The organism is Erwinia sp. AnSW2-5 (genome assembly GCF_045107195.1).
Taxonomy (GTDB): Bacteria; Pseudomonadota; Gammaproteobacteria; order Enterobacterales; family Enterobacteriaceae; genus Erwinia.
The window spans coordinates 167,404-210,410 of the sequence record NZ_JBJGXA010000031.1 but is presented as its reverse complement, the minus strand read 5'-3'; the positions used below and the strand labels follow the sequence as shown (position 1 = coordinate 210,410).

Below are 43,007 nucleotides of genomic sequence, written 5' to 3'. Positions count from 1 at the left end.
GCGAGTTGCGCTCACGGTGTGGCGCAACTTCTTTGATCTCTTCGCGAATGATGTCATTGCACAAGTCAACGCATTCATCGCAGACATACACAGACGGGCCGGCGATCAGCTTACGCACTTCATGCTGGCTTTTGCCGCAAAAAGAGCAGTACAGCAGCTTCCCCGAACCGTCTTTGCGTTTATCAGTCATTTACTTCCCCCTCATTGTCACACTCACCTTCCCACCAGGGGTTAGTTACGCAGGCCGCCACCAGAGCTATCTGCGCAGGCAACGGCTACATGTCACAACATGTTTAATCAGTTACGCTGGGACAGCACAGAATCCACTAAGCCGTACTCGACGGATTCGCTGGCCGACAGGAAACGGTCGCGGTTGGTATCGCGCTCAATGGTTTCGATCGTCTGCCCGGTATGTTTTGCCATCAGCTCGTTCATCATCTGCTTGGTCTTGATGATTTCACGGGCATGAATGTCAATGTCTGACGCCTGGCCCTGGAAACCGCCCAGCGGCTGGTGAATCATTACGCGTGAATTCGGCAGGCAGTAACGCTTGCCCTTCGCTCCGGCCGTCAGCAGGAACGCTCCCATCGAACAGGCCTGGCCCATACAGATGGTGCTAACGTCAGGTTTGATAAACTGCATGGTGTCGTAAATTGACATCCCTGCGGTGATGACGCCACCAGGAGAGTTAATGTAAAGGTGGATATCCTTTTCTGGATTCTCCGCTTCCAGAAACAGCATCTGCGCAACGATCAGGTTGGCCATATGGTCTTCGACCTGGCCGGTCAGAAAAATAATGCGCTCTTTCAGCAGGCGCGAGTAGATGTCGTAAGAACGCTCTCCACGAGAGGTTTGTTCGACCACCATTGGCACCAGAGCCATGTGAGGTGCAGTTAGTTCACGTTCGCCGCTGTATGACATTATCGTCTCCTGGATAAATTTCATTTGGCAACACTCTGTAGCGATTCTACTTGAGAGCGATCAGGAACACTATGATTCCAGGCCTTACACCCGATGCCGTCCGGACAGTTATCGGGCCTGATGACTTCGTTGTACCAATTTGGGGATGATCCCCCGCTGTTTCAAGCATAACAACGTTTTTATCAACTGCTAACCAGGAAAAGTAGCTTAGTCGATAATTTGCAGATTAAATGCGCAAATAGCCCATAAAAGCAGTGGGATTTTACCCCATAAACGACAAAAGCCCGCTGCCAAAAGGCAGCGGGCTCAACGTCAACCTACAGAATTCAGAATCAGGCCGTAGCAGTCTGGTTCATCAGTTCCTGGAAGTTAGTGGCTTTTTCAGTCACTTTCGCTTTTTCCAGCACAGCTTCAACAGCCTGCTCTTCCAGCGCAACGTTACGCATATTGTTCATCAGCTCGTTGTTTTTGCTGTAGAACTCGATCACTTCAGTTGGATCTTCGTATGCAGAAGCCATCTCTTCGATCAGCGCTTTAACACGGTCTTCGTCAGCTTTCAGCTCATGGGTACGAATCACTTCGCCCAGCAGCAGGCCAACAACGACGCGGCGTTTAGCCTGCTCCTCGAACAGTTCACGAGGCAGTTCCAGAGCCTGCTTCTCGTTGCCACCAAAGCGCTGTGCAGCCTGACGCTTAAGCACGTCAATTTCGCTGTCGATCAGAGCAGCAGGAACATCGATGTCATTGGCTTTCACCAGACCGTCGATTGCCTGAGTCTTCACGCGGTTACGTACAGCACCTTTCAGCTCACGCTGCATGTTCTTACGCACTTCGGTACGCAGACCCGCTACAGAACCATCTTCAACGCCGAAACGCTTGATGAACTCTTCAGTGAACTCTGGCAGTTCGCGCTCTTCAACTTTCTTCAGTACGATTTCAAACTTCGCTGCTTTACCTTTCAGGTTCTCAGCGTGGTAATCGTCCGGGAAGTTAACGTCGATAGTGAAGGTTTCGCCCGCTTTGTGGCCAACAACACCTTCTTCGAAACCTGGGATCATACGACCCTGGCCCATTGCCAGTACGAAGTCAGACGCTTTGCCGCCTTCGAACTCTTCGCCGTCTACAGAACCGGAGAAGTCAATGGTTGCACGGTCTTCAGCCGTCGCTGCGGCGTCGGTTTCTTTCCAGGTGGCCTGCTGCTTACGCAGGGTGTCCAGCATGGTGTCAACGTCAGCATCAGTCACTTCTACAACCGGTTTTTCAACTTCGATTGCTTCCAGACCCTGCAGTTCAACTTCCGGGTACACTTCAAACTCAGCTGAGAATGTGAAGTCTTCACCGGTTTTGTATTCGCCTGGCACGTACTTTGGTGCGCCAGCCGGATTGATTTTTTCTTTGATGATCGCATCGACAAAGCCGCGCTGCATCAGATCGCCCAGGACGTCCTGGCGAACAGAAGCACCGTAACGCTGTTCAACAACAGTCATCGGCACTTTTCCTTTGCGGAAACCGTCGATGCGCACTTTCTTAGCTACGCTGACCAGCTCACTTTTCACCGCGTTTTCGATCACATCTTTATCTACGGTAATCGTTACGCGACGGCCCAGGCCCTGAGTTGTTTCTACTGAAACTTGCATCTTATTACCTCAAAAAATCACGTGCTCGGTCAACTTCAGACAAACACCACTGGAGGACCAGAGTGTATCTAAGAACCGGGACGGCTTCTGATTCCAGAACCACATTCCCTGTTTCACAGAAGCATCCCGAAGACATTCCGGAAAAAAATAGACGCAGCATTATAGCGGCAACGTCTTAATGAGTCGAGGCTACACTCTCGCCCGGACCCCGCTACTTTTTACATTTTTGCTGCCAAATCGCAAGAATTTGCTGACTGCTACATTTTTCAGGCTCTATAAATGAAAAAACGGCCAACAGGCCGTTTTCATTTTTTGTGCGTCGGGTCAGGCCAGCGTACCGGCACCACGGCAGTTTGGTGAGGAGGGAACGGTATCTTGTAACCCCTCCCACTCTTTCAAGGTATAACTGTGAAGTGCCAGTGCGTGCACACTGCCGGCCAGCTCATCTGCCAGTACACCGTAAATAGCCCGGTGGCGAGTCAAAAAACGCTGATCGTTAAAGCTGTCGCTAACAATCACCACTTTGAAGTGACTCTCAGCGCCCGCAGGCACGTTGTGGCGGTAACTCTCATCATGCACCTCAAGATGCACAGGAGAAAACGCCGTTCGTAACTTTTCTTCTATCTGTTCACGGATCATACCTGTACTCCTCTGATGCAGAGAACTGCGCCCCATCCCTTTAAATCGTAGTCGGTTTTTGTGTAAAACCGACGCACTTTACCGTTTTTTTCCTGATGGCATTTAATTTCAACCGCCACCATGCAACGCATCGACTAACTCGAGGTCGAATGCTTGAGTCTCATTAAGTCTGAAAATTCCGCAACGCGATGAATTTACGCTCGATCGGGGCTTCCCCTGCCGACAGGCAATGATATGATGACCGCAGTTTTGTCAGCAATACTACTCACGTAATCGAGAAAATAAGCATGTTAAAAAAATTATTTTTCCCTCTGCTGGCCGTGTTAATCCTGGCTGGCTGCGCAGGGAGCAGCAATACGCTCGACATTTCACCAAAAATTCAGTTGCCACAGCGTGACCCAAGTCTGATGGGCATCACTATTAGCATCACGGGTGCCGATCAGCGTAGCGATCAGGCACTGGCGAAGGTTAACCGCGATGGTCAGCTGATTACGCTAACCCCCTCTCGCGACCTGCGCTTCCTGTTACAGGAAACACTGGAGAAACAGATGACCGCACGCGGTTATATGGTCGGCCCAAGCGGAGCTGTTGATCTGCAAATCGTGGTGAATGGCCTGTACGCTGATGTTACTCAGGGTAATGTGCGTTACAGCATCACGACGAAAGCGGATATCTCAATCATCGCTACGGCTAAAAATGGCAGCAAGCAGGTGAAGAACTACCGCCAGACCAGCAGTGTTGAAGGCGCGTTCGCCGCGAATAATCAGAAAATCACCAATGTCGTCAACAGCACCCTCGGTGACGTGATTGCCGACATGGCGCAGGACACCAGCGTTAACGACTTTATCAAGCAAAACGCGCGTTAATCTCTCTGGCCCGGCAGGACGCCGGGCCTGATGTAAGGTCCGTATGCCTAATCACTATCTGCACATCTTTACCCGACGCAACTCTGCCCTTCTTTTATTACTCGGTTTCGCTTCCGGGCTGCCGCTGGCGCTCACTTCTGGAACGCTCCAGGCCTGGATGGCTGTTGAGAATATCGATATTAAAACCATCGGGTTCTTCTCCCTCGTCGGGCAAGCCTATGTCTTTAAGTTCCTCTGGTCACCGCTGATGGACCGTTACACGCCGCCGTTTCTTGGGCGCAGGCGTGGCTGGTTGCTAGTCACTCAGCTGTTGCTGATCGTGGGGATCGCCCTGATGGGCTTTATGCAGCCTTCACGTGACCTGACTCTGCTGGCGGCGCTGGCAGTATTGATCGCATTTTGTTCGGCCTCTCAGGATATTGTGTTTGATGCCTGGAAAACGGATGTCCTGTCCGCCACTGAACGCGGTAGCGGTGCGGCGATTAGCGTACTGGGCTATCGGCTGGCGATGCTGGTCTCCGGTGGACTGGCGCTGTGGCTGGCCGACCGTTTTCTCGGCTGGCAGGCAATCTGGTGGCTGATGGCCGCCATGATGCTGCCCGGAGTGATAGCAACCTTACTGGCTAAAGAACCAGATGCTACGGTTGATCGCCCACATACGCTGGAAGAAGCCGTTATTGCGCCACTGCGCGATTTCTTCAACCGTAATAATGCCTGGCTGATCCTGTCACTGATTGTCCTTTATAAGCTGGGCGATGCTTTCGCTGCCAGCCTGACCACTATCTTTCTGATACGTGGGGTTGGGTTTGATGCAGGCGATGTCGGGTTGGTCAACAAAACACTTGGCCTGGTCGCCACCATTATCGGCGCACTGGCTGGCGGTGTGCTAATGCAACGTCTTAACCTGTTCCGCGCCCTGATGCTGTTCGGTATTTTACAGGCAGTGTCCAATCTGGGTTACTGGGTGCTGTCAGTAACTGACAAACACCTTTACAGCATGGCTGCCGCGGTAACCGTGGAAAACCTGTGTGGTGGTATGGGTACTGCGGCCTTCGTGGCACTGCTGATGACGTTGTGCAATCGCTCGTTTTCAGCCACTCAGTTTGCCCTGCTCTCCGCGCTCTCAGCGGTGGGCCGCGTCTATGTTGGCCCCGTGGCGGGATGGTTTGTTGAGTCGTGGGGCTGGCCGACGTTTTATGCTTTCTCCGTGGTGGCCGCACTACCCGGATTGCTGTTGCTGCTCGGGTGCCGTTCAACGCTGGAATATGCACAAACTCACCCAGACTTTCTGCCGCGAACCGCCTACCGCTCAGGCTATCGCTGGGCAGTGCGAGGGCTGATTGCGGGCTGTGTACTACTCGCAGTCTGGCTGCTGGTGCTGGCGATTAACGCGCTGGATTGGCTCCCACTCTCAGGGCTAAGTACCCCTCTGTTTGAAGCGGGCATTATTCTGGTGCTGGGTGGAATTGTGATGGGAACCCTGCTGGACTTCCTGGCGCTGCGAAAATCCCATACTGCATAGTAAATCAGCGATAATGTCTTTTCGTTCGAGAAATGTTAAGAAAATTATTTAGCTAACAATAGGTTAACAAATAGAGTGGCTTTTGCCGCACAGGGAGTGCGGACCGAAGATAACACATCAGGAAAGTTGATGACTTGACGAGAAATATTATTTTCATACTTTATTAAGTAAGTTAAAAAAATTCTTGACGATTGCAGCCCCTAATTTTCAGGTATTAAAACCCGGTACGTAATTAAATTTAGTTAATCAATATCACGCAATTGATAATAAATTGTTAAATAAATGGTACATTAAATGGCTGGTTATAGCGGATACAATTTTTGTACAGTTTTTCCTATCGGGTTTTGTTATATTGATGCCAACCCTTTGCCAGTATTCATATTTTGCCACTCCCGGCAACATATGCGACAGTCTTTGCAAAAGGTGTCAACACCCCGCTGACAAAACCTGTTGCAGGTTTACAGTACTGAAACCTTCCCGTAAAATGCTGCCACACTTAAACGACAATAGAGCCCTTGTCATTGAGGTCGTTAAATGAGACTCAGGAAATACAATAAAAGTTTGGGGATTTTGTCATTAATCGCAAGCATGATTTTGTTAAGTGGTTGTGATAGTGCGTTATTAAATCCCAAAGGACAGATTGCCATGGAGCAACGTTCGCTGATTTTGACGGCCTTCGGCCTGATGATGATCGTCGTAATCCCCGCAGTCTTAATGGCCGTGGTGTTCGCCTGGAAATATCGGGCATCTAACACCAATGCGAAATACAGCCCAAACTGGTCCCACTCGAACAAAGTGGAAGCCGTAGTATGGACTGTGCCGATCTTGATCATTGTCTTCCTTGGCATTCTGACGTGGAAATCAACCCACGCACTGGAACCTAGCAAGCCACTGGCATCTGACGCGAAACCTATCGTGATCGAAGTTGTATCTCTTGACTGGAAATGGATGTTCATTTACCCGGAACAGGGTATTGCTACCGTTAATCAGATTGCTTTCCCGGCAAACCGCCCTGTGAGCTTCAAGATTACCTCGAACACCGTCATGAACTCCTTCTTCATTCCTACGCTCGGTAGCCAGATTTATGCGATGGCGGGTATGCAGACAAGATTAAACTTGATTGCGAATGAAGCAGGTACCTTTGATGGTATTTCCTCGAACTTCAGTGGTCGTGGTTTCTCTGGTATGAAGTTTAAAGCGATTGCTACTCCTGACGAAGCCTCTTTCGAGCAGTGGGTTGCTAAAGCGAAACAGTCACCAGACACCCTCATGACAATGGATGATTTTAATAAGCTGGCTGCGCCTAGCGAAAATCACCCGGTGGAATTCTTCTCAAGTGTGAAACCTGAACTGTTTAAAGACATTATTGGTCAGTTCAAGATGAACCACGGCGGAAGCATGGACATGTCCCACGGCGAAGGCCACGAAGGCATGGATATGAGCAATGCCGCTCACGCGGGAGCCGAGGAATAATACGATGCTTGGAAAATTAACACTGGATGCAGTGCCGTATCATGAACCGATTATCATGGTTACGGTTGCCGCCATTATTCTTGGCGGTTTGGCGCTAGTCGCCGCACTGACTTACTTCGGTAAGTGGAAATATCTGTGGACCGAGTGGCTGACCTCAGTTGACCACAAAAAACTCGGTATCATGTACATCATCCTGGCATTTGTCATGCTGCTGCGCGGTTTTGCCGATGCGGTAATGATGCGTACCCAGCAGGTACTTGCCTCTGCGGGTGAAGCCGGTATTTTGCCACCGCACCACTACGACCAGATCTTCACCGCTCACGGCGTGATCATGATCTTCTTCGTAGCGATGCCGTTTGTTGTTGGTCTGATGAACATTGCTGTTCCATTACAGATCGGCGCACGCGACGTGGCCTTCCCGTTCCTGAACAACCTGAGCTTCTGGTTCACCATGGTTGGTGTAGTTCTGGTTAACCTGTCACTGGGTGTGGGCGAATTCGCACAGACCGGTTGGCTGGCTTACCCACCACTTTCGGGGGCGGAATACAGTCCGGGAGTCGGTGTTGACTACTGGATATGGAGTCTCCAGCTCTCCGGTATCGGTACGACCCTAACAGGTATCAACTTCTTCGTAACTATTATGAAGATGCGTGCACCTGGCATGACCATGTTTAAAATGCCGGTGTTCACCTGGGCTTCCCTGTGCACCAACGTGCTGATTATCGCCGCGTTCCCGGTTCTAACCGTGACTTTGGCTCTGTTGACCCTTGACCGTTATCTTGGTTTCCATTTCTTTACCAATGATATGGGCGGCAACATGATGATGTACGTCAACCTAATTTGGGTTTGGGGTCATCCGGAAGTTTACATCCTGGTTCTGCCGGTCTTCGGTGTGTTCTCGGAAGTTGTTGCTACCTTCTCGAAAAAACGCCTGTTTGGCTATACTTCACTGGTTTGGGCAACGGTAGTTATTACCATCCTGTCCTTTATCGTGTGGCTGCACCACTTCTTCACCATGGGTGCAGGCGCGAACGTTAACGCCTTCTTCGGTATTATGACGATGATCATCGCCATTCCGACCGGTGTTAAAATCTTCAACTGGCTGTTCACCATGTACCAGGGCCGCATTGAAATGCACTCCTGTATGCTGTGGACCGTTGGCTTCCTGGTCACCTTCTCTGTAGGTGGTATGACCGGGGTACTGCTGGCCGTGCCAGGTGCAGACTTCGTGCTGCACAACAGTCTGTTCCTGATTGCCCACTTCCATAACGTGATTATCGGTGGTGTGGTGTTCGGTTGCTTTGCTGGTGTGACTTACTGGTTCCCGAAAGCATTCGGCTTCAAACTGAATGAAACCTGGGGTATCCGCGCGTTCTGGTTCTGGATCATTGGCTTCTTCGTTGCCTTTATGCCGCTGTACGTGCTGGGCTTCATGGGCATGACCCGTCGTATTAGCCAGGATATCGATCCTCAGTTCCACTCAATGCTGGTGATTGCAGCATGTGGTGCGGGTCTGATTGCTTGTGGTGTTGTTTGCCAGATTACTCAGTTCTATGTTTCGGTCCGTGACCGCGAGCAGCTGCGTGATGTGACAGGTGACCCGTGGGGCGGGCGTACTCTGGAGTGGGCAACCTCTTCACCACCACCGTTCTATAACTTTGCTGTTGTTCCTGAAATTCACGAGCGCGATGCGTTCTGGGAAATGAAGGAAAAAGGCGAAGCGTATAAGCAGCCGGCTCACTATGAAGAAATTCATATGCCGAAAAACAGCGGTGCTGGCGTCGTCATTGGTTTCTTCTGTGCGGTCTTTGGTTTTGCAGCGATCTGGCACATCTGGTGGCTGGTAGGCCTGTCATTCCTGGGCATGATCGTGTCCTGGATCGTCAAGAGCTTTGACGAAGACGTGGATTACTACGTTCCTGTTGCTGAAGTTCAGAAAATCGAAAATCAGCACTTTGACGAAATTAGCAAAGCAGGTCTGAAAAATGTCGACTGAAACTGTGACTAAACACCACGACGCCCATGCGGAGCATGGGCATCATCACCACGATACAGGCGCCAACAAAGTCTTCGGCTTCTGGATCTACCTGATGAGTGACTGCATCATCTTCGCAACATTGTTTGCGACGTATGGTGTGATGGTTAATAACACTGCGGGCGGCCCGGCAGGCAAAGACATCTTTGAACTGCCCTTCGTCCTGGTGGAAACCGCCCTGCTTCTGTTGAGCTCCATTACCTATGGTATGGCTGTTATCAACATGAACAACAAGCAGAAGGGTGCAGTTATCGGCTGGCTGGCGATGACCTTCCTGTTTGGTCTGGGCTTCATTGGTATGGAAATCTATGAATTCCATCACCTGATTAAAGAAGGCTTCGGTCCGGATCGTAGTGGCTTCCTCTCCGCGTTCTTCACGCTGGTGGGCACCCACGGTCTGCACGTGACGTCAGGCCTGATCTGGATGCTGGTGTTGATGTATCAGATTGCTAAACGTGGTCTGACTGATAGCAACCGCACCCGTATTATGTGCCTGAGCCTGTTCTGGCACTTCCTGGATGTGGTGTGGATCTGCGTATTCACCATTGTTTACCTGATGGGGGTTATGTAATGAGCCATTCAGCAACTGAGCATGGCGCTTCTCATGGTAGCGTGAAGTCTTATATGATCGGCTTTATCCTGTCGATCATTCTGACAGGTATCCCATTCTGGATGGTCATGGACGGCGGCGCTTCTAAAGCGACCATCCTCGCCGTTGTTCTGGTGTGTGCGGTAGTCCAGGTGCTGGTGCATCTGGTCTATTTCCTCCATCTGGACAGCAAGTCTGAGGGCGGCTGGAACCTGATTGCTATCGTGTTTGCAGCACTTATCATCCTGATTGTTGTTGTTGGCTCGCTATGGATTATGTGGAACCTCAACTACAACATGATGAGCCACTAACAGAGCTACTGTGATGATTAAGCAATACCTGCAAGTAACAAAACCAGGAATTATTTTCGGAAATTTAATTTCTGTCATCGGGGGGTTTCTGCTGGCTTCTAAAGGCAGCATTGACTATTCCCTGTTTCTCTTCACCTTAGTCGGCGTCTCGCTGGTGGTTGCATCAGGTTGTGTTTATAACAACTTTATCGACCGTGATATCGACAAAAAAATGGAGAGAACCAAGAATCGAGTGCTGGTTAAAGGCCTCATCTCTCCGAAATTAAGCCTGGTTTATGCAACCGTTTTGGGTATTGCTGGCTTCGCAATGCTGTATTTCGGAGCAAATCCGCTGGCCATGTGGCTGGCGGTGATGGGTTTTGTGGTTTATGTCGGCGTTTACAGCCTGTACATGAAGCGCAACTCCGTATACGGCACTCTGATTGGCAGCCTTTCCGGAGCTGCGCCTCCAGTGATTGGCTACTGTGCCGTCACCAACCAGTTTGATGCTGGTGCATTGATCCTGCTGGCTATCTTTAGCCTGTGGCAGATGCCGCATTCTTATGCGATTGCTATCTTCCGCTTTAAAGATTACCAGGCAGCCAATATCCCAGTTCTGCCGGTGGTGAAAGGTATCTCTGTGGCGAAGAACCATATCACGCTGTATATCATTGCGTTTATGGTTGCCACCCTGATGCTGACGCTAGTGGGCTATGCCGGGTATAAATACCTGGTTGTGGCTTCTGCTGTCAGCGTCTGGTGGCTGGGCATGGCACTGTCAGGTTACAAAACTCAGAACGATCGTGTCTGGGCGCGTAAGCTGTTTGTGTTCTCGATTGTTGCCATCACAGCGTTAAGCGTGATGATGTCTGTCGACTTCATGACCCCGGCTTCCAAAGACATGCTGACGTACATCAGGTAACAGTAAGCACATCTCTACTAAGGGCGCGATTTCGCGCCCTTTCTTTTTGTTACCACTCGCTTAAAAGTAATGTTTTACCCGCCCTCCCCTCACACATAAACTATACCCAAAATAATTCGAGTCCCCTCATGGGGCCTACTTTTGGGACATCGAGGCGGCAAGAGAATGAGCCCCGATGAGCTTACATCGGTAAGTGATTCGGGTGAGTAAGCGCAGCCAACAAAGATGTACCTTGAAGTATGACGGGTATATGTGTGTTCGACAGACTGAGGTAGTAATGAACGATAATAAAATGACTCCGGTCGAGTTGCGCGCGACATGGGGTTTGGGGACGGTTTTTTCCCTGCGAATGCTGGGAATGTTTATGGTATTACCCGTTCTTACCACTTATGGCATGGCATTGCAGGGAGCAAGCGAAGCATTAATTGGATTCGCCATTGGCATCTACGGTTTAGCGCAGGCCGTATTTCAAATTCCTTTCGGGCTTCTGTCTGACCGCATCGGGCGCAAACCGCTGATTGTTGGTGGATTATTGATTTTTGTTTTGGGTAGCGTGATTGCTGCCATGACCACGTCAATCTGGGGCGTCATCCTCGGGCGTGCCTTACAGGGTTCCGGCGCAATTGCCGCTGCAGTGATGGCTCTGCTGTCGGACCTGACGCGTGAGCAGAACCGTACCAAAGCGATGGCGTTTATCGGTATCAGCTTCGGCGTCACCTTTGCCATTGCGATGGTGCTCGGCCCGGTGATCACTCACACTTTTGGTCTGCACGCGTTGTTCTGGATGATCGCCTTGCTGGCGAGTGCCGGAATTATTATCACCCTTCTGGTGGTGCCGTCGACGTCGAATCACATGCTGAATCGTGAGTCCGGCATCGTGAAGGGCAGCATCCGCGATGTGCTGACCAACAGCCGTCTGGTGAAACTAAACATCGGTATTCTTTGCCTGCATATTCTGCTGATGTCGAGTTTCGTCGCACTGCCGGGGCAATTTGAGCAGGCAGGGCTTCCCCCCGCCGAACACTGGAAAGTCTATCTGTTCACCATGCTGATCGCCTTTGCCAGCGTGCTGCCATTTATTATCTATGCTGAAGTTAAACGCCGCATGAAGCGCGTCTTTGTCGGCTGCGTCGTGTTGATGCTGATAGCAGAAGTGGTGCTGTGGGGTGCCGGTAATCACTTCTGGACGCTGGTGATTGGCGTACAGCTGTTCTTTATCGGCTTTAACCTGATGGAGGCGATTCTGCCTTCTCTGGTCAGCAAAGAATCGCCACCTGGCTACCGAGGGACTGCGATGGGGCTTTACTCCACCAGCCAGTTTATCGGCGTGGCGATTGGTGGCAGCATGGGCGGCTGGGTTTATGGTCACATAGATGCGCAGAGTGTCTTCCTGATTGGTGCGTTGATAGCCGCCGCCTGGTTGCTGGTCAGCCTGAGCATGCAGGAACCGCCCTACGTCAGCAGCCTGCGCATTACGCTGGAAGCCAGTCATGAGGACAAAGAGAGTCTGGAGCAGCGTCTGAAAGCCCAGCCGGGCGTGGCAGCGGTGTTTATCGTGCCGGAAGAGCAAAGCGCCTACGTCAAAATTGACAGCAAAATAACGAACCGCGCCGAGATTGAGAAGTTGATCGCAGCGGCCGCATAATCCGCAGACGGGCGGACCGAAACAGAAGGCCCGCCCCCTGATAGCTACGATAACCGGGTAAAAAAAGAACCTCCTGGGTCGACCATTTTTTTCGGTCGACCTTTCTGGATAATCGTTTTTCCCCGATCGATCAGATCGTTAATCGCGGAAGTTTTTGAACTGGAACGGCTGCCCCAAATCCGCTTTACGCACTAACGCCATCGCAGCCTGTAAATCATCACGAGATTTACCGGTCACACGCAGTTCATCACCCTGGATCTGCGTCTGTACTTTGATTTTGCTGTCTTTAATCTGCTTAACCAGTTTCTTCGCGATGTCGCTTTCGATGCCTTTTTTCATTTTGGCTTCGACGCTCCAGCTCTTACCGCTGTGTACAATCTGCTCCGGGACGTCCAGGGCAGCCCCTTCGATCCCGCGTTTCAGCAGTTTTTCACGCAGAATATCCACCAGCTGCTTCACCTGGAAGTCAGACTCGCTTAATACTTTGATGGATTCATTTTTCTCAATCAGCTCAAAGCTGGCCTCGACACCGCGAAAGTCGAAACGGGTACCAATTTCACGGTTAGCAGTATCTACTGCGTTACGCACTTCCTGCATATCAATTTCAGAAACGATATCGAAAGATGGCATGATCTATTCTCCTGATACTAAAGTGACAGGCATAATACCTTCTTGCAGCAGGTAAATAAAACCGCTGGCGCTGAAAGCTATAATAATGAGCAGGACGGTTAACTCAACCCGCACGCGGGGAGGAACAATGAAAATTACCGTACTTGGATGCGGAGCTTTGGGGCAGATCTGGCTGGCTGCACTTGAACAACAGGGGCACGACGTTCAGGGATGGTTGCGTGTTCCGCAGCCTTACTGCTCGGTGAACGTGATCGGCCTGAACGGCGAGACAGTGAATAAGACGTTCATTGCTAACGATCCCACCTTTCTGGCGGACAGTGAGCTGCTGATCGTCACGCTAAAAGCCTGGCAGGTATCAGAATCGGTGAAAAATATGCAGTCTGTCCTGCCTGCTCACTGCCCGGTGCTGCTGTTGCATAACGGCATGGGTACGCTGGACGAGTTAAAAGGCCTGCCTCAGCCGCTTTTACGGGGTGTTACCACCCACGCAGCCAGACGCGATGGCACCGTCATCGTGCATGTTGCTTCCGGCATTACCCATATTGGTCCCGTCACGGCTGCGGGCGCCGACATGAGCGAACTGGCAGAAGTGCTGCACCGCGCATTGCCTGACGTTGCCTGGCACAATAATGTGGCCTCCGCCGCCTGGCAGAAACTGGCCGTTAACTGTGTGATTAACCCACTGACGGTCTTCTACGACTGCACGAATGGAGAACTGGCCGAACATCGCCCGGAGATCGAAGCCTTAAGCAATGAGGTCGCCGCCGTCATGGAACGCGAAGGCCAGCACACCTCGCGTGAATGGTTGATCGACTATGTACTGGAAGTGATTCGCAGTACGGCGGGTAACACCTCGTCAATGTTGCAGGACATTCGCGCACAGCGCCGCACCGAAATTGATTACATCAACGGCTATGTTATCCGTCGCGCCCGCGCACAGGGGATCACCACCCCGGAAAACAGCCGTCTTTACGAATTTATTAAGCGAAAGGAACAAGATTATGACCGCGAAACCATCGGTTCTGGTTTGCCTGGCACCTGGGAGTGAAGAAACCGAGGCCGTCACCACCATTGATTTACTGGTGCGTGCCGGGATCAAGGTGGTCACCGCCAGCGTTGCGGATGATGGCAACTGCGAAATAGTCTGTTCACGCGGAGTCCGCCTGCTGGCCGATGCGCCGCTGGTGGAAGTGGCTGACGATGAGTATGCCGCGATTGTCCTGCCCGGTGGCCTGAAAGGCGCTGAATGCTTCCGCAACAGTCCACTGCTGGTGGAAACGGTACGTCATTTTAATCAGGCGGGGCGCATTGTAGCGGCTATCTGCGCCGCAGCGGGTACCGTATTGATACCGCACAATCTGTTCCCGGTCGGAAATATGACTGGCTATCCGGGATTGAAAGAGACGATCCCGGAAGAGAAATGGATGGATCGTCGCGTGGTATGGGACAGACGCGTCAATCTGTTGACCAGCCAGGGACCCGGCACCGCCATTGATTTTGCACTGAAGCTGATTGATTTAGTGGCAGGAAAAGAGAAAGCGCGGGAAGTGGCAGAGCAGATGGTACTGGCCGCCGGGATTTACGATTACCGCGATTGATATTTTGTAAGTGTGCGGCCGGACGCACCAGACGTCGGCGGCGCAGCCAGTTCGTGTCCGGCCAGCACACAGCCACCGCAGCGTACATGAGTACGTGAGGATGGCGAGCACTGCCCGGGCACGAAATGGCAAGTAAGCCAGGATGGAACGGACTTAAGGACGATACACTTTGACGTTTTTGAAGCCCTGCTCGTGCAGGTAAAGCGCTTGTAAACGGCTCATCACGCCACGTTCGCAGTACAGCAACCAGGTTTTACTCTGATCAAGATCGCCAAACTGCGTCCCCAGCTTATAGAACGGCAGCGGTTTCACTTCAATGCCATCCAGCGCCAGCGGTCGCGCATCCTGCTCGTCGTTAGAGCGGATATCCAGGATGACATCGTTTTCAGCGAAGGAGGCCACGGTTTCCACTTCAACCACGTCTTCTTCTGTCTTCTCGGCGATCTGGCGAATATCGACGTTGGTCGCTTCATCAACCATGCGATCCAGAATGCTGAAGTCAAAATTCTGCTCTTCCGCTTCGATCTTCGCTTTAACGGCTTTCACTGTCGGACTTTTAGAGATCACGCCGCAATATTCCGGCATAGTGCGGGCGAAATCTTCCGTTCCGATCTCACGAGCGATCTTGATGATGTGCTCTTTGTCATGTGAGATCAGTGGACGCAGGATCAACGTATCGCTGGCGTTATCGATCAGGCGCAGGTTGGTCAGCGTCTGACTGGATACCTGACCTAAAGCCTCACCGGTCACCAGTGCCTGAACGCCATAGCGCTCTGCCACTTTCGATGCCGCACGAACCATCATGCGCTTCAGCACCACGCCCATCTGGCCATCATCGACTTTTTCGAGGATTTCCCCCACTACCGGCTCGAAGTTAATCGCGACAAAACGCACGCGGTGCGAGCTGCCGTAACGCTTCCACAGGTAGTGCGCCACCTGGCGAACGCCGATTTCATGCGCAGCGCCACCGAGGTTAAAGAAGCAGTAATGCACGCGGCAACCACGACGCATCAGCATATAACTGGAAACACCGGAGTCAAAACCACCGGAAATCAGCGACAGCACATCTTCCTGCGTACCAATAGGATAACCGCCGATGCCTTCATAACGCGCCGTCACCAGAATCAGGCGATCGTCTTCAATCTCCAGATTCACCGTGACTTCCGGGCGGTTAAGCTGCACCTGCGCGGTCGCAACATGCTGATTCAGGCCACCGCCGACATAGCGTTCTACATCCTGCGAGCTGAATTCATGCTTTCCACGGCGCTTTACACGCACGCAGAATGTCTTGCCTTCAATGCGCTCACGGTTCATATCCAGAACCTGCTCAAAAATATGATGCACATCGGTGTACGAGCGATCTTCCACCGCCAGAACATGATGAATACCGGGGATGCGCGTCAGTTCAGCGACGATAGCCGCTCGCTGGTTTTCATCTTTGGCACGGACTTCAATGTTGTCCCAGTGGCGAACCACCGCGAGGGTTTCATCGTAATGCTTGAGAACGTTGCGGATATTACCGGTGAGGATTTTGATAAAGCGCAGGCGTACAGACTGACTTTTGATCGTAATTTCAGGGAATAACTTAATGATAAACTTCATAGCGGCATGTATTCGTCAGGTAATTAAGTGCTGAAAAGGAGGGCACTTAACTGATAAAATCAGAGTCTTGCAAATTGGCTTACGCCCTTTGCATCCAGGCGCAGTAGTATATCATCTTTGTACAGTGGCTGCTTCTTCATCTGCGGCCCTGATTACCCTTCCCGGCAACACGAAAAATGCAGGGATATTTTGCTAATCATTTAGAGTCGGCTACCATGAGCGCTCACTGATGAAAATCATAAGTCAGGACCAAAAATGCCGAAAAAAGCCGAACAGCCCGTCAGTTTCGAAACCTCACTGCAACAGCTTGAGCAGATTGTCACTCGCCTCGAAAGCGGTAACCTGCCGCTGGAAGACGCGCTGAATGAATTTGAGCGGGGCGTGCAGCTGGCACGCACCGGGCAGCAGACGTTGCAACAGGCTGAACAGCGCGTACAGATTTTACTGAGCGATGATAAGAACGCCGACCTGACGCCTTTCACGCCGGAAAATGACTGATGGATTTCAACGTGTTACTCACCGCGCACTATCAGCGGGTGAATGCCGCACTGCAACGCTTTATTGCACAACTGCCCTTTCAGAGTAGTCCTCTGGTGAATGCCATGGAATATGGTGCATTATTAGGGGGTAAACGGCTGCGTCCATTCCTGGTGTATGCCACGGGTGAAATGCTGCATGCTGACGATGCCGCGCTCGATGCGCCAGCCGCCGCCGTTGAATGTATTCACGCGTATTCTTTGATCCACGACGACCTGCCAGCGATGGACGATGACAGCCTGCGTCGTGGCCAGCCGACCTGCCATATTAAGTTTGGCGAAGATTCTGCCATTCTTGCAGGGGATGCGTTACAGACGCTGGCCTTTTCTATTCTTGCCGATACACCGATGCCCGGTGTATCGGCTGAAGCACGTATTGCCATGCTGTCAGAGCTGGCTCAGGCCAGCGGTGTTGCTGGCATGTGTGGAGGCCAGGCACTGGATCTCGCCGCCGAAGGCAAACAGGTCAATTTACAGGAGTTAGAGCAGATTCATCGCCATAAGACAGGCGCACTGATCCGCTCTGCCGTGCGTCTTGGCGCACTGGCTGCCGGTGAAGCCGGGCGTGCAGCGCTACCCGCGCTCGATCGTTATGCGAATGCGATCGGCCTCGCTTTCCAGGTCCAGGACGATATTCTCGACGTTATCGGTGATACCGCCGTACTCGGCAAACGGCAGGGAGCCGATCAGCAATTAGGTAAGAGCACCTACCCGGCACTGATGGGACTTGATAGTGCCAGGGCAAAAGCATGGGTTCTCTATCAGGAGTCCCTCAGCGCATTAGAAACGCTTGCCGCACAGTCTTACAACACGGCCCCACTTCGGGCGTTGGCAGGCTTTATAATTGAACGCGATAAATAACTTCCAAATGAGTCTCTGATGAGTTTTGAACCTGCAAAATACCCGACGCTTGCCCTGGCAAGCACGGTGCAAGAATTACGTTTGCTACCGAAAGAGAGCCTGCCAAAACTCTGTGACGAGCTGCGCCAGTATCTGCTCGACAGCGTTAGCCGCTCCAGCGGTCATTTTGCGTCTGGTCTTGGCGTGGTGGAACTCACCGTGGCACTGCACTATGTCTATAACACGCCGTTCGATCATCTGGTGTGGGACGTGGGTCATCAGGCTTACCCGCATAAGATCCTGACCGGGCGCCGTGACCGTATCGGCACCATTCGCCAGAAAAATGGCCTGCACCCGTTCCCGTGGCGCGATGAAAGTGAGTTTGACGTGCTCAATGTCGGCCACTCATCCACCTCGATCAGTGCCGGGCTGGGCATGGCTGTGGCAGCAGGAAAAGAAGGCAAAGATCGCCGTACTGCCTGTGTGATTGGCGACGGTGCCATCACCGCCGGTATGGCTTTTGAGGCCATGAATCACGCGGGTGATATCAAAGCTGACCTGCTGGTAGTGCTGAACGACAACGAAATGTCGATTTCAGAAAACGTCGGCGCATTAAACAACCGTCTGGCGCAAATCCTCTCCGGGAAAACCTATTCACGCCTGCGTGAAGGGGGAAAAAAAGTGCTGGGCGGTCTGCCGCCCATCAAAGAGCTGGTCAAGCGCACGGAAGAACACCTGAAAGGCATGGTGGTGCCAGGCACCCTATTTGAGGAACTGGGCTTCAACTATATTGGCCCGGTCGATGGTCACGACGTGCTGGCGCTGGTGCATACATTGCGTAATATGCGTGCCCTGAAAGGCCCGCAGTTCCTGCATGTGATGACCAAAAAGGGCAAAGGCTACGCCCCGGCAGAGAAAGATCCGATCAGCTGGCACGCCGTTCCTAAATTCGATCCGGCCAGTGGTTTGCTGCCAAAAAGTGCCGAAGGGCTACCGAGTTATTCGAAAATTTTCGGCCAGTGGCTGTGTGAAACCGCCGCTGAAGACAGCAAGCTGATGGCGGTAACGCCCGCCATGCGTGAAGGTTCTGGCATGGTCAGCTTCTCACGCGATTACCCAGAGCAGTATTTTGATGTAGCGATTGCCGAGCAGCACGCAGTGACCTTTGCTGCCGGGCTGGCGATTGGCGGCTACAAGCCGGTGGTGGCGATCTATTCCACCTTCCTGCAACGTGCCTACGATCAGCTGATTCATGATGTCGCCATCCAGAAACTGCCCGTGCTGTTTGCTATCGACCGTGGCGGCATTGTCGGTGCAGATGGTCAGACCCACCAGGGGGCATTCGATATCGCCTTCCTGCGCTGCATTCCGAATATGCTCATCATGACGCCAAGCGACGAAAACGAATGTCGCCAGATGCTTTACACCGGCTATCACCACAGCAGTGGCCCAAGCGCAGTACGCTATCCACGAGGTAACGGCACGGGCGCCACTATTGAACCGTTGGCAGCCCTGCCTCTGGGCAAAGGGCGTAAGCTGCGTCAGGGCAGCTCACTGGCTATCCTCAACTTCGGTACGTTACTGCCGGAAGCGGCAGCGGCGGCGGAAGCCCTGGATGCCACGCTGGTAGATATGCGTTTTGTTAAACCGCTGGATGACGCGTTAATCCTCGAACTGGCGGCAAGCCATGATGCGTTGATTACCCTTGAAGAAGGCGCAATCAAAGGCGGTGCCGGTAGCGGCGTGAACGAACTGTTGATGGCAAAACGCAAGCTGGTGCCGGTGCTGAATATTGGCCTGCCGGATGAGTTTATTCCGCAGGGAACTCAGGAAGAGGTTCGCACAGATTACCAGCTGGATGCTGCCGGAATACGCCAGCAAATCGACAGCTGGCTGGCGCAGTAACTCGCCCGCTCCATGTGATACAACGTGCTCCTTTTATAAGGAGCTTTTTTTTGCCTGCTATCCTTACACAAGGATTAATAGCAGGAGCAAACATGAAAACCCTTCAGTTAGCCAATACCGGTTTGACCGTTTCCCGCCTTTGCTTAGGCTGCATGACCTATGGTGAACCCGATCGCGGCAAGCACGCCTGGACACTGCCTGAAGAGAGCAGCCGTCCGCTGATTAAGCAGGCACTGGAAGCGGGAATCAACTTTTTCGACACCGCCAACAGTTACTCTGACGGCAGCAGTGAAGAGATTGTCGGCCGTGCGCTGCGGGATTTTGCCCGCCGTGACGAGGTGGTGGTTGCTACCAAGGTCTACTTCCCCATGAGCAACCTGTCAGGTGGCTTGTCGCGCGCCAATATACTGCAATCCATTGATGACAGTCTGCAACGCCTGGGCATGGAGTACGTCGACCTACTGCAAATCCATCGCTGGGATTATGACACGCCGCTGGAGGAGACGCTGGAAGCACTGCATGACGTGGTAAAAGCCGGTAAGGCGCGTTATATCGGGGCCTCCTCCATGCATGCCAGCCAGTTTGCCACGGCGCTAAGCACCGCCGATCGCCACGGCTGGACTCGCTTTGTCAGCATGCAGGATCAGTACAATCTGATCCAGCGCGAGGAAGAGCGGGAAATGCATCCTTTGTGCCTGAAAGAGAATATTGCGGTCCTGCCGTGGAGCCCACTGGCGCGTGGCCGCCTGACGCGCCCGTGGGGGGAGACAACTGCCCGATCTGTTTCCGATGAATACGGTCAGACGCTGTACAGTCAGAGCGAAGAGAATGATGGAGAGATCGCGCAACGTGTGGAGAACATGGCGAAAGATAAAGGCGTGAGTCGTGCACAAGTCGCGCTGGCCTGGTTGCTGAGCAAACCTGCGGTTACCGCACCGATTATTGGCGCATCGCGCAGTGAACAGCTGGAGGATCTGGTGAAAGCGGTAGAGGTGGAATTAACTCAGGAAGAGATTTTCGAGCTGGAGAGTGTTTATAAGCCGCATCCGGTGGTGGGCTTCGAATAATCATCCGGATAAAGCGGGCCGATCAAAACAGGATCGGCCCCTGGAGATTTAGAGCCAGTAGTGTCCGCCCGCAAACAAAATCCCGGCTGAGATAACCCCGGCGATAATATCATCAACCATAATGCCCATGCCGCCGTGAACGTTGCGGTCAAACCAGCGAATAGGCCAGGGTTTCCAGATATCCAGAACACGAAACACCAGGAAGCCTGCCAGCACCCACTGCCAGCTGTTCACCGGGACTGCCATCAGAGTGATCCACATCCCGATAAACTCATCCCAGACGATACTGCCGTGATCGTGAACACCCATATCCTTCGCCGTGCGATGGCAAAGATAGACACCAATGCTAATACCCAGCAACAGCACCAGAGAGTAGAGATCCTGCGGCAGTAAATCGAGCAGATACCAGAAGGGAATTGCCGCCAGAGAACCCGCGGTGCCAGGCATCCACGGGCTCAGCCCGCTACCAAAACCGGTCGCCAGCAGGTGCCACGGATTACTCATCTTCAGGCGACTTTTCGCCACATCTTTAGCGCGAGCCAAAATGGTCAAATCCTTTCAGGTTCATCTCTACCGGCTTATCATCCTGCAACAGCGTCAATCCTTCCGATTGCGGGGCGATCTGCCCGATGCAGGTAAACGGCACGCCAAGATAGCCCAGCGCCACGTCCAGCGCGCCACGATTAATCTCAGGAACGGTAAAGCACAGCTCATAATCTTCCCCGCCGCTCAGCGCCCAGCGCAGCGCCTGCTGAGGTTCAAAATGCTGTTTAAGCACGGTCGACAGCGGCAGTGCATCAAGATTCAGTCGCGCACCGCAGTCGCTGGCTTTAAGAATATGGCCCAGATCGGAGATCAGACCATCGGAGAGGTCGATGGCCGCACTGGCCAGATCGCGCAGCGCCTGTCCCTGAAGGATGCGCGGCATCGGCCGCAGATGGCGTTTGATCAGCACTTCATGCGCGGCCGGATCGTTAATCTTCACATGATGCTGCAACAGCTCAAGACCTGCAGCACTGTCGCCCAGCGTACCGGTTACATAGATCCAGTCACCGACGCGCGCACCACTGCGTTTCAACGCCCGGCCCTGGGGCACCAGGCCGTGAATGCCCAGCGTCATACTGAGTGGGCCGCGCGTGGTATCGCCGCCAATCAATTGCATGTCGTAATAATCGAGCAGTTCAAACAGGCTGTCGCTGAAGTCCTTCAGCCAGTCTTCATTAATTTCTGGTAACGTCAGAGCCAGCGTTAACCATGCAGGATCGGCGCCCATGGCAGCCAGGTCGCTAAGGTTCACTGCAAGCGCTTTGTATCCGAGGTCCGCGGGATGAATATCACGCAGAAAATGCACACCTTCTACCAGTGTGTCAGTGCTAATAGCCAGCGTCTGTTTTTCCGGTACGCTGAGTAATGCGCAGTCGTCACCGATGCCTTTTTCAACATCACGACGGGAACTGGTCACACGGTCAAAATAACGCGCGATCAGTTCAAATTCGCCACAGGCCATAATGCATTCCGGGAGTAAAAAAAGAGGCCGTGATGAGCGGCCTCAGAGAATCATTTGCGGTTTGGACGGATGAACGGGCCAGCTTTATCCAGTACGCCGTTGACAAACTTATGGCTGTCTTCAGCGCCGAACACTTTAGCCAGTTCGATCCCTTCATTAATCGCAACTTTGTAGGGAACGTCTGAACGCTTGCTGAGTTCAAACAGAGAGATACGCAGGATAGCCTTCTCAACCTGCCCCAGCTCTTCCAGCTGACGTGACAGGTAAGGTTGCATCAGGCCGTCGAGGTATGCACTGTTAGTTGCAACGCCGCCGACCAGCTCACGGAAGTAAGTAATATCGACGTCTTTAACGTCCTGTTCCGCCAGAAACTGGTATTCGACATCAGCGATGTCGTTTTTGGAAATTTGCCAGGAGTAAAGTGCCTGAACAGCACATTCACGGGCGCGGCGACGAGCAGCAGGTTTCACGAAATTCCCCTTAAAATCAGGCTTTGATGGCTTTCAATACGTTAATCATTTCCAGAGCGGTCAGGGCTGCTTCAGCACCTTTATTACCCGCTTTGGTACCGGCGCGTTCAATGGCCTGCTCGATGTTTTCGGTGGTCAGTACGCCAAAAGCAACCGGGATATCGCTGTTCATGGCAACACTGGCCAGGCCAGAGCTGGCCTCACCTGCCACATATTCGAAATGGGCTGTACCGCCACGAATTACGGTGCCAAGTGCAACGATAGCGTCATGCTTACCAGCGTTCGCCAGCGCACGTGCGGTCATTGGCAACTCATAAGCACCCGGAACCCAGATAACGGTGATGTTTTCATCTTTGACCTGACCAATACGCTTCAGGGCATCAATCGCACCACTCAGCAGGCTGTCGTTGATAAAGTTGTTGAAACGCGCAATAACCAGAGCAACGCGCGCATCAGGGGTAGCAACAGCAGCTTCAATAACGTTCATAATCTTCCTTTCAGGGTTCTGTTTTGCCCCGCAGGGGGGCGGATTCTATCACACTCTTTACCGGTCTGCTTGTTTTTGCGCAAACCGCTATAACGGGTTCAGCGTCAGGCGCAAGTCTGGCCCAATCTGACGAACATCACTAAAGGCAAAAGCAGGTGCATCGGTAAGATGCTCAAGGCCCGGCAACTGGCACAGGCCACGCCCGCTATCGCCAAGAAGTTTGGGGGCGAGATACACAATCAACTCATCCACCACGCCGGCCTGCAATAATGCGCCGGCAAACTGCGCCCCAGCTTCCACCCAGACGCTGTTAATTTGTTTTCTTCCCAGCAGCATCATCATCGCCACTAAATCCAGCCTGCCGTTGTGACGGGGCACGCTGAATTGAGTGACATTGTGAGGCCAAGGCTGCTCATCACAGGCCGTTCGCGCCAGCCAGGTTTCCCCGGATTGTGCAATAATTTGATGCTGCGGCATGACGCGATTCTGGCTGTCGACAATAATTCTGACCGGCTGACGCAACAGGTCTGCGGGATAATCTGCCTGCGTTGCGCTATCCAGTTCGTGATAGCGCACCGTCAGCGACGGGTTATCCGCCAGTACCGTCGCGCTGGTGCTGAGAATGGCAGAACTTTGCGCACGCAGACGTTGCACATCGCGCCGCGCCTGCGGTGAAGTAATCCACTGGCTTTCGCCACTGGCCATTGCAGTGCGGCCATCCAGCGACGCGCCCAGCTTCAGCTGCACCCAGGGGAACCCGGTACGCATACGCTTCAGGAAACCGCGATTGATCGCTTCCGCTTCCTGCATCATCAGGCCGTGGCTGACGTCAATGCCTGCCTGCTGTAAGCGGTACAGGCCGCGCCCCGCGACTTCCGGGTTCGGATCCTGCATTGCCGCCACGACACGGGTCACCCCCGCGCCGATCAACGCATCGCAGCAAGGCGGCGTACGCCCGTGATGGCTGCATGGCTCCAGCGTGACATAGGCGGTCGCGCCCAGTGCTTTGTCGCCTGCCATACGTAGCGCATGCACTTCCGCGTGGGGTTCACCGGCACGCAGATGATAGCCCTCCCCCACAATCTCGCCGTCGCGCACAATCACGCAGCCAACGTTCGGATTCGGTGTGGTAGTAAAACGGCCACGACGCGCCAGTTCTAGCGCACGCGACATAAAGACTTCATCACGCATTACGTCAGTCCTGTAAACGGGCGATCTCTTCGCCAAACTCGCGGATATCTTCAAAGCTGCGGTATACCGAAGCGAAGCGGATATAGGCTACTTTATCCAGTTTTTTCAGCTCGTCCATCACCAGGCTGCCGATCATCTTACTGCCCACTTCACGCTCGCCCGTGGCACGTAACTGACTTTTGATATGACTGAGGGCCGTTTCCACCGAGTCTGAATTCACCGGGCGTTTCTCCAGTGCTTTCATCAGACCGCTGCGCAGCTTGTCTTCATTGAAGGGTTCACGCACGTCATTGCTTTTCACTACGCGCGGCATCACCAGTTCTGCCACCTCGAACGTAGTAAAACGTTCATGGCACATCAGACACTGACGACGACGGCGTACCGAGGTGCCCTCACCGACCAGGCGGGAGTCGATCACTTTCGTATCCACGGCAGAACAGAATGGGCAATACATGACGCGTCCTGATTATCCTTTATAGTGTCGGACAGTGTACCGCGAACCCGGCGATGTGCCAAAGGTGCGTCGGAAAAACTGTCCTGATTTTATGGGGCTTATGCAACAAAATGCCGTATTTCTTTGCAGGCGATCAAGACCCGTTTGCTCTAAGATAAAGTCATTCGCTTCAATCAAAAGGAAATGAACAATGACAAGCGCTTATCTAAAATTGTCACTGGGATCCCTGTTGTTGCTGGCAGGCTGTGCCAGTACGCCGCCCCAACCGAAAATAAATCAGTTGCATAACGAAGTCGGGAAACTGACCCAGGAAATGCGCCAACTCACCAATCAGGCCACGGCACTGGAAAAACAGGGCAATCTGAACAGCGGCTCGGTACAGGGTGCGTGGCTGTTGCCTGCAGCGAATACCGGAGTGATCCTGAAAAGCCAGGCGGGTGAATTAAAGCTGTCGTTGAGCCATGTCCAGCCGGAAGCCAACGGCACGCGTGCCATTCTGCATATTCGCGCAACGGGTGATGCACTGATCCCCGCGTTCACGGCTCAGGTCGAATGGGGGGAGCTGGACAGTGCGACCAGCAAGCCACTGACGGTAAACAGCCAGGTGCAACAAATCGAAGTCACCCGCACGCTGCTGGCGAAAAGTGAAGCCACCGTGTCATTGCGTTTAAGCAACCTGCCGCCGGAACAATTGGGGTATGTGCGGGTACATGATGTGGTGCTCAGCACGGAGCCGCCTGCGCCCAACACACCATAAAAAAAAGGCCACGCATTGCGTGGCCCTTCCCATCGGTAAGGTCGAACATGTTCAACCCGGGCGCAGCATGCTACGCCCCTGCAAAACAGATCAAGGCAGAATTGAAGGCTGATCTGCGCCCTCTTTTTCCACTTTCTGCTGCAGCATATGCTCGCGTTTCATGCCCAGCTTCAGCGCCAGCGCAGAAGAGACATAAATCGACGAGATGGTACCGATAGTGATACCGATCAGCATGGTCAACGAGAAGCCTTTCAGCAACGCGCCACCGAACACAAACAGAATCGCGACCATCGCCAGGGTGGTTACCGAGGTGATAATGGTACGACTCAGCGTCTGCGTCAGTGAGACGTTGGTGATATCGTAAGACGAACCGCGACGGATCTTGCGGAAGTTCTCACGAATACGGTCCGAGACCACGATTTTATCGTTAAGCGAGTAACCGATAACCGACATCAGAGAGGCGATGATCGTCAGATCAATTTCAACCTGGAACAGCGCCAAAATGCCTGCGGTAATGATGACGTCATGGGCCAGTGCCAGCACAGTACCCAGTGCCAGGCGCCATTCGAAACGGAAACCGATATAGATCAGGATGGCAATCAGCGCAGATAACAGCGCCATTCCGCCAGCCTGAGCCAGATCGCTACCCACGCTTGGGCCGACAAACTCAATACGTTTTACCGTTGCCTGCTGCTGGGTTGCCTCGTTGATCGTCGCCAGCACTTTCGCGCCCAGCTCCTGACCAGCATTCCCTTCACGCGGTGACATACGGACGATGACATCACGACTGCTGCCAAAGTTCTGTACCTGCGGCTCATCAAAACCTGATTTTTCCAGGCTGATGCGCAGCATATCCAGTTCTACGGGCTGCTCGAGGTTAATTTCAATCACCGTACCACCGGTGAAATCCAGACCCCAGTTAAAGCCACGCACGCCCATAATGGCAATGGCAGCAATCAGCAGCAGTGCCGAGATGACAAACGCCAACGCGTCCCAGCGCATAAAGTCATGGACTTTACGGCCGTGGTTCAATTGTTCAACACTATGTTCCTGTGACACAACGCACTCCTCAGATAGACAGCTTGTTGATGCGTTTGCCGCCGTACAACAGATTGGCAATGGCGCGAGTACCGATAATTGCGGTAAACATCGAGGTCGCAATACCGATTCCCGTGGTGATCGCAAAGCCTTTGATTGAGCCAGTACCGACTGCGTACAGGATCAACACTTTAATCAGCGTCGTGACGTTAGCATCAACGATACTGGAGAACGCGCCTTTATAGCCTTCATGGATCGCCTGCTGAACGGAACGTCCGTTGCGCAGCTCTTCCTTGATACGTTCGTTAATCAGTACGTTTGCATCCACCGCAACCGCCAGCGTCAGCACAATACCGGCAATCCCCGGCATGGTCAGCGTGGCACCAGGCAGAAGCGACATGATACCGACAATCAGTACCAGGTTAGCCAGCAGCGCACTGGTCGCAATCAGACCAAATTTCTTGTACCACACCACCATAAAGATGATGGAGGCGATCAGGCCCCACAGGCAGGCTTCCAGACCCTGAGTGATGTTCTGCTGACCCATTGTCGGGCCAATAGTACGCTCTTCAACAATCTGGATTGGCGCAATCAACGCACCGGCACGCAGCAGCAGTGACAGCTGGCGGGCTTCGTTCGGGTTATTGATGCCGGTGATACGGAAGCTATTACCCAGACGAGACTGGATATTCGCAACGTTAATCACTTCTTCCTGCTTCTCAAGGATTGAGCGACCGTTGGCGTCTTTCTTCCCGCTGTCTTTGTACTCGACAAACAGGGTTGCCATCGCTTTACCGACGCTGTCCTTGGTGAAGTTGGACATAATGTTACCGCCAGCGCTGTCCAGGGAGATATTAACCTGAGGCTGGTTGTATTCATCGGTGCTTGAAGTGGAGTCGGTGATGTGGTCGCCGGTGAGGATCACTCGCTTGTACAGCACAACAGGCTGACCATCGCGGGTGTTTTTCACTTCAGAGTCGCCCGGTACGCGGCCGTTTGCAGCAGCGGTGGCATCCACAGTGGTATTGACCAAACGGAATTCCAGCGTTGCGGTTGCGCCGAGGATCTCTTTCGCGCGTGCAGTATCCTGAATACCTGGCAATTCCACGACGATACGGTCAGAACCCTGACGCTGTACCAGTGGCTCTGCCACGCCCAGCTGATTCACACGGTTACGCAGAATATTGATGTTCTGCTGTACCGCATATTCACGGGCTTCACGCAGTCGCTCATCACTCATTACTGCCGACAGAGCATTACTGCCACTGCTGTTGATGACCATATCGCGGTGACGGCCAGCCAGATAGCTGACGGCTTGATCACGTGCGGCGGCATCACGGAAACGAATTTCCAGACCGTAATTATTGATTTTGCGGACGTTAACGTAAGGAATGCTCTTATCACGCAGGTCGCTACGCAGGTTGTCGATGTTCTGCTCCTGGAGTTTACCCAGAGCAGTATCCATATCGACTTCCATCAGGAAGTGAACGCCGCCGCGCAGATCGAGGCCGAGTTTCATCGGTTCCGCATTGAGCATGGCGAGCCAGGACGGTGTTGCTGGAGCGAGGTTAAGCGCCACGACGTAATTATCGCCTAGCGCTTTAATAATCGCTTCACGCGCGCGCATCTGCACGTCGGTATTCGCGAAGCGCGCCATAATAGCGCCATTTTCCAGCGCAAGTGATTTGCTCTGGATATTATCTTGTTTTAATGCGCTCTGGATCTGAACCAGCGTTTGCTCACTGGCGGCGCTTCCGCGCGCACCAGTGATCTGAACGGCCGGATCCTCACCATACAGGTTAGGTAGTGCATACAGCAGACCGACGAGTAACACGACGATCAACATGATGTACTTCCACAAAGGATAACGGTTTAACACGGCAGTTCCCTTAGGGAAAACGAAAATTAAAGCGCCTTCATTGTACCTTTCGGCAGAACGGCGGCGACGAAGTCACGTTTGACCACAACTTCAGTGGTTTCGTTCAGTGCGATAGCAACATAGCCGGTTTCAGCGACCTTGGTCACACGGCCCACCAGGCCACCGGTGGTCAGCACTTCATCACCCTTAGAAATTGAATCCATCAGTTTCTTGTGCTCTTTCGCACGTTTCTGCTGAGGGCGCAGGATCATAAAGTAGAAAATCAGACCAAACACAACCAACATAATCACCAGAGAGTAAGGACTTCCCTGAGATGGTGCTGCGGCTGCTACGGCATCAGAAGTGAAAAAGCTCATTAAATTTCCCTCATTGTTTAATTATCAGACGTTAAAGGCGGAACCGCCAATCCTGTCCGTTGGTAGAATTCGGTCACGAAGAGCTCTAATTTACCCTCTTCGATTGCCTGGCGTAAACCGGCCATCAGGCGCTGATAGTAACGCAGATTATGGATGGTGTTCAGACGCGCACCCAAAATTTCGTTACAGCGATCAAGATGATAAAGGTAAGCGCGGCTGTAGTTACGGCAGGTGTAGCAGTCGCATTCAGCATCAAGCGTAGACGTGTCATCTTTATACTTCGCATTGCGGATTTTTACCACGCCGTCGGTCACGAACAGATGTCCGTTACGCGCGTTGCGGGTTGGCATCACACAGTCAAACATATCAATACCACGGCGCACGCCTTCCACCAGATCCTGTGGCTTACCGACGCCCATCAGGTAGCGTGGTTTATCCTCAGGCAACTGCGGGCAAACATGTTCCAGAATACGGTGCATATCTTCTTTTGGCTCACCCACCGCCAGGCCGCCCACAGCGTACCCATCAAAGCCAATATCTACCAGCCCTTTAACGGAGACATCACGTAAATCTTCGTAAACCCCGCCCTGGATAATCCCGAACAGCGCGTTCTTATTTCCCAGAGAATCAAAGCGATCGCGGCTACGTTGTGCCCAGCGCAGAGACATCTCCATTGAACGTTTCGCGTAATCCCAGTCAGCCGGGTACGGTGTACATTCATCAAAGATCATCACGATGTCTGAGCCGAGATCGTACTGAATCTCCATCGACTTTTCAGGATCGAGGAAGATCGCATCACCGTTGATCGGGTTACGGAAATGCACACCCTTTTCAGTGATCTTACGGATATCACCCAGGCTGAACACCTGGAAACCGCCGGAGTCGGTCAGGATCGGACCTTTCCACTGCATAAAGTCATGCAGATCGCCATGCAGTTTCATGATCTCCTGGCCAGGACGCAACCATAAATGGAAGGTATTGCCGAGGATGATCTGTGCACCGGTATCGATCACTTCTTCCGGGGTCATGCCTTTTACCGTGCCGTAGGTACCCACTGGCATAAATGCCGGGGTTTCTACAACGCCGCGCTCAAAAACCAGACGTCCACGACGTGCGCGGCCATCAGTTGTGTCTAATTCAAACTTCACATTGCCTCCATCAGAGAAACAGTCTGATGTTAATGGTTACAAAAGGGCCGGACGGTGCCGACCCTGGGAAAGCATTATTCGCCCGGGATCTCGCTGAAAGCCTGCGGATTGCGGGTAATAAACATCGCATCACCATAACTGAAGAAACGATATTTTTCAGCCACGGCCTGCTGGTAAGCCTGCATAGTATGTTGATATCCGGCAAACGCCGACACCAGCATAATCAGCGTTGATTCTGGCAGATGGAAATTCGTCACCAGCACATCAATCACCTGATAGTGATATCCAGGGTAGATAAAGATTTTCGTGTCGCCGAAGAACGGGGCAATTAACGTATCCTGCGCCGCCTGCGCGGCGCTTTCCAGCGAACGCACCGACGTCGTACCAACCGCAATCACCCGGTTGCCACGTGCTTTACAGGCCAGTACCGCATCCACTACATCCTGCGGCACTTCGGCATATTCCGCATGCATGATGTGATCTTCGATGGTGTCAACGCGCACTGGCTGGAAGGTCCCTGCCCCCACATGCAGGGTGACAAATGCACTCTCAATGCCTTTCTCACGCAGTGCCGCCAGCAAAGGTTCATCAAAATGCAGACCCGCTGTCGGGGCAGCGACCGCGCCCGGTTTCTGGCTGTACACCGTCTGATAGAGTTCGCGGTCGGCATCTTCATCCGGGCGATCAATGTAAGGCGGCAGCGGCATATGGCCGATGGCATTCAGAATATCCAGAACCGGGCGCTCATCATGAAACTCTATTTCAAACAGCGCATCATGACGTGCCACCATCGTGGCCTGCACATTTTCATCATCACCCAGCAGCAATTCAGTGCCTGGCTTAGGGGCTTTTGAAGAACGCACATGCGCAAGGACGCGTTTATCATCGAGCATGCGCTCAATCAGCACCTCGATTTTTCCGCCGCTGGCCTTACGGCCAAAAATACGTGCCGGGATCACCCGGGTATTATTAAACACCAGCAGGTCGCCGGGATTGAGCTTATCCAGCAAATCGGTGAATATCCCATGCGTCAGTTCGCCATCCGGGCCATTTAGTGATAGCAGGCGGCACCCGCTGCGCTGGGCTTGCGGGTAGTGGGCAATCAAAGATTCGGGCAACTCAAAAGTAAAATCGGCAACGCGCATGGTCATTCACAGTCTGGGAAATCAGGGCGCACATTCTAGCTGAAAACTGCTCATAGCTAAACAATCTGCTTAATATCGCCAAAAACTACGTTAGAATTGCGCCATGAACTATCTTGCTCACCTCCACCTTGCCACCCTTGCCGACAGCTCGCTGCTGGGTAATCTGATGGCCGACTATGTGCGCGGCAACCCGCATCAGCAATGGCCTGAAGCTATCGCTGACGGTATTGCGCTGCACCGCCGAATTGATGCACTGACCGATTCCTTGCCGGAAGTGCGCATCGCCCGCCAGCTTTTTCGCAGCGATACCCGCCGGGTGGCACCGATTACGCTCGACGTCATCTGGGATCATTTTCTGTCATCTCACTGGGATAAGCTGGTGCCGGAAATTTCTTTGCCCGCTTTTTTGTCACAGGTGAAAAGTGTGATCGAGCCGCAACTTGGGCCAACCCCGGAGCGGTTCCAGAATCTTAATCACTACTTATGGACCGGGCGCTGGATGGAGCGTTATGCCGATGCCCCTTTTCTGCAGGATGTGCTGCGCGGGATGGCAAGCCGCCGCCCGAAACTGGCGGCACTGGAGGGCAGTTATCAAGATTTCATCGATAACTATCAGCAGCTTGAAGCGTTATTCTGGCAGCTTTATCCGCGTATGATGGCGCAAGCTGTTCAGCGAAAATTGTGAAACATCTTGCCCAGTTTTACACCTTGCCCTTTTTTAAAAAAAGGTTATTGTATGAAACTGCTTGATAATTACTGAAATTTTGATAGGTACAACCTATCTGAATAATCGGTACAGCACGCTGGTCCCTGACGGGGCACGCCCCGTATACTGCCCGCGTATTGTCACCTTATTTCAACTTACCTTTACAGGAGTGAACATGGTCCTGGTAACTCGTCCAGCCCCTGATTTTACCGCCGCAGCAGTACTGGGCAACGGTGAGATCGTAGAAAACTTCAACTTTAAAAAACACACCGCTGGTAAAGCCACCGTTGTGTTCTTTTGGCCAATGGACTTCACCTTCGTATGCCCTTCTGAGCTGATTGCTTTCGACAAGCGTTATGCTGAATTCCAGAAACGTGGCGTGGAAGTGGTTGGTGTTTCCTTCGATTCAGAGTTCGTGCACAACGCATGGCGCAAAACTCCGGTTGATAAAGGCGGCATCGGCGAAGTGCAGTACGCAATGGTTGCTGACATCAAACGTGAAATCCAGAAAGCTTACGGCATCGAGCACCCGGATGCGGGCGTGGCTCTGCGTGGTTCTTTCCTGATCGACAAAGCCGGTGTGGTTCGCCACCAGGTTGTTAACGATCTGCCACTGGGCCGTAACGTTGACGAAATGCTGCGCATGGTTGACGCGCTGCAGTTCCACGAAGAGCACGGCGAAGTGTGCCCGGCTCAGTGGGAAAAAGGAAAAGAAGGTATGGGTGCATCTCCAGAAGGTGTTGCTAAGTACCTGTCTGAAAACGCCTCTAAGCTGTAATTGCGGCTGCGTTTTCCAAAAAAGCTCGCTTCGGCGGGCTTTTTTTTCGCCAAAAATGTCCCTTCTTCGCACCTTTCATCATACCTTATCGCCAAACTTTGCAATGATGCTCGCTGGCAAACAGCAGAACACCAAGGACGCCCCGTGAAAAAGATCGCTTTGCGCTTATCCCTCGTCGCCCTGTCAGGCTCACTCAGCATGCTGGCGCTGGCCGCTCCCCACTATGTGCTGGAAAAAGTGGTGGAAATCAGCCGCCACGGCGTCCGCCCTCCAACGGCAGATAACCGTAAAGCGATGGAAATCGGCAGTGGTCGCCCCTGGATAAGCTGGTTAACAGCGGACGGCCAGCTCACCGGTCACGGCTACAGCGCGGCATGGCTTAAAGGTCAGTATGAAGGGGATCAGTATCGTCAGCGTGGCCTGATCGGCGCAGGCTGCCCGAGCGCGAAAGATATTTTTGTCTGGGCCAGCCCGTTACAGCGCACCCGAGCCACCGCTGAAGCTCTGACAGACGGTGCCTTCCCCGGCTGCGGTATCACCATTCATCACTCTCCAGAAAAAAACGATCCGCTGTTTCAAAACCAGGGGCCGGGATATGCCACTCTTGACCAGGATACCCAACGTAAAGGAGCGTTAGCAGCACTGGGAGGATCCCTCAGCGAAGCTCAAAAACGCCTGCAACCGGAGATCTCCCTGCTGAAACAGGCCGTCTGCCAGCCAGATAAGCCCTGCCCGATCTTTGATAAAATCTGGGAAATAAAATTCGCTTCCGACGGCCGCATCATGATCACCGGCCTGGATACGCTGGCGGCAATGGCTGAGACCTTGCGGCTGGAATGGAGCGAGAACAAACCGCTTAGCCAGGTGGCGTTTGGTCACGCGAACAGCGCCGCACAAATCGGCAAGCTGATGGCGATGCTAACCCCGAAATACGATGCCACCAACGATCAGCCTTACGTCGCCCAACGCGGAGGCTCCTTATTGATGGAGCAGATTGCCAAAGCCTTGCAACAGGGCGTGACGCCGCAACAGGATGCACCGCCGGAGACGCGCTGGCTGCTGTACGTCGCTCATGACGTCAATATCGCGTATCTGCGTACATTGCTGAATTTTAGCTGGCAGCAGGGTGACTATCCGCGTGGCACCGTCCAGCCAGCAGGAAGCCTGGTATTTGAGCGCTGGAAGGAGACGCAAAGCGGCAAACGTTTTATCCGCATTCTGTTCCAGGGCCAGAGCCTTGACCAGATCCGCCAACTGTCGCCTATTGATGCCCATCAGCCGCTGCTGGTGACAGAACTGACGTTCAAAGGCTGTAAGGAAACGAGCATTGGTACACTATGCCCGTATGCCCCCATGATGGCGCGCATCACTCGGAATATCGACGACGGCGCCATCACCCCCGTACAGTATTAATGGCAAAAAAAAGGCCACCTGACGAACGGTAGCCTTTCTTATTTTTGCGATTTAGCGATTCTTACGTTTCACCCATTGCCAGCTCACCAGCAGCAGCAGGATCCAGCCCATACCCACGTATAGCGAAATACGGGTATCCGGGAAATAGCCAATCAGCCCAATCACAAACACCAGGAACAGAATGCCCACCACGGCGGTGGCGGTTCCGCCCGGCAGGGCAAACTTCAGCGCTTTCTGTTGCTCAGGCGTTAGCGTACGGCGGAATGCAACCTGGGAGAATAGAATCATAATCCATACCCAAACCGTCGCAAATGTGGCCAGTGACGCGATAACCAGAAACACTTTCTTCGGCATCAGGTAGTTAAGATACACCGCCACCAGCATCGCCATCATCATCGCCAGCACCGTTACCCACGGAATACCTCTGCGCGATACGGTCGCAAACACCTTCGGTGCATGCCCCTGCTCAGCCATCCCGTGCAACATGCGGCCAACACCAAAGACATCACTGTTAATTGCCGACAGCGAAGCGGTGATCACCACAAAGTTGAGGATGGTGGCCGCCGCCGCAATGCCCATATGCTGGAAAGTCAGTACAAATGGGCTACCGTTGGTCCCGACCTGGTTCCAGGGATAAATAGACATAATGACGAACAGCGTACCGACATAGAACACCAGAATGCGCAGCGGTACGGTATTAATCGCACGCGGGATCGACACTTGCGGGTCTTTCGCCTCACCGGCTGTGATGCCAATAATTTCGATACCGCCGAAAGCAAACATCACGATCTGTAGTGACAGTACAACGCCAATCCAGCCATTAGGAACGAAGCCGCCATTGGTCCACAGATTACTGATACCCGTCGCCTGGCCTCCATTGCCGATGCCCCAGAAGATAATGCCGAAGCCCGCAAGGATCATCAGCAAGATCGTGACAACTTTAAACAGTGACAACCAGAACTCGACCTCACCGAACACCTTTACCGTAGCAAGGTTCAGCGCGCCGATAATCAGCACCACGCTCAATACCCAAATCCAGTGTTGAACATCCGGGAACCACACGCTCATATAAATGCCGAAGGCAGTGACATCAGCGATGGCGACAATCAGGATTTCAAAACAGTAGGTCCAGCCAGTGATATAGCCAGCGAGGGGGCCGAGATAATCACGCGCGTAGCGTGAGAATGAACTTGCCTGAGGGTTGTTAACGGACATTTCACCAAGGGCTCGCATAATAATATATGCCGCCACCCCGCCAATCATGTAGGCAATCAGAACGCCAGGACCCGCCATTCTGATGGCATCAGCCGAACCGTAAAATAACCCGGTTCCGATGGCTGAACCCAGAGCCATAAAACGAATATGGCGGGTGCTCAGTCCCTTTTTGAGTGTTGTACTTGTCATATTTGCACCTGTCGACCCCTTACCGGCAAGGAGGTAAGGGGCAGTTTTACAACGCTATTGCTGATGCGCAGTAACCGGGCGTCCTGAAACGCGATCGCACAGAGCTACCAATACCAGCATCACCAGTGAAGGTGGCAACCATGCCAAACCTTGATCGGCCAGTGGCAGATGCTGGGTTACTGCTGGCAACAGTGCCTTGAAACTCGAACTCTTAATTGCGTCGACGATACCAAACAGCAAGCTGACCAGCATCACAGGCGCAATAATCCTTGTGCTTTTCTTCCACCAGTTCAGGGTAAAACTTAACAGCACCAGCACAATACAAGGCGGGTAAATCGCGGTTAATACCGGAATGGAAATCTGGATGAGATGACTAAGACCAAGGTTAGAGACCACCATCGAGAACAGGCCAAGGATAAACACCAGCTGACGATAGCTGAGAGGCAAATAGTGCTCAAAAAATTCTGCACAGGCGCAGGTCAGGCCGACAGCGGTCACCATGCAGGCCACGAAAATCAGTGCTGCCAGGAAGAAGCTGCCCATATTACCGAAGGTGTGCTGCACGTAGGCATGCAGAATAGCTGCGCCGTTAGCGTTCTGGTCAACAATCGATGCACTGTCAGAACCCAGTTTAAACAGCGCCAGATACACCAGCGTCAGGCCCACACCCGCAATCAGCCCTGCAATCACAGTGTAACGCGTCAGTAATTTCGCTTCGGTAATACCGCGTGAACGTGCTGCATTGACGATAACGATACCGAAGACCAGCGCACCAAGGGTATCCATGGTCAGATAACCGTTCACAAAGCCGCTGGAGAACGCCGCACGCTGATAATCAGCGGTTGCCGGTGCAAGACCACCCGCAGGCCACAGCAACGCGGCCAGACCCAGTAAGGTCAGCGCGAAGATTTTCAGCGGTGCCAGGACGTGGCCCACGGTATCCAGCAATTTACCCGGATAGAGCGAAATACCAATCACCAGCGCGAAGTAGAGCATGCTGTAGATCAGCAGCGGCAGCGCACCGTCGCCCGTCAGCGGGGCAATACCCACTTCAAACGAAACGGTCGCGGTACGCGGCGTGGCAAACAGCGGGCCGACGGCCAGATAGCAGACGGTTGCCAGCACGATGCCAGCGGCTTTGCCAATCGGTGAGCTGAGGGCATCAATGCCGCCGCCCACGCGCGCCAGCGCAATCACCGTGATCACGGGCAAACCCACCGCCGTGATCAGGAAACCGATAGCAGCCATCCAGACATGTTCGCCGGACTGGATCCCCACCATTGGCGGAAAAATGATGTTGCCCGCGCCGACAAACAGGGCGAAGGTCATAAAGCCCAGCGCCAGAATATCTTTCGAAGTTAAACGATGTGTCATAAGAAATTGTGTTGCCCGTGATGGTGTGAAAAGTCGTGATATCAGGCCTAAATTGAAAGCCCGTCTCCCTGCTCGCTCTAAAAACGCCGTCTTATCAGACCAATACAGTGGAATCCACTTAGTAATATCGGGTTGACAGCGCATGTGAGCTGATTATTTTCTGTATACAGGGGGATGACGAAAAAACGGGGGTAAGTAGAACGTTTATAGCGGAGAAAGGCAATACAGGATCGGAAAAGCAGGATGATATAGTGTAAAAAGCTGCATAACCAGTGCATATATTTAGATCTGGTAAAAAACGCCTTACATGATTTGTATCTTTTTCGTTCATCACAACGTTATTTTCTGCAATATATCCACCTCACATGCACAAAAGGCGCGGAAATCCGCGCCCTGTACACAAAATGATGCCGTGATTACCAGATGCGACTGGCGACATCCACCACCAGACGCAGCTTGGCCCACTGCTGCTCTTCCGTCAGGCTGTTGCCCTCTTCGGTTGAGGCAAAGCCGCACTGCGGGCTCAGGCAAATCTGATCCAGGCTGACAAACTGCGCCGCCTCGCGAATGCGTTTCTCTACTGTTTCCGCCGCTTCCAGCTCACCTGTTTTGGTGGTGATCAGGCCGAGTACCACCTGCTGTTTGCCCGGTTTGATAAAGCGTAATGGCTCAAAACCGCCTGAACGCTCGTTATCGTACTCCAGGAAGAAAGCATCGATGTTCACGCCGCCAAACAGAATTTCAGCCACCGGCTCGTAGCCACCTTCGGAGATCCAGGTGGAACGGAAGTTACCCCGGCAGACATGCAGACCAATGACCAGGTCATCCGGCTTACCTTCAATGGCTTTATTCAATACACGGGCATAGGTGCGGGCCAGCTCTTCCGGGTTATCGCCACGCTCGCGGATCTGCTGTTTCTGATCGTCAGAACAGAGGTAAGCCCAGACGGTATCATCCAGTTGCAGATAACGGCAGCCAGCATCATAGAAGGCCTTGATCGCGTCACGATACGTCTGCGCCAGATCGTCAAAATAGACATCCAGGTCCGGGTACACGTCAGCATCAATGACTTTACGTCCACCCCGGAAGTGCAGCACGCTTGGGCTTGGAATGGTCATTTTAGCCACCGCATCGCCGCTGATACTTTGCAGGAAACGGAAATCTTCCAACATCGGATGGTTGCTAAAGCCCAGTTTGCCGGTCACTTTCACGCCACGTGCTTTCGTCTGCACACCGTTAAACTGAATGCCCTGCTCGGCTTCATAACGCTCCACGCCATCCAGGCCGTCGAAGAAGTCGAAATGCCACCAGGCACGGCGGAATTCGCCGTCGGTCACCACCTGCAAGCCGTTTTCACGCTGATGGGCCACTACCTTACGGATCGCCTCATCTTCCACCGCGCGCAGCGTAGCGGCATCGATCTCGCCCGCGTCGAACTGCTTACGAGCCTGTTTAATCTCAGCAGGGCGCAAATAGCTGCCCACCACTTCGGCACGATAGGGGGTGAATGTCGTCATGATTAAAACTCCTGGCCTGCACGCGGCGCATAATTTAGTGACGTAATGATTACATCAGGTTATATTTAGACATCCAGACGTCTAAGTGTCTATTTAGCCAATAGTGGCATGAGAAACCTTCAGCGGCAAACGAGGAAATTTCACGTAAGTTGAAAAAAATTCATGATGCGGTGACGGCGGGTCAGGCGTGCCTGACCCCTACGATATGAGGAGCCGTATATTGTAGGGGCGAGGCACGCCTCGCCCGTATGCGGGTGATTACTCGGCTAACATCGCGCGAGCGCGCTGCATCTGCTGCTCAGACAGCGACAGATACCCCGCCTGGCTAACCAGCGCCTGGCCCTGTGCAGAGAGCGCTAAACGCAAAAAGGCCGCCGTCAGCGGCTCCAGGGGTTTGTCGGGGGCTTTGTTGACGTAGATATAAAGAGGGCGAGCATAAGGATAGCGGCCGCTGCGAATATTTTCGGCGCTCGGCGCGATCCAGTCATTGCCCTCACGCGCTACCGGCACGGTTTTAACGCCGCTGATATGAAACCCGGCGCTGGCATAACCAATGCCATTCAATGTTCCCGCAACGGCCTGCACCACGGCAGCAGAACCGGGATATTCGCCGACATCATTGCGGAAATCACCGTTACATAGCGCCTGCTGTTTGAAGAAACCCCAGGTGCCGGAAGCCGAGTTACGGCCAAAGCGCTGCAATCCGCGCGTTGCCCAGCCAGGCTGAGCCAACTGCAAATCACCCCAGGTTTTGGGCACAGCTAGCCCACCACAGCGACGGGTCACCGAGAAAATGGCATCCAGCTGCTGTGCATTCAGCCCGGTTAACGGGTTGTCCTGATTGACCACCACCACCAGCGCATCCATCGCCACCGGAACGGCCAGAGGCTGATAACCGTAACTGTCTTCAAACAGCTGACGTTCTACGGCCTGCATCGGGCGGCTCATCGCGCCTAACTGGGCCGCTCCCGCGGCCAGCGCGGTCGGCGCGGTTGACGAACCGGCCGCCTGGATCTGCACATTGACACCGGGATACTGACGATTAAAACTCTCGCCCCACAGCGCCATCAGGTTACCCAGCGTATCCGAGCCAACGCTGGTGAGATTCCCCGCCAGCATGCCCTGTTTCGCCGGGACCTGCGAACTGACCAGCAACAGCGCCAGCGCGATTAACATTTTCATTGCATGGGTTCCGTGAGACTCAATGCAGCGCATTCTCGGATAGTTCAGCACTGACAATCAACCTTGGTGGCAATTGAAAGCTGAAACAGGTTTCAGCGCCGGGCGTGCTGCTGATATCCAGGCGCGTATTGTGATGGCTGAGCGCATGTTTCACGATAGCCAGACCTAACCCGCTGCCGCCGGTCTGTCGGGAGCGCGCTTTATCAACGCGATAGAAGCGCTCCGTCAGACGAGGCAGGTGTTCCGGTGCAATCCCTGGCCCATTATCTTTCACCTTAAACTGTGCCCCCTGCGGGCTACGTAGCCAGCTGACATCAATCCGCGTGCCATCCGGCGTATGGTTAACCGCGTTATACACCAGATTGGAAATCGCACTGCGCAGTTGCTCGTCATTGCCAAACACGCGCAAATGCGGGTCGGTATGGAAATAAATATCGTGGCGACCGTTACTGAGCGTTTCCGCTTCACGCTGCAACACCCGCAGCATCATCGGCACGTCCACGGTTTCCTGCAAATCGAGCGCTGGAGCAGCTTCAATGCGCGACAAGGTCAGCAGCTGTTTCACCAGGCTGTCCATGCGTTTGGTCTGTTCCTGCATGGTGTGCAGCGCCTTATCACGCAGGCTGCCCTCCAGCACGGAATCGTTCATCATCTCCAGATAGCCCTGCAACACGGTGAGCGGCGTGCGCAGTTCGTGGCTGACATTGGCAAAGAAGTTACGCCGCGCGCCTTCCAGCTGGTGCATCTGGGTAACATCACGCGCCACCAGCAGCCATTGCCCTTCGCTGTAAGGCATCACACGGAATTCCAGATGACGATGGCTGTTCAGTACCAGCGTGAGCGGGCGTGAAAAATCACGCTGACGCAGATAGCGGGTAAACTCCGGGTAACGCAGCAGGTTGAGGATATTCTGGCCGTTATCTTCCGGCCAGCGCAGCCCCAGCATCTGCTGAGCCAGGCCGTTGCACCAGAAAATCGTCCCCTCTTCGGTGGTCAGTACCACCGCATCAGGCAGAGATTCTGCACCGCTACGAAAACGTTTGATCAGATGACCGAGTTCACGACGGCGACGACGATTACGCGCCTGCATTTGATACAGGCCGTAAAACAGCGGTTCCCAGCTGCCACGGCCGCTGGGAGGTGTCATGCTGCGGTCGACCCACAGCCAGTGAGAGAGTCGAAGTAAGTTGTTGAAATGAAAACCCAGCACACAGAGTACTGAGATTAACAGCAGCCAGGGGAGCCAACCCACCAGCAGCCCGAGCAGTAACGCGGGCAAACCGGCAAGCAGCAGCTCAAACAATAATCTCTTCCAGGAGAGGCGTTCCAACACGGTTCAGACTCCAGCGCGAACAATCAATAGCGTGCAGAGAAACGATACCCTGTTCCGCGAACCGTCTGCACCATACGATCGTGCCCGGTCAGTTCCAGTGCCTTACGTAAGCGACGAATGTGTACATCAACGGTACGATCTTCGACGTAAACGTTAGTTCCCCAGACATGGTTTAGCAACTGCTCACGGCTGTAGACGCGCTCAGGATGCGTCATAAAGAAGTGCAGCAGTTTATATTCGGTCGGCCCCATTTCCAGCGGCTGCGTATCGGACATCACGCGATGCGATGACGGATCAAGACTCAGCCCCTGCATCTCAATCACCTCTTCCACCGCCATCGGTGAAATACGGCGCATCACCGCTTTAATACGTGCCACCAGCTCTTTCGGTGAGAAGGGTTTGGTAATGTAATCGTCGGCACCCACTTCAAGGCCACGGACGCGATCTTCTTCTTCACCACGCGCAGTCAGCATCATCACCGGAATATCACGGGTCATCGCTTCACGCTTCAGGTGCTTAATAAACTGAATGCCGGAACCACCCGGTAACATCCAGTCCAGCAGGATTAAATCTGGCCACGGCTCAATGAGCATACTGACTGCGCTGTCATAGTCCTCGGCTTCGATCGGTTGATAGTCATTTTGTTCCAGAACGAAACACAACATCTCACGGATTGGGGCTTCATCTTCAACCACCAGAATGCGCTTAGCCATTATTGCTCCTGCTACTGTGACAGGTTGTCACGGGGATATGCGGCGCCATTATGCGTCAGTTTTATGACACTTTTATGAAAAAAGCACCCCCTAAAAGCATTGATGAAATTAAATAAAATCTCTACCTCATCAATATGTTTATCGGGCCTGAATAATTCGAGAGGCAGGACAGGTATAATACTCACCACGCTTTTCGCCATGAAAGGACCCCCATGCGCATCATTCATACTGCCGACTGGCATCTTGGCCAGTTTTTCTACACCAAAAGCCGGGCAGCCGAGCACCAGGCATTCCTTGACTGGCTGCTGGAGAAAGCAGAAGCACAGCAGGCGGATGCGATTATTGTGGCGGGCGATATCTTTGATACCGGCTCTCCGCCGAGCTACGCGCGTGAGCTGTATAACCGCTTCGTGGTCAAGCTTCAGCAAACCGGCTGTCAGTTGGTGGTACTGGGCGGCAATCACGATTCGGTTGCCATGCTGAATGAATCGCGCGAGCTGCTGGCCTGCCTCAATACCCGGGTGATCGCCGCCGCCTGCGACGATGTGCGTCAACAGGTGCTGGTTCTCAATCGCCGCGACGGCCAGCCGGGGGCGCTGCTGTGCGCCATTCCGTTTTTACGTCCACGCGATATTCTGCGCAGCCAGAGCGGGCAGTCAGGGCGCGAAAAGCAGCAAAGCCTGCTGGAAGCCATTACGGAACACTATCAGCAGTGCTGGCAGGAAGCCCTGAAACAGCGCGATGCGCTGGGCCTGACGCTACCGATTATTGCTACCGGCCATCTGACCACGATGGGCGTAACCAAAAGCGATGCGGTGCGTGATATCTACATCGGCACGCTGGATGCCTTCCCCGCCGACTGTTTCCCCCCTGCGGACTATATCGCCCTGGGGCATATCCATCGCGCCCAGCGCATTGCCGACAGCGATCATATTCGCTACAGCGGCTCCCCAATCCCACTCAGTTTTGATGAGCTGGGTAAAGCCAAAAGCGTGTTTCAGGTCGACTTCAGCGACGGCAAACTCAGCGCCGTCGAAGCCTTACCGATCCCGTTATTCCAGCCGATGCAGATGATCAAAGGCTCTCTGGAACAGATTGAGCAGCAGCTGGCAGCACTCACGGCCGATCCGCAGGGTGGCACCGTCTGGCTGGACATTGAAATCGTCACCGATGCTTACCTCAGTGAGCTACAGCGCCGTATCCAGGAACTGACCGAACCCCTGCCCGTAGAAGTGGTGCTGCTGCGTCGCAGCCGTGAACAGCGGGAGCAGGTGATCGCCCGGCAGAACAACGAAACCCTGAACGAGTTGAGCGTGGAAGAGGTGTTTTCCCGCCGTCTGGCGCTGGAAGCCGAGGATACTGAACGGCTGGAACGCGCCAGAGCGCTGTTTGCCCAGACGCTGGAAGCCGTGCGCCATGAGGAGCAGCCATCATGAAA

The 43,007-nt window shown here is 53.4% G+C and carries 43 protein-coding genes (1 of these 43 running past the window's edge); 20 read left to right on the top strand and 23 right to left on the bottom strand.

All coding sequences use genetic code 11. The features are described from left to right. The 4 genes from ACFL9S_RS19205 to bolA all read right to left on the bottom strand — a co-directional run. Nucleotides 1-190: ClpX C4-type zinc finger protein (locus tag ACFL9S_RS19205; RefSeq protein WP_405263443.1), on the bottom strand; the 190-nt coding region annotated here is incomplete at its 3' end. Between the two features lie 107 nt (nt 191-297). Continuing rightward, entirely contained in the window at nt 298-921 is a 624-nt protein-coding gene (gene clpP, locus ACFL9S_RS19200; protein ID WP_133846319.1) for an ATP-dependent Clp endopeptidase proteolytic subunit ClpP, read from the bottom strand. A gap of 332 nt (nt 922-1,253) precedes the next feature. Beyond that, entirely contained in the window at nt 1,254-2,558 is a 1,305-nt protein-coding gene (gene tig, locus ACFL9S_RS19195) for a trigger factor (protein WP_405263442.1), read from the bottom strand. A gap of 324 nt (nt 2,559-2,882) precedes the next feature. Continuing rightward, nucleotides 2,883-3,197 (bottom strand): transcriptional regulator BolA, encoded by a 315-nt coding sequence (gene bolA / locus ACFL9S_RS19190; RefSeq protein ID WP_133846317.1) that lies wholly within the window; start codon nt 3,195-3,197, stop codon nt 2,883-2,885. A 287-nt stretch (nt 3,198-3,484) separates the two neighbouring features. Here bolA and ACFL9S_RS19185 point away from each other — a divergent pair, with 287 nt between their 5' ends. The 8 genes from ACFL9S_RS19185 to ACFL9S_RS19150 all read left to right on the top strand — a co-directional run bounded on the left by ACFL9S_RS19185 (nt 3,485) and on the right by ACFL9S_RS19150 (nt 12,539). Further along, nucleotides 3,485-4,063: a lipoprotein gene (locus ACFL9S_RS19185; protein ID WP_133846316.1), complete on the top strand. Its 579-nt coding sequence runs from the start codon at nt 3,485-3,487 to the stop codon at nt 4,061-4,063. A 43-nt stretch (nt 4,064-4,106) separates the two neighbouring features. Beyond that, a complete protein-coding gene (gene ampG, locus ACFL9S_RS19180; RefSeq protein WP_405263441.1) occupies nt 4,107-5,585 on the top strand; it encodes a muropeptide MFS transporter AmpG in 1,479 nt (492 codons plus the stop codon). Between the two features lie 534 nt (nt 5,586-6,119). After that, entirely contained in the window at nt 6,120-7,058 is a 939-nt protein-coding gene (cyoA, locus tag ACFL9S_RS19175; protein WP_405263440.1) for a cytochrome o ubiquinol oxidase subunit II, read from the top strand. 4 nt (nt 7,059-7,062) lie between these two features. Further along, nucleotides 7,063-9,054 carry a cytochrome o ubiquinol oxidase subunit I gene (gene cyoB, locus ACFL9S_RS19170; protein WP_405263439.1) on the top strand — a complete coding sequence of 664 codons (1,992 nt, stop codon included), beginning with the start codon at nt 7,063-7,065 and terminating at the stop codon, nt 9,052-9,054. Continuing rightward, nucleotides 9,044-9,664, top strand: a complete 621-nt coding sequence (locus ACFL9S_RS19165; protein WP_133846312.1) for a cytochrome o ubiquinol oxidase subunit III — start codon at nt 9,044-9,046, stop codon at nt 9,662-9,664. Before cyoB ends, ACFL9S_RS19165 begins: the two co-directional genes overlap by 11 nt. Beyond that, entirely contained in the window at nt 9,664-9,993 is a 330-nt protein-coding gene (locus tag ACFL9S_RS19160) for a cytochrome o ubiquinol oxidase subunit IV (RefSeq protein ID WP_133846311.1), read from the top strand. The genes ACFL9S_RS19165 and ACFL9S_RS19160 overlap by 1 nt, the downstream gene beginning before the upstream one ends. Before the next feature lie 13 nt (nt 9,994-10,006). Further along, a complete protein-coding gene (gene cyoE, locus ACFL9S_RS19155; protein ID WP_405263438.1) occupies nt 10,007-10,894 on the top strand; it encodes a heme o synthase in 888 nt (295 codons plus the stop codon). Nucleotides 10,895-11,171: 277 nt separating this feature from the next. Next, nucleotides 11,172-12,539 (top strand): MFS transporter, encoded by a 1,368-nt coding sequence (locus ACFL9S_RS19150; RefSeq protein ID WP_405263437.1) that lies wholly within the window; start codon nt 11,172-11,174, stop codon nt 12,537-12,539. 138 nt (nt 12,540-12,677) lie between these two features. Here ACFL9S_RS19150 and ACFL9S_RS19145 read toward each other — a convergent pair whose 3' ends face one another. Next, a complete protein-coding gene (locus ACFL9S_RS19145; RefSeq protein ID WP_405263436.1) occupies nt 12,678-13,169 on the bottom strand; it encodes a YajQ family cyclic di-GMP-binding protein in 492 nt (163 codons plus the stop codon). 127 nt (nt 13,170-13,296) lie between these two features. Here ACFL9S_RS19145 and panE point away from each other — a divergent pair, with 127 nt between their 5' ends. Next, nucleotides 13,297-14,217, top strand: a complete 921-nt coding sequence (gene panE, locus ACFL9S_RS19140) for a 2-dehydropantoate 2-reductase (protein WP_405263435.1) — start codon at nt 13,297-13,299, stop codon at nt 14,215-14,217. Then, a complete protein-coding gene (yajL, locus tag ACFL9S_RS19135) occupies nt 14,171-14,767 on the top strand; it encodes a protein deglycase YajL (protein WP_405263434.1) in 597 nt (198 codons plus the stop codon). Before panE ends, yajL begins: the two co-directional genes overlap by 47 nt. 153 nt (nt 14,768-14,920) lie before the next feature. On the opposite strand, the gene thiI is transcribed toward yajL, so the two are convergent. Then, entirely contained in the window at nt 14,921-16,369 is a 1,449-nt protein-coding gene (gene thiI, locus ACFL9S_RS19130; protein ID WP_405263433.1) for a tRNA uracil 4-sulfurtransferase ThiI, read from the bottom strand. 255 nt (nt 16,370-16,624) lie between these two features. Here thiI and xseB point away from each other — a divergent pair, with 255 nt between their 5' ends. The 4 genes from xseB (at nt 16,625) to ACFL9S_RS19110 (ending at nt 20,717) form a co-directional block, all read left to right on the top strand. After that, entirely contained in the window at nt 16,625-16,867 is a 243-nt protein-coding gene (gene xseB, locus ACFL9S_RS19125; RefSeq protein WP_133846303.1) for an exodeoxyribonuclease VII small subunit, read from the top strand. Then, nucleotides 16,867-17,766 (top strand): (2E,6E)-farnesyl diphosphate synthase, encoded by a 900-nt coding sequence (gene ispA, locus ACFL9S_RS19120; protein ID WP_405263432.1) that lies wholly within the window; start codon nt 16,867-16,869, stop codon nt 17,764-17,766. Before xseB ends, ispA begins: the two co-directional genes overlap by 1 nt. A gap of 18 nt (nt 17,767-17,784) precedes the next feature. After that, nucleotides 17,785-19,650, top strand: a complete 1,866-nt coding sequence (gene dxs / locus ACFL9S_RS19115; protein WP_405263431.1) for a 1-deoxy-D-xylulose-5-phosphate synthase — start codon at nt 17,785-17,787, stop codon at nt 19,648-19,650. 92 nt (nt 19,651-19,742) lie between these two features. Next, on the top strand, nt 19,743-20,717 hold the full coding sequence (locus ACFL9S_RS19110; RefSeq protein ID WP_405263430.1) for an aldo/keto reductase: 975 nt from the start codon (nt 19,743-19,745) through the stop codon (nt 20,715-20,717). Nucleotides 20,718-20,765: 48 nt separating this feature from the next. On the opposite strand, the gene pgpA is transcribed toward ACFL9S_RS19110, so the two are convergent. From pgpA to nrdR, 6 genes are all read right to left on the bottom strand, one after another. Further along, entirely contained in the window at nt 20,766-21,269 is a 504-nt protein-coding gene (pgpA, locus tag ACFL9S_RS19105) for a phosphatidylglycerophosphatase A (RefSeq protein WP_405263429.1), read from the bottom strand. Then, nucleotides 21,247-22,224 (bottom strand): thiamine-phosphate kinase, encoded by a 978-nt coding sequence (gene thiL, locus ACFL9S_RS19100; protein ID WP_405263428.1) that lies wholly within the window; start codon nt 22,222-22,224, stop codon nt 21,247-21,249. The genes pgpA and thiL overlap by 23 nt, the downstream gene beginning before the upstream one ends. Nucleotides 22,225-22,274: 50 nt before the next feature. After that, nucleotides 22,275-22,694, bottom strand: a complete 420-nt coding sequence (gene nusB / locus ACFL9S_RS19095; protein ID WP_133846297.1) for a transcription antitermination factor NusB — start codon at nt 22,692-22,694, stop codon at nt 22,275-22,277. A gap of 16 nt (nt 22,695-22,710) precedes the next feature. Next, nucleotides 22,711-23,181, bottom strand: a complete 471-nt coding sequence (gene ribE, locus ACFL9S_RS19090) for a 6,7-dimethyl-8-ribityllumazine synthase (RefSeq protein WP_405263427.1) — start codon at nt 23,179-23,181, stop codon at nt 22,711-22,713. Between the two features lie 87 nt (nt 23,182-23,268). Then, nucleotides 23,269-24,372: a bifunctional diaminohydroxyphosphoribosylaminopyrimidine deaminase/5-amino-6-(5-phosphoribosylamino)uracil reductase RibD gene (ribD, locus tag ACFL9S_RS19085; protein ID WP_405263426.1), complete on the bottom strand. Its 1,104-nt coding sequence runs from the start codon at nt 24,370-24,372 to the stop codon at nt 23,269-23,271. A 4-nt stretch (nt 24,373-24,376) separates the two neighbouring features. After that, on the bottom strand, nt 24,377-24,826 hold the full coding sequence (gene nrdR, locus ACFL9S_RS19080) for a transcriptional regulator NrdR (RefSeq protein ID WP_405263425.1): 450 nt from the start codon (nt 24,824-24,826) through the stop codon (nt 24,377-24,379). A gap of 190 nt (nt 24,827-25,016) precedes the next feature. On the opposite strand from nrdR, the gene ACFL9S_RS19075 reads away from it, so the two are divergent. Continuing rightward, nucleotides 25,017-25,583: a DUF3251 domain-containing protein gene (locus ACFL9S_RS19075; protein ID WP_405263424.1), complete on the top strand. Its 567-nt coding sequence runs from the start codon at nt 25,017-25,019 to the stop codon at nt 25,581-25,583. A 90-nt stretch (nt 25,584-25,673) separates the two neighbouring features. Here the strand turns inward: ACFL9S_RS19075 and secF are convergent, their stop codons facing one another. The 5 genes from secF to queA form a co-directional block, all read right to left on the bottom strand. Next, nucleotides 25,674-26,585, bottom strand: a complete 912-nt coding sequence (secF, locus tag ACFL9S_RS19070; RefSeq protein ID WP_405263455.1) for a protein translocase subunit SecF — start codon at nt 26,583-26,585, stop codon at nt 25,674-25,676. Between the two features lie 67 nt (nt 26,586-26,652). After that, nucleotides 26,653-28,500: a protein translocase subunit SecD gene (gene secD / locus ACFL9S_RS19065; protein ID WP_405263423.1), complete on the bottom strand. Its 1,848-nt coding sequence runs from the start codon at nt 28,498-28,500 to the stop codon at nt 26,653-26,655. Nucleotides 28,501-28,526: 26 nt separating this feature from the next. Next, nucleotides 28,527-28,856, bottom strand: coding sequence for a preprotein translocase subunit YajC (gene yajC / locus ACFL9S_RS19060; RefSeq protein WP_062747803.1), 330 nt, complete (start codon nt 28,854-28,856; stop codon nt 28,527-28,529). 17 nt (nt 28,857-28,873) lie between these two features. Continuing rightward, nucleotides 28,874-30,004 (bottom strand): tRNA guanosine(34) transglycosylase Tgt, encoded by a 1,131-nt coding sequence (gene tgt / locus ACFL9S_RS19055; protein ID WP_405263422.1) that lies wholly within the window; start codon nt 30,002-30,004, stop codon nt 28,874-28,876. Nucleotides 30,005-30,078: 74 nt separating this feature from the next. Further along, on the bottom strand, nt 30,079-31,149 hold the full coding sequence (gene queA, locus ACFL9S_RS19050; protein ID WP_405263454.1) for a tRNA preQ1(34) S-adenosylmethionine ribosyltransferase-isomerase QueA: 1,071 nt from the start codon (nt 31,147-31,149) through the stop codon (nt 30,079-30,081). 103 nt (nt 31,150-31,252) lie between these two features. Between queA and ACFL9S_RS19045 the strand changes: the two genes are divergently transcribed. The 3 genes from ACFL9S_RS19045 to ACFL9S_RS19035 all read left to right on the top strand — a co-directional run bounded on the left by ACFL9S_RS19045 (nt 31,253) and on the right by ACFL9S_RS19035 (nt 34,046). Beyond that, nucleotides 31,253-31,834 carry an ACP phosphodiesterase gene (locus tag ACFL9S_RS19045; protein ID WP_405263421.1) on the top strand — a complete coding sequence of 194 codons (582 nt, stop codon included), beginning with the start codon at nt 31,253-31,255 and terminating at the stop codon, nt 31,832-31,834. Nucleotides 31,835-32,030: 196 nt separating this feature from the next. Continuing rightward, on the top strand, nt 32,031-32,633 hold the full coding sequence (locus ACFL9S_RS19040) for a peroxiredoxin C (RefSeq protein ID WP_405263420.1): 603 nt from the start codon (nt 32,031-32,033) through the stop codon (nt 32,631-32,633). 153 nt (nt 32,634-32,786) lie between these two features. After that, entirely contained in the window at nt 32,787-34,046 is a 1,260-nt protein-coding gene (locus ACFL9S_RS19035; protein ID WP_405263453.1) for a histidine-type phosphatase, read from the top strand. A 51-nt stretch (nt 34,047-34,097) separates the two neighbouring features. Here ACFL9S_RS19035 and proY read toward each other — a convergent pair whose 3' ends face one another. The 6 genes from proY to phoB all read right to left on the bottom strand — a co-directional run bounded on the left by proY (nt 34,098) and on the right by phoB (nt 41,569). Then, nucleotides 34,098-35,450: a proline-specific permease ProY gene (gene proY / locus ACFL9S_RS19030; RefSeq protein WP_405263419.1), complete on the bottom strand. Its 1,353-nt coding sequence runs from the start codon at nt 35,448-35,450 to the stop codon at nt 34,098-34,100. A 54-nt stretch (nt 35,451-35,504) separates the two neighbouring features. Continuing rightward, the gene (brnQ, locus tag ACFL9S_RS19025) at nt 35,505-36,824 is read right to left on the bottom strand and encodes a branched-chain amino acid transporter carrier protein BrnQ (protein ID WP_405263418.1); all 1,320 of its coding nucleotides are present in this window, start codon (nt 36,822-36,824) and stop codon (nt 35,505-35,507) included. 416 nt (nt 36,825-37,240) lie between these two features. Continuing rightward, a complete protein-coding gene (locus ACFL9S_RS19020; RefSeq protein WP_405263417.1) occupies nt 37,241-38,341 on the bottom strand; it encodes a cobalamin-independent methionine synthase II family protein in 1,101 nt (366 codons plus the stop codon). Between the two features lie 258 nt (nt 38,342-38,599). Beyond that, complete coding sequence (locus ACFL9S_RS19015) at nt 38,600-39,523, bottom strand: PstS family phosphate ABC transporter substrate-binding protein (protein WP_405263416.1); 924 nt, start codon at nt 39,521-39,523, stop codon at nt 38,600-38,602. 19 nt (nt 39,524-39,542) lie between these two features. Beyond that, on the bottom strand, nt 39,543-40,856 hold the full coding sequence (gene phoR / locus ACFL9S_RS19010) for a phosphate regulon sensor histidine kinase PhoR (RefSeq protein ID WP_405263415.1): 1,314 nt from the start codon (nt 40,854-40,856) through the stop codon (nt 39,543-39,545). Nucleotides 40,857-40,879: 23 nt separating this feature from the next. Further along, nucleotides 40,880-41,569 carry a phosphate response regulator transcription factor PhoB gene (phoB, locus tag ACFL9S_RS19005; RefSeq protein ID WP_133846278.1) on the bottom strand — a complete coding sequence of 230 codons (690 nt, stop codon included), beginning with the start codon at nt 41,567-41,569 and terminating at the stop codon, nt 40,880-40,882. Between the two features lie 212 nt (nt 41,570-41,781). On the opposite strand from phoB, the gene sbcD reads away from it, so the two are divergent. Together sbcD and ACFL9S_RS18995 are read left to right on the top strand one after the other, a co-directional pair. Further along, nucleotides 41,782-43,005, top strand: a complete 1,224-nt coding sequence (gene sbcD, locus ACFL9S_RS19000) for an exonuclease subunit SbcD (protein WP_405263414.1) — start codon at nt 41,782-41,784, stop codon at nt 43,003-43,005. Next, nucleotides 43,002-43,007 carry the 5' portion of an SbcC/MukB-like Walker B domain-containing protein gene (locus tag ACFL9S_RS18995; RefSeq protein WP_405263413.1) on the top strand. Its footprint extends 3,354 nt past the window's final position, so 6 of the gene's 3,360 nt are visible here — the first part of the coding sequence; it begins with the start codon at nt 43,002-43,004; the stop codon falls past the right edge of the window. Before sbcD ends, ACFL9S_RS18995 begins: the two co-directional genes overlap by 4 nt.

Coding starts and splice junctions, on each gene's coding strand:
- clpP (WP_133846319.1), bottom strand. CDS start 921: ATGTCATACAGCGGCGAACGTGAACTAACTGCACCTCACATGGCTCTG.
- tig (WP_405263442.1), bottom strand. CDS start 2,558: ATGCAAGTTTCAGTAGAAACAACTCAGGGCCTGGGCCGTCGCGTAACG.
- bolA (WP_133846317.1), bottom strand. CDS start 3,197: ATGATCCGTGAACAGATAGAAGAAAAGTTACGAACGGCGTTTTCTCCT.
- ACFL9S_RS19185 (WP_133846316.1), top strand. CDS start 3,485: ATGTTAAAAAAATTATTTTTCCCTCTGCTGGCCGTGTTAATCCTGGCT.
- ampG (WP_405263441.1), top strand. CDS start 4,107: ATGCCTAATCACTATCTGCACATCTTTACCCGACGCAACTCTGCCCTT.
- cyoA (WP_405263440.1), top strand. CDS start 6,120: ATGAGACTCAGGAAATACAATAAAAGTTTGGGGATTTTGTCATTAATC.
- cyoB (WP_405263439.1), top strand. CDS start 7,063: ATGCTTGGAAAATTAACACTGGATGCAGTGCCGTATCATGAACCGATT.
- ACFL9S_RS19165 (WP_133846312.1), top strand. CDS start 9,044: ATGTCGACTGAAACTGTGACTAAACACCACGACGCCCATGCGGAGCAT.
- ACFL9S_RS19160 (WP_133846311.1), top strand. CDS start 9,664: ATGAGCCATTCAGCAACTGAGCATGGCGCTTCTCATGGTAGCGTGAAG.
- cyoE (WP_405263438.1), top strand. CDS start 10,007: ATGATTAAGCAATACCTGCAAGTAACAAAACCAGGAATTATTTTCGGA.
- ACFL9S_RS19150 (WP_405263437.1), top strand. CDS start 11,172: ATGAACGATAATAAAATGACTCCGGTCGAGTTGCGCGCGACATGGGGT.
- ACFL9S_RS19145 (WP_405263436.1), bottom strand. CDS start 13,169: ATGCCATCTTTCGATATCGTTTCTGAAATTGATATGCAGGAAGTGCGT.
- panE (WP_405263435.1), top strand. CDS start 13,297: ATGAAAATTACCGTACTTGGATGCGGAGCTTTGGGGCAGATCTGGCTG.
- yajL (WP_405263434.1), top strand. CDS start 14,171: ATGACCGCGAAACCATCGGTTCTGGTTTGCCTGGCACCTGGGAGTGAA.
- thiI (WP_405263433.1), bottom strand. CDS start 16,369: ATGAAGTTTATCATTAAGTTATTCCCTGAAATTACGATCAAAAGTCAG.
- xseB (WP_133846303.1), top strand. CDS start 16,625: ATGCCGAAAAAAGCCGAACAGCCCGTCAGTTTCGAAACCTCACTGCAA.
- ispA (WP_405263432.1), top strand. CDS start 16,867: ATGGATTTCAACGTGTTACTCACCGCGCACTATCAGCGGGTGAATGCC.
- dxs (WP_405263431.1), top strand. CDS start 17,785: ATGAGTTTTGAACCTGCAAAATACCCGACGCTTGCCCTGGCAAGCACG.
- ACFL9S_RS19110 (WP_405263430.1), top strand. CDS start 19,743: ATGAAAACCCTTCAGTTAGCCAATACCGGTTTGACCGTTTCCCGCCTT.
- thiL (WP_405263428.1), bottom strand. CDS start 22,224: ATGGCCTGTGGCGAATTTGAACTGATCGCGCGTTATTTTGACCGTGTG.
- ribE (WP_405263427.1), bottom strand. CDS start 23,181: ATGAACGTTATTGAAGCTGCTGTTGCTACCCCTGATGCGCGCGTTGCT.
- ribD (WP_405263426.1), bottom strand. CDS start 24,372: ATGCGTGATGAAGTCTTTATGTCGCGTGCGCTAGAACTGGCGCGTCGT.
- nrdR (WP_405263425.1), bottom strand. CDS start 24,826: ATGTATTGCCCATTCTGTTCTGCCGTGGATACGAAAGTGATCGACTCC.
- ACFL9S_RS19075 (WP_405263424.1), top strand. CDS start 25,017: ATGACAAGCGCTTATCTAAAATTGTCACTGGGATCCCTGTTGTTGCTG.
- secF (WP_405263455.1), bottom strand. CDS start 26,585: ATGCGCTGGGACGCGTTGGCGTTTGTCATCTCGGCACTGCTGCTGATT.
- yajC (WP_062747803.1), bottom strand. CDS start 28,856: ATGAGCTTTTTCACTTCTGATGCCGTAGCAGCCGCAGCACCATCTCAG.
- queA (WP_405263454.1), bottom strand. CDS start 31,149: ATGCGCGTTGCCGATTTTACTTTTGAGTTGCCCGAATCTTTGATTGCC.
- ACFL9S_RS19045 (WP_405263421.1), top strand. CDS start 31,253: ATGAACTATCTTGCTCACCTCCACCTTGCCACCCTTGCCGACAGCTCG.
- ACFL9S_RS19040 (WP_405263420.1), top strand. CDS start 32,031: ATGGTCCTGGTAACTCGTCCAGCCCCTGATTTTACCGCCGCAGCAGTA.
- proY (WP_405263419.1), bottom strand. CDS start 35,450: ATGACAAGTACAACACTCAAAAAGGGACTGAGCACCCGCCATATTCGT.
- brnQ (WP_405263418.1), bottom strand. CDS start 36,824: ATGACACATCGTTTAACTTCGAAAGATATTCTGGCGCTGGGCTTTATG.
- ACFL9S_RS19020 (WP_405263417.1), bottom strand. CDS start 38,341: ATGACGACATTCACCCCCTATCGTGCCGAAGTGGTGGGCAGCTATTTG.
- ACFL9S_RS19015 (WP_405263416.1), bottom strand. CDS start 39,523: ATGAAAATGTTAATCGCGCTGGCGCTGTTGCTGGTCAGTTCGCAGGTC.
- phoB (WP_133846278.1), bottom strand. CDS start 41,569: ATGGCTAAGCGCATTCTGGTGGTTGAAGATGAAGCCCCAATCCGTGAG.
- sbcD (WP_405263414.1), top strand. CDS start 41,782: ATGCGCATCATTCATACTGCCGACTGGCATCTTGGCCAGTTTTTCTAC.